Source organism: Acinetobacter gyllenbergii CIP 110306 = MTCC 11365 (genome assembly GCF_000413855.1).
GTDB lineage: Bacteria > Pseudomonadota > Gammaproteobacteria > Pseudomonadales > Moraxellaceae > Acinetobacter > Acinetobacter gyllenbergii.
Map to the genome: position 1 here is coordinate 1 of NZ_ATGG01000061.1, position 57,671 is coordinate 57,671.

The following is a 57,671-nucleotide window of genomic DNA, read 5'->3' on the forward strand; positions in this document are numbered from 1 at the left end:
ATCTGTTCCTTCCCACGTCAGTCGGATTCATGGGTCTTCGATGAACTGTACCGTGCGGGCAAGATCGAACTGGAATTGGTGCCACAAGGCAATCTGGCGTGCCGTATTCAAGCGGCAGGTATGGGACTCGGTGCTGTGTTTACCCCAACAGGCTTCGGTACTTTATTGGCAGAAGGCAAAGAAACCCGTCATATCGAGGGCAAAGACTATGTGCTTGAATATCCGATCAAAGCTGATTTTGCCTTAATCAAAGCTCATCAGGGCGACCGCTGGGGCAATCTGGTCTACAACAAATCTGCACGTAACTTTGGCCCAATCATGGCGATGGCGGCGGATGTCACTATTGCTCAAGTGTCTGAACTGGTCGAACTCGGTCAACTTGATCCTGAACATATCATTACCCCAGGGATCTTTATCCAGCATGTGGTCGCTGTCGATGCAGCCAATGGCACAGGAGCAGAACAATGAGCTATCAAAAATTAAGCCGTGACCAAATTGCTGAACGTGTGGCGCAAGATATTCCTGATGGCGCTTATGTCAATTTAGGCATCGGCCTACCAACCAAGATTTCCAATTATCTTCCTGCGGATAAAGATGTATTCCTGCATTCGGAAAATGGCTTGCTGGCATTTGGTCCACCCCCTGCCAAAGGCGAAGAAGATCCTGAATTGATCAATGCAGGTAAAGAATACGTCACCATGCTCACTGGTGGCAGTTTTTTCCATCATGGCGACTCCTTTGCCATGATGCGTGGCGGGCATTTAGATATCGCTGTATTAGGTGCTTTCCAAGTGGCAGCCAATGGTGATCTCGCCAACTGGCATACCGGTGCAGCAGATGCGATTCCTGCAGTCGGTGGTGCCATGGATTTAGCAGTGGGTGCTAAGAAAGTGTTTATCACCACCGACCACACCACCAAGCAAGGTGAACCGAAGATTGTTGAAGCGCTTTCATATCCAGCAACAGGTTTGAAATGTGTTGATCGTATTTATACCGACCTGTGTGTGATTGATGTGACTACAGACGGTTTAAAAGTGATTGAGAAAGTAGACGGTCTGAGCTTTGAGGAATTGCAAGCTTTGACGGGTGCTCAGTTGATTGATGCGACGTAAGGATAATGAATCCCTCCCTTGCGGAACTTTAATCGTTCCTCACCCTTTAAAAAAGGGAGGAGTTCCCCTCTTTACAAAGAGGGGTTAGGGGAGATTTTTAAGGATAAAAAGTAACAAAAATCCTTTGTTTGACTGATGGTATATCCATATACCACAGTCTAACGCGCGGCATCCATGCCGCCACCGCGAAACATTGAGTGCTAAGGTTTAAATACAGCTTCTGCTTAGGAAGATTTAGACTTTTCACCTCATTGACTATCGTGACAGGCGACAGGGAGGTCGCCCGTTGAACAGGGAGGCAAGGAAGCCTCCTCTGTTCAACAAAGGGTTTTGTCACTTTTGCCCTGTCAAAAGTGAGGCGTTGCCTACACGAAAGAAGAATGACTAAACCTGTAATTTGTGGCAGTGCTCACAATAGCTTTAGAAATGGAAATGTAAGACTATGAAAAACGCTTATATCATCGATGCCATCCGTACCCCATTCGGTCGTTATGCTGGCGGTCTTGCACCTGTACGTGCTGATGACTTGGGAGCGATTCCAATTCAGGCTTTGATGCAACGTAACCCAAGTGTCGATTGGCAACACGTCGATGATGTGATCTATGGCTGTGCCAACCAAGCGGGTGAAGACAACCGTAATGTGGGACGTATGTCGGCACTATTGGCAGGCTTGCCTTATCAAGTGCCCGCCACCACAGTGAACCGTTTATGTGGTTCATCACTGGATGCGATTGCCATGGCTGCCCGTGCCATTAAAGCCAATGAGGCTGATCTGATTATTGCGGGTGGTGTGGAAAGTATGAGCCGTGCGCCCTATGTGATGGGTAAATCCGACAGCGCCTTTGGCCGTAGTCAAAAGATTGAAGATACCACCATGGGCTGGCGTTTTATCAATCCAAAACTGAAAGAACGGTATGGTGTCGACAGCATGCCGCAAACCGCAGAAAACGTGGCGGAGCAGTTCAACATTAATCGTGCCGATCAAGATCAGTTTGCTTTAAACAGCCAGCAACGTACTGCAACGGCACAAGCCAAGGGCTTCTTCAGTAATGAAATCGTGCCTGTCAGTATTCCACAGCGTAAGGGTGATGCGATTGTAGTAGATGCGGATGAGCATCCACGAGCATCAACCACACTAGAAGGCTTAACCAAACTTAAAGCTGTGGTTAAAGCTGAAGGTACCGTCACGGCGGGCAATGCCTCTGGGATTAATGATGGTGCAGCCGCTGTGTTGATTGCTTCGGACGAAGCGGTGGAAAAATATCAGCTCAACCCCCGTGCCAAAATCATTGCAGCCACCACTGTTGGTGTTGAACCACGGATTATGGGTTTTGCGCCTGCACCTGCCATCAAGAAATTACTTAAACAAGCCAATCTCACTTTAGATCAGATGGATGTGATTGAACTGAATGAAGCTTTTGCAGCACAAGCTTTAGCCGTCACTCGTGATTTAGGCTTGAGTGATGATGATGCACGAATTAATCCGAATGGTGGTGCAATTGCCTTAGGTCATCCTTTGGGTGCTTCAGGTGCGCGTTTGGTGACAACCGCCTTGAATCAACTTGAACAGATCAAAGGTCAGTACGCCCTGTGTTCGATGTGTATTGGTGTTGGTCAGGGTATTGCCTTGATTATTCAACGTATCGAACAGAATTAAGGAATAGCCAATGTCAGTTTTTCAATCCGCCGATGCACAGATCAACTATCAAACTTTTGGAGATCCTAGCTCCCCTGCACTGGTGTTTTCCAACTCTTTGGGCACCAACTATGGCATGTGGCAAAAACAGTTCAATTATTTTAAAGAACGATTTTATGTGATTTGTTATGACACACGCGGTCATGGTTCATCTTCAACGCCAACAGGCCCATATACCCTGCAACAACTGGGGGAAGATGTGATTCGCCTACTCGATCATTTAAAGATTGAAAAAGCCAATTTTTGCGGTATTTCCATGGGTGGAATAACAGGTCAATGGCAGGCCATCCATTATCCTGAACGTTTTCAGCGTGTGGTTGTGAGTAATACCGCAGCAAAAATTGGACAGGAACAAGCATGGCTGGATCGTGCTCAACTTGTTCGAAAGCAAGGTTTGGTTCCAATCGCCACGACAGCGGCTTCACGCTGGTTTACAGATCCCTTTATCCAAAGCCACCCTGCAATTGTCAATAACCTGTGTAACGACTTAAGTGCTGGCAGCGCAGACGGTTATGCCAATTGTTGTGAGGCTTTGGCTAAGGCGGATGTCCGTGAGCAACTCAAAGACATCCACATTCCTGTTTTGGTGATTGCAGGAACTCAAGACCCTGTCACCACAGTGGCAGATGGACAGTTTATGCAACAGCAGATTCCAGATGCCCAGTTAGTAGAAATCGCTGCCTCGCATATTTCGAATATTGAGCAAGCAGATGCATTTAACCAAGCCTTATTCAGTTTTATTAACAAAACCTAAGTCAAAACAAAGCGCTGCTGCATGAGCAGCGCAATAATCCGATAGAACTAGAAAAGAGATCAGCCTTATCCAATACAGTTTGGACTTAACCCATGGATACCTATATTTGATTTTTTAAATGGATTTAGCACCTATTGAATCTTTGATCCAAGTTCAATGGCTCTCAGCATAAGGATGATGCAATGCATATCAACCCAGCTCAGAACGATACAGTTTCAAATCCGTTATTTACGCCTAAAAATATGAAACGGGCATGGTTAATTACTGCACTTTTAGTGCTGTTTCAGATGATTAATTTTGCTGATAAAGCAGTCTTAGGCCTTGTTGCCGAACCAGTCATGGTGGAATTAGGACTCACGGCAACCCAGTTTGGTTTTATCGGCAGTGCCTTTTTCTTCTTGTTCGCAATCTCCGGTATTGCCGTTGGCTTTATTGCAGAAAAAGTTCAAACACGCTGGTTACTTTTGATCATGGGTTTGAGTTGGGCACTGTTACAGTTTCCTATGCTTTTAGGCAGCGGTCTCACCACCTTATTGGTGACACGTATTGTACTCGGTGCAGCAGAAGGCCCTGCTTCTTCAATTTCATTAACTCATGTACAGGGTTGGTTTGAACCCAGTGCCCGAGGTTTTCCGAGTAGCCTTGTTGCTTCTGGAACCATGCTTGGACCAATTATTGCTACACCCATTTTGGCCTACATTATTGCGCATCCGAATTGGGGCTGGCGTTGGGCCTTTGGTTTTCTCGGTATTGTAGGCATCATCTGGAGTCTGTTATGGCTCTGTATTTGCAAAGAAGGTCCTTATAGTCATTTTCATAAAGTTCAAAATTCAGCGACTTCGCCTGTTACCAAAACCAAAGAGGCTGAGCACAACAGTCAAAGTATTATCTCTTTTGTTGATCAGTTAAAACCTGTCCCTATTTTCAAGATTTTTTTCTCGCAAATGTTTATCTCAGCTTTTCTGGCCGGCTTAGGTTGTTTTTGGTCCTTAGGCTTTTTAACCACATGGGCCGTTAAATATATTGCATCGACTCACCAATTCTCCCCTGAAATCATTGCTTTTATTTCCAGTTTCCCTTGGATTCTAGGTGCGATTACCTTGGCAATCGCAGGCTATATTTCTAAAGTGCTGTTGCAACAAGGGCGAAGTGTTCATGTCGCTTTTGGTGTGGTCTTTGGCTTACTTTTATTATTTTCAGGTTTTGCCTTTTATTTGCTTCCCCTTTCAACAGGAAACCTTAATCTAATCCTCATCACAGTAGCAGCTGGATTTTCCATGTGTTTTCCGCTGGCGACCATGACGGTCAGTTATAGTGTTTGCCCTCAACAACGTGCCGCAGTTATGGCAACCTTGGTTGCAACAGCATCCATTGGTGGAATGATTTCGCCAACAATGGTGGGATATTTGATGGATCATGCAGGTTATATCAGCCCAGCCAAAGGTGTTCCACTGACAACACAAATGTTTGAAAACCTGACCACGGGAATGAATCAAGGTTTTCATTATATTGGCCTCTACTTGGTGGTCGTTGGTCTAATCAATATTTTCTTACTCAATCCAGACCGTTTGGCTAAAAAATTGATGCGCTAATCCTTCTCACACCCAAAAAAATCATCTGAGTGCCCCGAACAGGCTCAGATGATTTTTGCCTTGAGCTTTTCCTTAAAGATATTTGGATAAATCAATAAAAATTTTATTTCATAAAGTATAAAGATATACCCATAAGGTAATGGAAAATTACATAGATAAATCATCATAATTTTATTTAATGAACAAGGCATGTTCATCCGTGAATCATTTCAGCATCAGAAATTAGATTTTCAAATTATTCACTCTTAAATCATAGCGAAAATAAGGATATCTACAATTGAAAAATCATGAACCTACTTATCGGTCAATCTATCAACATGCTCTATTTAAAAATGGAATTTTAGGTCTAAGTTGTGCCTTACTGGTCGGATGTAATTCATCTTCTAGTATAGAAACTCCTCCTCTCTCAAAACAGATCACCATCAAACGAGATAGCTTTGGAACGCCACATATTTATGCCAAGGATACTTTTGGCCTTTTTTACGGTTATGGCTATGCCATTGCAACTGATCGTTTATTTCAAATGGAAATGTCCAAACGGACAGGCTTGGGTACAGTTGCCGAAGTCCTTGGCCCTGACTATCTACAATATGATATCGCAACGCATAGTCGCTTTAATCCTGATAATATCAAACAACAAATTGCACAACTTTCCCCAGAAGATCGAGCGATTTTCGAAGGTTATGCTGCAGGTTTTAATCAACGGGTGAAAGAGGTTCTGGCTAATCCAGCACTCATGCCTAAAGAATTTATTGACTATGATTTTAAACCTTCAGCATGGCAATCAGAAGATATTGCTATGGTTTGGGTTGGTTTGATTCTCAACCGCTTTTTTTCTGCCAGCTCTGAAGTCTCAAATCTGGATTTGCTTACCCAATTACAAAAGGAAAAAGGTCAAGAAACAGGGCTGAAAATTTATCAACAGTTACGTTGGTTAGATGATCCTAAAGCGCCAACAATTATTCAATCAACAAGCAAACCCCAATGGACAGTACGCCAACAAGATAAAGCTAAAAAAGTCTTGCCGATATCAAATCAGGCAGCAGAAAATTATTTAGCCCAAGCGCGTATTGCACTGGGTAAAAGTGTGGTGGATGGTGTCCCAACGGCAAGTAATGCTTGGGTCGTCAAGGGGAATAAAACCCTTGAAGGTCAAACCGTTTTATATAATGGTCCGCAACAAGGCTGGTATACCCCTGCTATTACTTATGCAATTGGGCTACATGGGGCTGGCTATGACTTAACAGGGATTACCCCCGTAGGTTTACCAGCGATCTTATTTGGAACCAATGGTAAAATTGCATGGGGATCGACGGTAGGTTCACTAGATACCAATGATGTCTATCAACTTAATCTCAACCCGAATAATCCAAAACAATATCTGTATAAAGGGGCTTATCTTCCATTCGAACATCGCCAAATTAAAATTAAAGTGCGAAATCAGGCAGATCATGTATTGGATGTCTATCAAAGTAAACAAGGCTTTGTCAGTACATGGGATGAGAAAAATCATACGGCGTATGCACAAAAACGCAGCTGGGAAGGTGTAGAAATTGAAACCTTATTAGGTTGGACCAATGCAGCCAAAGCCAGCAACTGGCAGGAATTTCTAGATCAAGCCAAACGAGTCGCTGCATCAATCACATGGTTTTATGCTGATACCCAAAACAATATTGGCGTTGCTGCACTTGGACGCTTACCCATTCGTCCTGAAAACCAGCACATTCAACTTCCTGCACTTGGCGATGGTTCAATGGAATGGCAAGGTTTTTATGACTTCTCGCATAATCCGAAACAATATAATCCCGAAAAAGGTTACATCAGTAGCTGGAACAATAAAGCTTATGCAGGTCTACGCTCAGATTCCTCTAATTTTTCTTATGTCGATCGTGTCAATGAATTGATTGAACCTTTGGAAAACAAACAAAAGTTAAGCCAACAGGATATTTGGGACATCAATAAAATAGGTGCCTGGTCAGATCTGAATGCACGCTATTTTATTCCATATATGATCAAGGCTGCACAAAGTGAAAAAGCCTCAGCACAGGCTAAAAAAGTTGCACTATTGTTAGAAGAATGGGATCTCAAATTACGGCCAGACAGTAAAGCTAAATATTATCAAGGTGCTGCACCCGCGATTATGCGTACTTGGCTAAACCAAATGATTATCTTGGTATTAAAACCAAACTTATCGGAAAGCATTTATCAACGTTATACCGATACCCTTTATCCAGTCAATAATGATCCGCGTAGTGCCCAGCCAGCCAGTGCCTCAAAATTAATCTGGAATGCACTACAAGGAAAACAGGCAAGTGTTCCACAACATATTGATTTCTTGAAGGGTCAAACGGCTGATGAAGTGGTTTTAACCGCGCTTGAAAATACCCTCACCGAACTTTCAAAACAATATAATTCAACTGAACCAAGTGACTGGAAAATTCCTGTGGCAAGTATGGGCTTTTCTAGCAAAAACTCAGTCGGAATTCCTTGGGCTGATCAAGCACATCAACAACAGCTGAGCACTTACGGCAATACTGGAAGTGCAACATTTAGAGTGGTTTTAAATCCGAATCAGGTCACCATGTGTTCCATTCTCGCCCCAGGCCAAAGTGGCTTTATTGATCGAAATGGTAAAACAGACCGACATTTTGCCGATCAACTCGACTTATTTGAAAACTATACATGTAAAGAAGATGCAGTGAGCCAAAAGCAAATTGATCAATCTAGTCAGCAAAACATCACATTAAATTATTAATTTTAGTCCAAGAAGCCCAAGCAGAACCATGCTTGGGCTTTCTTTACACTCAGGTTGGTCTTATCTATTATTTATGAAAATGATGTACATATCGGAAAATCACACTACTCCCTTGTGGTCGATTTTCTGCATCTTGCTCAAAATAAGCATTTGCAACAAGATGGTCGTGTGGCGAGAAGCTATACATTGCCCCTGGGCCAATCGCCCAAACTTGTTCACGTCGTCCCTTCACATTTTCCCCATCCACTTGTGTATCAGTAATTTGTTTCAACCAATATCCATTTATACCGAGCCGTAATTGAGGTGTAACCGCATAACTGCTTTCAAAATTGGCATGCAAAGCCTGCCCTGCTTGCATATCATCGGCAGCGCCAAAACTATAGTTAGGATCATTATTTTTAAAGTTATAAAGATAATGTAAGCGTGTGGAAACTGTCCACTTCGGGTTAATCCAATACGTAGCAGCCCAGTATGGGTCTATTGACAGTGCATTGGCCCCTGGATTGATATCCCGATGCCGATCATAATCACCAGTAGGCAAATTAATCTGAAATTCAAAGCGCTGGGAAAACTTGGGCCCATCTTTGCCAAGCACTGGCTCAAATTGAATAAAAGGTCCAATAACAATATCCCCCAATCCTCTGTTGGTTTTAATCGCTTGATTATTCAAGCCATCATCGACATCAATATGTGCCAACAAAGGAATCACCATATTAAGACCAATATTGCCATGCCCTAATTTAATATCTGAGAGATAACTGATCTGTTGAACAATGGATTGATAATCAATCTCTGACTTAGGTAAAGGGACCTTATCACCCTTCACATCACGAATACTATCTGCACTATAATTTTGAAAATAGGTCTGTGCATACCAACCATTGCCTGCTGGAACAGCACCATCAACGAAGCTCGACAACCCCAAGTTGACTGTGGGCAAATCACTGGCAAAGCTTGTATGAGTGATCAAAACCAATCCCAAACTCAATATTTTTTTATTCATCTACAATATCCTTATTGTTGGGACAAAACTCTCCTAAAGGTATCGATGAATGCCGATACCTTATCATTGAGTTTGTCCGTTTTAAATATTATTGCCTGTTTTTAGTAGCGGATCATGATGGACTTTAATTCCGTATAATCTTCGATAAATGCATCAGAAAATTCACGACCTAGTCCTGATGCCTTCACGCCACCAAAAGGAACAGCAGGATCAAGAAAGGTATGCATATTGACCCAAACTGAGCCTGCTTCAATTTGCGGGATCAGCCGCAATGCTTTAGCCAAATCATTGGTCCAAATACTAGCCGTCAAACCAAAACGAGAGTGATTCATCATACGAATGAGTTCTTCATCACTTTCAAATGGAATAACATCCACCACAGGACCAAAAGTTTCTTCAATAAATAAAGGATCATCCACACCTTGGACCTTTAATAAAGTCGGCTCAACAAAATAACCGGTTCCTTGCAAAGCCTTACCACCACAAATCACTTGATCATTTTGATTGGCAAGGTCGAGATAATGTTTGACCTTGTCAAAGTGTGGCTTATTGGAAAGTGGTCCAAACATGCTGGATTCATCCAGCGGCGAACCAATTTTTATCTGTTGAATTGCTCCTGTCAGCTTTTCTACAAATTCATCATATTTGGACTGATGCACAAAGAAACGCTCTGGTGCTGCACAGACCTGCCCCTGATGTACAAAAGTTGCCTGTAACAAGGTTGGTAAGATTTCCTCCAGATTGGCATCCGCTAAAATGGCTGCTGCATTTTTTCCCCCCAGTTCTAAACTAACACGGGTTAAATCATTACTCATCGCTTGCTTGCCAATTGCAATGCCTGTCGGTACAGAGCCAGTAAACGAGACTTTTTTAATATGATTGGCATTTATTAAATATTGACCTGTTTCCCCTGTTCCCGTTACCACATTAATTACACCTGCTGGAATCCCCGCTTCAATTGCAAGTTCAGCCAAACGCAATAATGACAAGGTGGTAAATTCACTTGGTTTTAATACAATAGTACAACCCGTGGTTAATGCTGAACCAATTTTCCAGCATCCAATCATCAGAGAAAAATTCCATGGCACAATCCCAGCCACCACGCCAACAGGTTGACGTATGCTATAAGCAGTATATTTTTCGCCATTCATGGATGGAAGAGAGGGCTGCATGGTTTGACCATGGATTTTAGTGGCCCATCCTGCAAAGTATCTTAAAAATACAGCAGTTTGGGCGACTTCCAGATGTCGAGCCAGATGAATCAATTTCCCCGTGGTGAGTGTTTCAAGTTGAGCCAATTCTTCTGCATGTAATTCCACTAAATCGGCTAATTTATTCAGCTTTTGCCCACGTTCGTAGGGCGATGTATTGGCCCACGCATTTAGAAAAGCATCATGGGCACTATGCACTGCTGCATCCACATCCTGTTGATTACCAACTGCAATACTTGAAACAACCTGTTCCGTTGCAGGATTAATCAACTCGATTCGACGACGGTCTACCTCTAAATGCTGGCCATGAATAAAGTGACCATGTTGGCGCTGTAAAAAAGTTTCAACGCTCGCTAAAATTTTTACTTCACTCATTTTATTGTCCTCGGTTCTATTTGGAAAGAGCGCTGATTTAGGCCCTTACCCAATCCATATTCAGTTCAGTGATTAAGAATAAAGTCGGCACCACGTTCACCAATCATGATCGCAATGGCGTTGGTATTTCCGCTTGGAACTTGTGGGCAAATGGAACAATCAATCACACGTAAATTCTGGAAACCATGTACTTTAAGGGTCTGGTCTGTGACTGAATCTTTTGGTGCATTACCCATTTTGCAGCTGCCCGCTGGGTGATAAACCGTTTTAATGTTCTGCCGCATCCATGTATCAATGGCTTCAATATTGTCAGGATCGGTATTTGCAGGTTCAATGACCTCTTTTACAATCGCTTTTAAGGCGGGTTGCTGTAATAAACGAAGTCCAGCCTGCACCGCACGAATATTGGCATCAATATCCTCTTGATGACCTAAGTAGTTTGGATCAATGATTGGTAATGCATTTGGATCTTTGCTGCTTAAACGTAAGTATCCGCGTGCTTTTGGTTGTACATGACCAACTTTAATGGTAAGCCCATGTTCTTGGGCTACCGCTTTTTCCCCAGGGGTGTTATCAAAATTATCCAGTACGGGTAAAAAATGAAACTGTACATCTGGTCGACCATTGTGATTGGTATCAATAAACCCACCCCCCTCTAAAATATTTGAGGTCAATAAACCTGAGCGGGTAAAACGCCATTGTAAAAAATGCCGCACTGCTTTTAAGCCCTGATCTTCCCCAAGCAAACTATTTTGAGTCGTTACTGTTGCATTGACCGACATATGCAAATGGTCATGGAAATTTTCGCCGACTGGTAGGTCTTGAATACATTGGATACCCAATTCATCTAAATGTTGTTTTGGACCAATCCCTGACAGTAATAACACCTTAGGACTGCCAATCGCCCCTGCACTGACAATCACTTCTTGAGCTGCATTTACGGTCACCGTTGGTTTGCCAGCAATGCTGAATGTCACGCCTGTTGCTTGATTGCCTTGAGTTTCAATTTTATGCACCAGTGCATCGGTAATGACCGTGAGATCTGGGTGATGCTCAACTGATTTTAAATAGGTTTTTGAGGTACTGGCTCTTTCACCCTTTTGTGTGGTGGTCTGATAAAACCCAACACCAGCCTGATCCCAACCATTGAAATCGTTGACATAGTGCATGCCCATTTGCTGACCTGCCTGAATACAAGCAAGGGTTAAAGGATGTCGGTAACGGTTTTCACTGACAGCTAAGATGCCATTTTGACCATGATATTCATCGGCAAGACTTTCATTTTTTTCTGCTTTTTTAAAGAATGGCAGCACATCTTGATAGGACCAATTGCTGCATCCCCATTCCGATGCCCATAAATCATAGTCCTGACGCTGTCCACGGCAGTACACCATACCATTGACTGAACTGCCACCACCCAAGACTTTGCCTTGTGCAAGGATCATTTCACGGTGATTACAGTGTTGTTGTGGAACCGTCATGTACGGCCACGATTTCTGTTGAAAGACTTTGATCACTGTTGCAGGTATGGTATGGAACAGACTGCTGTCTTTCGTCCCTGCTTCTAGCACCAGTACTCGTCCTGCATTGGCTTGTAATAAACGTGCTGCAACCACACAGCCCGCTGAACCAGCTCCAATAATGATATAGTCATATTCTGTGTTCATCATGCTTCCCTACGCATTAAACTCCATGACTAAGATTTGATCATTACTTACTCATCTTGTTCTTGTTTAAACGTGACAAACATGATGCACAATTGTGACATGTGCATGGTATTTAAAATAAATATCGTATTTAAATTTTCAAGCGATACTCTTTTGGCGTCAGTCCAATCATCTTACGAAACAATTTGGAAAAATGTGCACTGTCACCAAAGCCCCATTTCAAAGCAATTTCGGTGATCGACAAACTTTTATTTTTGCTATCTTTTAATTCATACTGAATTTTTTTAATGCGATGCATTTGAATAAACTTATGCACAGATTGCTGCTGATGTTCAAATATTCGATGTAAATGCCGAAGCGAAATCCCTAAATGATCTGCAATCATTTGTGCATTTAAACCCTGTTGGCCTAGGTGTTCGAAAATAAATCGTTCTGCTTTTATTTTGAGATGATCAACAATTTCAACATTTTTATAATTAATGGTTGGCTTAATCAGTGCAATCAAGGCATCTTCAAAAGCATTTTCATCCTCTTTTGCATACCAGAGTTCAATCTTTTCAGGTGACAGATTTTGCAGCATGCACTTCAATAAATGCCCACTCATATTGGAAGTAATCAGTTTGCCAAAATGGTCGACCGTAATACCTAGCCTGAACAATTTCTCCCGTGACAAATGAACTGACACATGACTAAACAGACCTTGTGGATACATATCAATCGTTTCATCTGGATCAAGTAATGCAATATCTCCTTCATTTAACTGAATACTTTGATCTTTATATGCAATACGCATCTTGCCTGTATATTGAATCACCAAGAAGCAGAATCGATCTTTGACTCGATCAGGCATACCACTTTTCCGAGAAATATGACTGGCATTACTTTTGATAAATGCAACCTCGGTCTCACCCAATAAAAAAGACTTCACCTCACCAATAAATAAACTACGGTGTTTATCAAAAGCTGTCTCAAAATCACCGCAAACTTTTTGAATGCATTCAGTCCACTGCACCATTTCATTTTTTTGATCTTGATTCATATCCATTTCCCTCGGATAGATCGATTTAATCATATAGGTAAATTACACTGATCTCACTTTTCATTCAGTTAAAATATAGGGTGTCCTTCCCCAAAATGACCGACAAATTCATATAAAAATTTGTCGGCAACTTAAAGCTTAAACAATCCCTGCAATATCCTTCAAAATTTTAATGAAAATCTCCTTCTCTTGGTCAGGATATTTTTCAAACACCTCATTTTGATGGCTATCGGCAATATCAAATAGATAATGTGCGGTTTTCTTGCCCTTTTCAGTGAGTTTGAAAAAGCCATCTGTTTCGATCAGCAAACCATCTTTTTTCAGAATCGATGCTGCCTGCTCCACTTCGCGCATCGGCATGGCAATATCACGCGGTAAATCTGCTTTATTGGATGCAGTACCGCTGCCCAGTACCAGCAATAAACGCGCCTCACTGGTACGGAACCCTGTCACTAACTGCTTGGGAATATAATCAGTTTGATAGAACTTAAAAGCCCGACTCATCAAATAGCAGACATTGCTATATAAATGCCCTTGATGCATTTCACCAATATCTTCAGCTTCAACGGTGTCTTTTAACTGCAATAACGGATGTGGAATCACGCCCGAATAAGCCCCTTGGTGATACACCAGCGGGCTACGCCCTTCATCACGAAAACGTACCACTTTACCAATAATGATCCAATGATCACCGCCTTCAATCACCTCATGGCGTTCACATTCAAATACCGCAGAACAGTGATCTAAAATCGGGGCTTGACCTGAACCAATCTGATAACTAGTACCTTCATATTTATTAATATTACGGCGTGAAAATTTATTGGACAGCTCAATTTGTGAGCCTGATAAGATGTTGACTGCAAAATGCGTCGCTTGCTCAAACACAGGGAAACTGGACGAGTTCTTGTCAATACTCCATAAGATCAACGGTGGATCTAGAGACACTGAATTAAAACTATTGGCGGTCACCCCGACCTTTTCACCCTGTTCATTTTGCGCAGTCACAATGGTGACGCCTGTGGCAAAATTGCCCAAAGCACGTCTGAACTGCATTGGATCTATTGTGATTTCATCCATTGATTTTAGTGAATTCATTCTTCTCTCCTGAATCTTTTGTCCTACTTGGGCCGTTCGCTGTACCTAAATCCCTTAAATATCCAGTACCAATCGGGCCGATTTGGAACGTGAACAGCACACCAATATCTGCTCATTACTGGCTTTTTCTTCATCGGTAAAATACACGTCACGATGGTCAGGTTCGCCTTCGATCACATCGCACATACAGGTACCACACACACCTTGTTCACATGACATTTCAATCTCAATGCCTTCACGTGCCAAGGCCTGTAAAATGGTTTCTTCAGCATCAACCAGAATGATCTTGCCACTTTGCTGAGCCACCACCTCAAAAGCATCACCGCCAGTTTCCACCTCAACCTGAAAATATTCCTTATGAATCTGCTGTTCAGGGAAATGTTGAGTGAGGGCTAGATTAATCACCCAATCCATAAAACCATTTGGGCCACAGGTATAAATATGGCTGTCTGGATCAATGTCTTGAATGGCGGATTGGAAAAACTCGCGATGGCTTGCTCCTTCCGATTTAAAATGAAAGGTTGTGAAAGGCGCCAAAATGCCATGTTTAATTTCATCGACAAAAGCACAGCGTTCTGGGCTTGCGCCGCAATAATGCAGTTCAAAAGAAGTGCCTTCCTGCGCCAACTGATAAGCCATCGTAATCAGAGGCGTAATCCCAATCCCCCCGCCCACTAATACCGCATGTTTGGATTTGACCAGTGGAAATAGATTTTTCGGTTCGCTGACCTGAATCTGCATGCCATCTTTTAAATCATCAAATGCCGACACTGAACCACCGCGTGATTCTGGATCACGTAAAATTCCAAGTCGGAACGTCCCGACATCATTTGGGTTCTGACACAATGAGTACTGACGCACCATGCCATTGGGCAGATGCACATCGATATGTGAACCTGCTTCAATTTTGGGTAAAACGGTCGAATTTGCAGATTCAAACTCCATGACTGCAACATTTCCACCTTCGACATGACGGTTTTTTACCACCACGTTATAAAGTATCGTCATGATTTCTCTCCCTGATATGCATCTCGCCGAAGGCTTAACGCATAAATAATCCACCGTTAATATCCCATGTTGCCCCAGTCACAAAAGCTGCACTTGGGCTGGCTAATAAAGCACAGGTTTCCGCAATAAATTCCATGCTACCTAAGGCTTTGACGGGGATATTTTGAATAAATTGCGCCATTTTCTCATCAGAGACCACGCTATGCACAATCGGTGATTCCATCGGTCCTGGGGCAATCGCATTCACTGTCACCCCTTTGGCGGCAAACTCTTTGGCAAAGATCTTGGTTAGGGTAATGATTGCACCTTTAGTAGAGGCATAATGTGCACCAGTGGCAGTACCGCCATTTTGTCCTGCCAAAGATGCCATATTGACGATACGGCCATAGCCTTGATCGGCCATATATTTGCCAATGATCTGGCAAGACTGAAATGTGCCACGCTGATTCACTTGCGTGATCATGTCAAAATCCGCTGCACTAATCTCTAAAACAGGAGTTGCCTTGGTCATGGTGGCATTGTTAATCAATACATCCAGTTTCGAGAATGTCTGCTGAATCCACTGTACGGCGGCATGAAAATCCGCCTCAACCGAGATATCTAGTTTTAAGGCAGACATATTCTGTGCATGTGGACTGCGTACTTTGGCCTGCTCAGCCTTTTCTAAAGTGCTGGCAGAGACAATCACCTGATGTCCCTGTGCTGCAAAATACTCAGCAATGACATTCCCTAAACCCGAAGCAGCACCTGTGACTAATACAACCTGTTTCATTTCTTGCTCCTAAAGAATGTAGCTAATACCCGCCAAGGTATCGGTTGAGTTGACTAAATTGATAATTTTACGATTGATCTTAAAGCCTTGTTCCGCATCACGAACCAAATGGAAAGTTACATCAGCGGTATAGTGTTTGAGGTTTTCTTTACGGAATTCACGCAAGTTCTGTGCACAACGTAAAATGATTTCACCATCTTGATCTTTTACGATGCGGATACGCGAAACACTACGCACGGTATTGGCTTTGGGTGCAGTTGAAATCGCCTCGCCATTTTCCAAACGCTGTACCCGTAACTTCCGCATATGATGATCGTCATAGGCATAGTTCAAATTATTTTCATAATCAGTCAGCTTCGGATCAATCGGGATGATGTACACCCCTTTTTCATTCCACAGATCCAGCCAAGTGTCATGCTCAGAATGATCCAGCATATCGGCTTCAGCCCAGATAAAAGCGGTCACTTCATTCAGTAAATTTAAATCGATTTTCATGGCGCTCTCCTTAAACCGTCATCATCTTTTTCCACTGCTGATAGGCAGCGCGCATCCCCGTTTCGGCACTGACATCGCTTTTTAAGCCATCTTCAGTTTTAACTTCACCGGGCAGGCCACGATTGAGCATGATCCACAGGTCATTGCCCGCATTGGCACCGTGTTGTACACGCTCCCATGCTTCCGAATCATCTGGCGTACCAAAACCAAATGGGCCTTGGAAATGTTCATGCAGGCGTAAGCGATATTGATTGGCAATTTGTGGACCGCCATCCATGGTAATGACGGAATGGTGAATCTCAGTTTCGTTGACGGAAATCGGCTGCATCACGCGGAAGAACGCCATTGAACAGGCAATATTCGGGAACAGATTTAAGTTGAAACCAGAACCACCCACCGCACGGACGATACGGCGCACTTCTAGTTCTTCATGTCCTTCATCACGTAAGGCTTGCGCCAAGTCTTCAAAGCGTTCCTGAATCGGACGCTCCATTAATTCTTCATCCAGATCGACCAGTTCAGGAATCATCACCATGACACTGTGACCATTACCGAGGTCTTCGACATAACCTGGCTGATTTTCAAAGTTAAACAGTTCTTCGGTTTTTTCATCGACTGAACTTAAGAATGACTTGTGCACCAATGGGAAGTGGTAAGCATCGGTAGTATTTTCCAATTGGATTTTCCAGTTGCCTGGAAAGCGGAAACGATGTTCACCCAAGACTTTAATGGGATAACCCGCGCCTTGTTTCATAAACAAGTCAATCCATTTTTTCGCAGCGCCCAAGAAATCATCTAAAGGTTCAATATCCTGCTTAAAGGTAGCGAAAATCATGCCGTGGTATTCTTCAACACGTAAACTGATCAATGGAAACTCTGATTTATCCAGACATTCCCCATAGCTTTCAGGTGAAGGCACACCACGTAATGAACCATCTAATGCATAGCTCCAACCATGATAGGGACAGACAAAACTGTTGGTTTTACCTTTTTTATGTTCGCATACTGTTGCCGCACGATGGCGACAACGGTTTAGCAAGACATGCACTTTCTTCTTGCGATCACGTACCACCACCACAGGTTGTTTACCAATATTGATGGTTTTATAGCTGCCTGCATCTGGGATCTCGCTGGCATGTGCCACCCAAACCCACGTGCTGTAATAAATCTTTTCCATCTCATCTTCAAAGATACGTTCATCTTTATACAGTGAGGTATGCGCACGATCACTTTGCACTAAGCTACTGTAATCCATCTCAATATTCTGCATTGGAATAATACTGCTGTTCATATCCACGATCCTTTTCGGTCTATCCATTGGTTATTGCTGAGACGGCACTGGCAATACGGCTGTGCTGTCCCAGTGAGATACAGGGCGACTAAAAATATTTTCAGTCTGAAAATGTTTGATCTTCCAACGTCCATCCTGTTGCTGTTTAAACTGCACCGTGAGTTTGGCGGCATTTAAATGGCTACGACCATCACGGAAAGTTGAGGTCTGCAACATCATCCAACTGGCATTGGCTTGATCGGCTTCGATATACATTTGTTCTGAGCTGACAAAATGCGCATTCATGACAAAATGTGATTGCTGTTGGGTATAACTTTTGAACATGCCATAAATAGCTTGCCAAGACGCATAACGGCCAAAAGACTGGGCATATTTCTCGCCAATGCCTTCCCAAATGCTGTCTTGATCAAATAAATCCATCAATTCATTCAGGTCGGTATCAGCATTCAAGGCATCACAAATTTCCATATAACGGTTAATGCAATTACGGATCGCATTTTGAGCTTCAAGCTGTTGCAAGCGTTGTAACAGTTCCGTTATATCCATTGGCTCATTCATGTCATTCATCCTTGTTGCCGCACGAGTTGATAAAATCTGGCTTATAAATAACCGGGTGCTGGCTTCATACCGAAGCTGACCAGCCCAGCATTTTGCAAAGTGGCATCCCCCATAAAGGCATGTTGGGTCACTACATTGGTATCATTCACAAAACGGCTAAACGGGTTATGGGTATAAATCGCAGTCATCCCTGCCAACATCTGAATTTTGCGGGTCACACGTGCACAAACACGGGCCACATGGGTACAAGACAAACGCATATCACTGATCTGTTCCGCGCTTGGGGTACGTCCTGCCAGTACTTCATTCCAAACAATCTGCATGGTGTCGTAGAACCAGACGCGTGCCGCCTTAAACTCTGCTTCGACTTGGGCAAATTCATATTGCGTCACTGGACGACTGGCAATTTCAGCACCACCCGTAATTGAAGACTTGCCCGGTGCCAATTTTTGAAATTCTTCGATCGCTGCGGCTGCGACACCAATCCCGACCACGGTTAAAACCTGAGTCGCCAATGATAGGGATGGATATTTAAAAAATGGCTCAGGCAGTTTTGACGGTTCACCACGAACAAAAGTCCATTCCTTCGCTACCAGCACATCTTTCACCACCAGATCATGACTGCCTGTACCCTTCAGACCAACCGTATCCCAAGTCATATCAATCTGTGCTTTATTGGCTGGCATCACTGCCATACGTGGTAAACCTTGGGCTTCATTGTCCTTTTGTGGTGAAATCCCGACACCGACAATATCTGCACCCATACAGCCACTGGAAAATTTCCAACGTCCGCTTACCACCACACCATCATCGGTAATTTCGGCAGGTTGTGGCGGGAAAATTCCACCAGCAAATACGATGTCTGGACTGTCTTTATACAATTGCTCAAGTGTTGCTTCTGGCAAACTGCCTAAATAGGCTGGACTCATACCAAAACTCGCGACCCAACCCACGGAACCATCAGCTTTGGACAGTTGCTCGATCAATTCACAAAACTGTTTGGGTGACCATTCATTGCCACCAAAACGCTTGGGTACCAAAGCTCGATAGACACCAACCTGTTTCAGCTTTTCAATCATGTCTTGACTGACATATGCTTGGTTATCGAACTCTCCCGTACAGGCACGTTCACGAATTTCCTGACATAAGCTCTCTAAGTCGATTGTGTTGCTGTCCATTACACATTCCTTTATCGCTAAATGATTCATTCCCTAATTCCTTGTCATTTATTTATTGCGCTGCACTCACGATATATGTCGCAACAGCACACAGATATTCATCGGCATTATGTTTTGCCACGATTTGTAAACCCACAGGTTGACCTTGTTCAGTTTGCAGCGGGATTGAAATTGCAGGGTGTCCAGACAGGTTAAAAGGTCGAACCAAACCCGTTAGATTTAAAAAAGCCACCGTATTTTCAGCCTCTGCGACCTTAGGCGGTAACTGCGGTAAAGTCGGTAAAATCAAAGCGTCGTATTGATCGAGCAAGGCATCAATCTCAGCAGTGAAACTTGCTTTTACCTGCTCAGCCTGCTCGACTTGCGCCAAAGTGGTAGCAGCAGCCTTGAGTAAACGGGCATTGACGTCTGTGCCAAGTAAGCCTGTTTCCGTTAACTCGCCATAGGCCTGCCAGTTTTCGTAATTGATGATCTGCATGCCTGCATCAAACGCAGCGTCGAAACCTTTAACCGTCACATGGATGGGTTGTAAATCAGCCTGAGTAAGATAGTGTTGGATGCACTCAGCCACAGTAGAATCCGCTTGTACATCCAGCCAAGCCAGTTTCGGTGCCTGAGTTAATGCAGCATGTTGCTGGAAAGTGGGATCAATAATCTGCATTGCGGTTTCAATCATGTCGATTGAGTTTGCAAAAGGACCAACACAGTCAAGTGAACTGGTTGCTGGATGTACGCCTGCACGGCTGACACGACCGAAAGTCGGTTTTAAACCATAAACACCACAACATGCCGCAGGCATACGAATGGAACCACCCGTATCGGTACCTAATGTGAAATCCGCCAGACCTGCTGCAACTGCCGCTGCTGAACCACTTGAAGAACCACCCGGAATCAGTTGAGGATATTTCGGATTCGTGGCCGTACCAAACACATGGTTAATCCCTGTGATGCCAAAAGCCAGTTCGTGCAGATTGGTCTTTGCAGTAATTTGACAATCAGCAGCGAGAATACGATCCACCACGTCCGCGTTTATGCTTGCAGGTTGGCTGTGCATTAAGGCTTTGCTACCTGCCATGGTTTGTATGCCTTGAATATCAATGGAATCCTTGACCATGACTTTCAAAGCACCTGTACCTTTTTGTACCTCTTGTACAATAATATTCATTCACTTTTCCATGTATTTTTATACTTAATACAAATATCGGAAAAAGTAATGTAATTGTCAAGTATTTTTCGATACGAAGAATCAAGAAAATGTTTCTAATTTTTGTATAATGCTGGGTGTCCATTTTTATAAAAGTAATGACTTGGCTATGCTTACTCATTTAGAACAATTTCTACCCAACAATGAACCGAGCAGCTTACAGAGCTATCCTTTTTTCTGGATCTCGCAGGTGAATGGGAAATACACACAGCTTATTGAAAAATCAATTAAAAAATTAGGAATCGACAATACTCGTCGTAAAATTATTTTAAGTACCAATGCGCTCGAACAAGCCAGTATTACCGAGATTGCCAACCTTTCTACCCTCAAGCTGACCACAGCAACCAAAGCCATTTATCGTCTGGTTGAAGATGATATCGTGCAGGTGTTCTCCTCAGAGTCAGATGAACGCATCTCAATGGTGAAACTCACTGACAAGGGGAAAGAGATGGTTGAGCAAATTAACCAGATCAGTCAGGTCACTTTATCTGGGATTCTCAATGCCTTTGACGATGCTGAACTGCACCAGCTCAATGGCCAATTGAAAAAGCTATTTGATTTAATGCCCTCAAGTTAAGACAACAACAAAAGCCCATGTCTATACAGAGATGGGCAAAGCTTCGGATTAAGCCTGTTACTGATTTAAAATATTAAACGGCGGCTTCAGCTGATTTGCGGCAATCCGATCTGAAAAAGTATGCAAAACCTGTTGCTTATAGGCAGGAATATCGACCTGCTGATAGTCATAAAAGCCCTGCTGCTCGCGTAGGCCATTGCGTTGCTGTCGCATATTCTCGGCAATAATTTCAGGTGTTCGATAACGATCACCTAACTCTTTTTGTAAATATTGCGAGGCATAGTACAGGATATCGCCGCCACCCCAATCAATAAATTCCAGTAAGCCCAATACCGAAAAGCGTAAACCAAAACCTGTCCGAATCGCGATATCAATATCCTCCGCCGAGGCTACACCTTCTTCCACCATCCGCGCCGCTTCATTCATTGCCAAGGCCTGAATCCGTGGCACGATATAGCCTGCTTTGGCATGACACACCACAGGAACTTTCCCAATCAACTGTAAAAAGCTTTTCAGTTGCGCAACCACGCGCTCAGAAGTTTGCTCTGAACGACTTAATTCCACCAAAGGAATCAGATAGGCAGGATTCAGCCAATGTGCATTCAACACCCGTTCTGGATGTGAAATCATCTCTGCAATATCAGTGACCAGAAAAGTAGAGGTGGTCGATGCCACAATACAATGAGGCGAAATGTATTGGTCTAACCAAGCAAAAATTTCCTGTTTGACTGGTTTCACTTCTGGCACGGCTTCCATTACAAGCTCACAGCCCGCTAAGCGCTGTAAGGAGCCAGCCCGACTCAGAATCGTAATCTGATCTAGGATAAAAAGTTGTTGTTCAGGCTGAATAAATTGAATCTGCTCAAGTAACCCTAACTCCTGCTGCAAATCAGCTTGAATCTGGTTCTGATATTGCCCGAACTCAACTTCACTGCGCTCTCTGGCATCAATCAAATCAACTTTCAGTCCTGCATAGGCAAAAGCTAGCGCAATCGCTTTGCCCATTCGCCCAGCACCCAATACCGCAACCTGTTTAATTGTACTCATCCTAGACCCCTTGCTGCAAAATCATGTGCAACTCGGCTTTGCTTTTCTCTGCCAATCCTAGGCTCTCAAAAGTCCGACCCTGCTGATATAGGTCTTTGCCAGTCACCGCAGAAGCAATATTTAATAATCCTTGCGCTACAGGTGTAGCTACCCCCGCCCAACAACCTACAGACACTAAAAACGATAATCCTAAACGCGTATCTTCCAGCATATAGCGATGTGACTGCAGGTCGATGTCTTCACGCCAGTCACCACTATCGGTTAATTTGCCATGTGCACCGCGTCCATACATCCACTCCTCACCTTCACCCTCTTTGTTGTAGTGATCGGCTAAAGGGAAATGCGGTGCAGCATAGCCGAGTGCTTCCCGAACTTGCATACGTTCTGCATCCAACTGATTGGTGACACGGCGGATTGAGGGCTGTGTACCCTCATGATGAATATCCCAAGCTTCAAAATGTTCCAGCGGTCCAGCATTCATCAAAATCAATGGTGGATGAATAATTGGCCCTGCATTCATCAAAGCACCGCTGAGGCTGTCTTCAATCGGTTCTACACTTGGATAAGCCTGTTTGATAACTTGAAATGCATGTTCAGACAAGGCATTTGGAAAAACCCCAGTCGGTAAACGGGTCGCATAACCACTGACCACAATCTGATTGACCCCATGCTTACGTACCAAATACGGTAAGGTTCCAGTTTCGGCAAATGCCACTTGGGCATTGTTAGCGGCCTCGCGCATGGCCTTGGCAAAGATAAAGCTGCCAAAGGTCGCAGGTGGTAAATACACCACTTGTCCTGCTTGAAAAAACGGCGCCGCCTGCTGAGCCAAATCCAGATGCGTGGTTGCGGGTAAAGGAATAATGATCAGTTCGGCATGCCGAATGGCTTTTTCTAAATGAGCCAAGAGATTAATCTGGCTATTTTCAAAGCCAACACTCACTGAGCGCTCACCCTGAAAATCTTTGATTTTAAGCTCGCCCGTTGCGGCAAGCTGCTGCAAAGCTTCTCGATCACGACGCCATAACACCACCTCGTGGCCTTTTTCTGCCATTTCCACCGCTGCTGCATAACATCCGTGTCCACCACCGAGTACTGTAATTTTCATGTGCGCTCCTGCTGATTGATTTGTCATTCAGCATAGAACGATCACAGCCTGATGGCTTATCCAAATGCGCAGTGAATATTCCATTTACGCACGCATTTGACTGACTGGCGCAGCATCTTTTTTGAGGGTGTACGATGGCAGACAACCATAGCGTTTTTTATATAGGCTGGAGAAATGCCCAAAACTTTGAATGCCATGGTCCAGTAAAATATCGGTGACAGTTTCATCTGCCTGTGCATGCTGCAAAGCCCAATGCACCCGCTCCAAGCGTTGCTCACGAATATACTCCACTGGGCTTTGCTGTAGATACTGGCTAAAACCTTTTTGTAAGGTTCTTATCGATACCTCGCAATACTGACCTAGATCAGACAATGAAATGGTCTGTTGTACATGTTCCCGAATATATTGCTGTGCCTTTTTAAGATAACTTGGTAGCAGCTGTTGCCGTTGAGCATTCAAGCGTTCGGTATAATTGTTCGGAATTTTCAGCAAAATGAGTTCAATCAAATACTGACTAAAACTGGCTGAAATAAAGCTCCAGTTCTGAATATGATAATAGGCATGACACAGATAATTCAGCGTTTCAATGATCGCATCCATCCCTTCCGCGCTACATGACAAAGATGGATCAAAACGCAGGGGGTCTTGGCTACAATGCCCCAACATGTTAAACAGCTGGGTTTCAATATCCTGTTGCGCCAATTTTAAAATAATATTACGGCAATGCTGATTGGTAATGATCTGCTGTCGCGTATGCGGATGAGTCACTGACATCACCCCAACCGATTGCATGATTTTGTGCTGATCAAATCCCACCTGACATTGTCCTTCCAGCGTGATTCGAAATAAATAAAAGTCAGCGCTATCCTCAATGCTGATCATGACGGGCGCACTATATTTCAGATCATACAAAGCACCACGACCAAAACTAAAACCGTTTAATCGAGTATTCAATGGCTCATGTGTCTCGACATCAAAGCGATGCGGGCAGAGGTAGTGGCTGATTCGATCTTTAATGGTCTGATAATCATCAGATTTAAATAATAACAACTCATCCAGATAATGCAGATGATCCAATTTCAATGTTGTTTGCATCATTTCACTCCCTTGTGATGAATCAATCAAAGCAAGCACAAAGCCCATTACAATGAATAGGCCTGTGATCTACTCAGTGCAGCATCAAATCAAGATGCATGTTCCTGCTGCATACTGTCACTAAATGCCTGACAGCCTTTTTTCAATAGGATAAAAGCCAGTACACAAGAAATCGTACCCACAATCGACAGTGACATACCCACCATGAGTGGATTTTCAAACACCTTATCGGTAATCAAGGCCACCAATGTGGTACCAATTCCAACGGCAACCAGATTACTGATCAGTAAAAACACTGCTGAGATTTGTGCGCGTAACTGGTTCGGCGCCAACATTTGCATAGCCGTGGTTGAAATCGGCATCGGGAATGAAGCAAAGAACATCGCAGGCACTAAAAACACCACCGATAACCATAACTCATTCACCTGAGTAAAAATCATCATCGGAATAATTAAGCCCACAATCCCAATCACGCCAGTAATCATCGGCGCATCTTTACGGCCTTTTTGAATAAACCAGTCATTCAGCCAACCCGCACAAAATACGCCTAGAATATTGGCCACCAATAACACACTCCCGAGCATATAGCCTGCTTCAGTTGGTGTGAGACCAAACTTACGCATATAGAACGCAGGTGACCAACTGATCAGGCAATACAAGGCCATCGCGTAAAAAGTAAAACCTAAGTAGTGACATTTGAAGGTGCGACCATGTTTTTTAATAAACTTGAAAGCATCCTTCATACTGGTCTTTTCTACTTGCCCCTGTGCATTGAGACGCTGACCTTTACGTTGTGGTTCTCTCACGGTGAGTAAAACCAATAGACCAATAAAGACACCCGGCAGCCCCACAATAATAAAGGCCGCTTGCCATGCTTTAAGCGCACCAAAAACCGGAACCATGATGCTATCCATATTTTTGAGTAAACCAATCACATAGCCACCGACCAGAAAGGCGATCCCGCCGCCGACAAAAGAACCAATCGAATACACTGCAACAGCACGTCCAAGCTTATCCTTGCTAAACATATCGCTGAACATTGAATAGGCGGCTGGAGACAACGCGGCTTCGCCTACTCCAACGCCCATACGACTCAAAAATAGTTGCAGAAAGTTTTTACTCAGCCCACAAAATGCCGTTGCAATACTCCAAAAGACCACCCCGATGGCAATAATTTTTGGACGGGAGAAACGATCTGCCAGATATGCCAAGGGTAGGCCCATAAAGGCATAAAACAGGGAAAAAGCCAAACCGTGTAATAAACTAAACTGCGTGTCTGAAAGCCCGAGATCTGCTTTAATCGGCTCAATCATCAGCGCCAGTATTTGCCGATCAATAAATGAAAAGATATAAGCCAGCATGCACAGTAGTACCACATACCATGCATAGAGATTTGATTGAGCTGGTTTCGGCTCAGTAGATTGCGTATCCATTTTGCTTCCTTGTCCATGTCTTTTTTCTAATGCGTCTTCTTATTGGAGACCACACGACCAGAATCCATTTCCTGTTCTGTCTTCAATAAGGAAAATAATCCTTTTATATAATTATTATTTTTACATGGAATTTTCCATAATATTTCAGGTATAAAGTTATACCTTTTTTGCCATGATGGAAAACCTGTGCTGCATAAAATATCCCTAAATTCAATATAAACAAATGATAAAATGCATGTTTTTATGATAAAAATGAACAATTATAAAAAATTCAGGTTTAAATTAATTTAAAATTATATTGAATTTTACATTTAATTTTGATTTAAAATAAACTGAGATCATTAGTTTCAATGGAAAAGGATATGGCACTCATTAAAGAACAAGCAATCGAAAGCATTCATAGCATGCATGTCTTGATTGAAAACATTTTTAGTGGCAAACATGCAGAACAAGACCTTGCCCTGCTGATTGATTATTTTGCGGATCATTTTGAAATGGTCGGTGCGGCTGGAAAACAGTTTTCACTCGAACAAGTGAAAGGTCTATTTGCCAATAATCAAGGTAAAATGCCTGATATCCAGATTGAAATCTATGACGAACAAGTTTTGATGCAAAAGCCCGATGCGATTGTTTTGACCTATACCGAAAAGCATACCAAAGCGTCTGGTGTTCTGATTCGACGCTCATGCGCATTGATTGAAGAAATTAACGGAAAAATGGTCTGGAGTTATTTGCAAGAAACATTTTTACCCTAAAAATTGAGCAAGCAACAAAGCTCTTGTCACAACAGGAGCTTTGTTGCTGATTCGAGCCATGTCATTCAGTAACGATCCCTGCCTTTTTAATCTCCAAAATTTCGACTGAATCTATCGCTGTATCACACCGTCAACTTTCCTTTAGTTAGACCTCCCCAAGCTATTTCACTTCTACAAAATACAGACAGATAAACGCTCAGATGATTTACATGAACTATAAATACTTATGGCATTGTTCCGCTAAAATCAAAGCTGAAAAAGTGATGTCTCTAGTTTATCGACTCGAAAACATCGTGGCTTCCAAAGTATGATCTTGGCTCACAGTTCTGCGCGAGCACAGTCAGCTGGGTGACTCAATAAAGAAAGACAGGATAAATCGTTTTATGGAAAAACCTATCGAATGCCCTAAATGTGGTTCAACAGAAATTGAAACACGTAATCATGACAAATTATTGAGAACTACGGGCGGTGTATTACTGACGGCCGCAGGTACAACTGCGGGTACAGTCGGTGGTGCTGCAATTGGTACGGTTGCTGGTCCCTTAGGTGTGATTGTCGGTGGTACGGTAGGCACTTTTGTCGGTGCAATCAGTGCAGGAATCACAGGTGGTGTGGTTGGAAATATATTTGGGAAAAAAGCAGGTATCATGGTCGACAAAAATATTTTTCAGGACTATCGCTGTCTGAAATGCAAATATCGTTTTAAACAAAAGAAATAAACGCAGCCCTTTTCAAAATCAGGTCTGGAAAATATTTTTTCAGATCTGCCACCAAAAACCATCTAAAGCAGATTGACTCCCAATCAAAATGTCCAAAATAGGCAGCAATGATTTCTCAGATAAAAAAAATCCCAGACTCTTGGGGAAGAGAATGGGACTACGATATTAACTATCGCTAATAATGCAATTTATATCACACCTTAAGTATCAAAATACATATTAAGTCACACAAACAATACATAACTGTCTACCCAGCACTTTAAATGCTCCGAGCAAAAACAGACTTTAGAATAGGGTCTGAATCGTTATTCTCATTTCAAAACACTCGTTTTTCGTTCCTGCATAGGACTTTCATAGGTAGTTTGAGCAATCGGTGACACTCGCCAAATCACATCCCCGACATCATCAGCCACCAATAGTGCACCTGAAAAATCTATGGCGACACCGACTGGGCGTCCATAGGCTTGGCCTTTATCACTTAAAAAGCCCGTCAACACATCTTGTGGTTCCCCAGCAGGTTGGCCACTTCTAAACGGTACGAAAATCACCTTATAACCACTATGTGGTTTCCGATTCCATGAACCATGCTGACCAATAAATGCGCCACCGCGATATTGTGGCATTAACTCAGTGGCATAGAATGCCAAGCCTAAAGATGCGGTATGATTTCCCAGCGCATAATCAGGTTTAAGCGCACGAGCGACCATATCTGGATTTTGTGGTTTTACTCGCGTGTCGAGATGCTGACCAAAATAACTATAGGGCCAACCATAAAATGCGCCATCTTTCACCGAAGTCATATAGTCAGGCACTAAATCACTGCCTAACTCATCACGCTCATTTACTACCGTCCAGAGCTGACCACCTTGAGGCTGCCAGCCCATGCCATTCGGGTTTCTGAGTCCTGTCGCAAAAGGCCTTGCTTTGCCAGTGGCAATGTCAAACTCCACAATCTGTGCTCGACCAACTTCTTGATCCAAGCCATTTTCAGCCGCATTACTATTGGAGCCAACAGAGATATATAGTTTTGTCCCTGCTGGGTTTGCAATCACATTCTTGGTCCAATGATGATTGAGTTTTCCCGCGGGTAGATCCAAAACTTTCATTCCCTGCGCCGTAATTTTTGTCGCGCCATCCTGATAAGGAAAACGCAACAAAGCATCGGTATTGGCAACATAGAGCATATTGCCGACCAAAGCCATCCCAAAGGGCGAGTTTAAATTTTCCAGAAAAACCGTATTTTTATCGGCAATCCCATCACCATTGCGATCACGTAATAAACGGATACGATTGGCGCTTGGAAAGGATGCCCCTGCACATTGCATCACCATTTTCGCAATTTTTCCACGAATCCCCTTCGTATCGTCTGGCTTAGGTGGTGCATCGGTTTCAGCTACCAACACATCACCATTTGGTAATACATACAACCATCTTGGATGATCTAGCCCTTGGGCGTATGCCTGAACTTTTAAACCTTCTGCAGGCGTCGGCGTCACCCCCTTCGGCCAACCTTTAGCTGGGGCAATATTGACGGTCGGGATTAAACTCGATTGCGGTTTGGGCAATACTGGTTGCGGGCCATAACTTGCTGAAATCGGATATTTAGATGCGGCGCTACAACCTGAAAGCACGAGAACAATACTGCTTGCCAATAGGGCGCATTTCAATTGAGGCAACATGATTAAACTCCTTTTTTATTGTTGTAATACAAGTAAGAGGATCTCGTCTTTGTATGAACATGATATTCGTTATATGAGATAGATCAAACCCAAAAAGAATCTATCTCAGCTTTCATGATTTTTAAGTCTTTAAGGCACGCGCCTCAGCAATATTATGCTGCTCCACCAAAGTTCGAATGGTATATTCATGATTGGTTTTCTGGTCACAAGCAAATTCACATTTCTGGTCCAGTGGCAAAGCACTGCCACCAAGCAATGGACAGCCTGCAAACAGTTCCGCCACCCAGTCAACAAAGACTCTGACTTTGTGAGATAAATGGCGGCTCTGTAAATACACCACTGAAATCGGCATCGGTGCAGGCGTCCATTTTGGCAATACTTCTTTTAAGGTTCCTGCCTCAAAATGATTGGTCAGCATGTAACGTGGACCTTGAATCAGACCAAAGCCTTGCAAGGCCAAATCGATATAAGCATCGCCATCATTAACAGACACTTGTCCATTGACACTGACACTTTGAATCAGGTCATCGACCACAAAATCCCAGTCAAAGTTGCGCCCTGTACGACTGGAAAAGAAATGAATGGCTTGATGATTTTTTTGTAAATCTTCAAGTGTCTTCGGTTCACCATATTTTTCTAAATAACATGCCGATGCTGCTGTTGCACACTGGAACGTACCAATACGGCGGGCAATTAAGCTCGAGTCCTGTAATTCTCCCACCCGAATCGCACAATCCACCGCCTCACCGACCAAGTCTACAGGACGATCATTCATGCCTATAACCAGATCAATATCGGGATAGCGGTTATGAAACTCTCGCAATCTTGGAATTAAAATCAAACGACCAATCGAGACAGGCACATCAATCCTTAGACGCCCTCTTGGGCCTCGTTCCTCATCATGAAAGGACGCCTCAATATCTTCAACATCCGCCAGAATTCTCAGACTACGGTCATAATAGACCGCACCATCGGGGGTTAAACTGAGCTTACGCGTGGTTCGATTCAGTAAGCGAACTTGTAAATGTTTTTCTAAAGCCTGAATGGTGGTGGTCACCGAAGCACGCGGTAGTCCCAGACTATCGGCAGCCAAACTAAAGCTGTTGGTTTCAACCACTTTATTGAAGACTCTCATTGCATGAAATAGATCCACACGCCCACTCCTCATTGCTGCATTTTTCAGTTTCACACAACAATTATTATAAAAATACGAATAGTGTTATCAAATTTAGTATATTTATTCGTAATTGACAAACTTTTATGCTCCTTTCATTCCATAAACCTGTTTCTCCCATACAGACCAAAACAAAAAGTCTGAAAACAGGGATTCAAATAACCAGGAGCATCCCATGTCACTTTCTCGCAAACAGCTGACGCTGTCTGCCGTCATTCTTGCTATTTTTGCAACGGGTGGCAGTTTTATTCTCTTCCAAGAAAATGCAGATGCGAAAGCCACTCCAACAGCAGGTGCACCGCCTGCTGCAACCGTTGATGTCGCCAGTGTGGTCAGTCAGACCATCACCGACTGGCAAGAATATTCAGGGCGGCTTGAAGCCATTGATCAGGTTGATGTTCGACCCCAAGTTTCCGGTAAACTGATTGCCGTTCACTTCAAAGATGGTAGCTTGGTCAACAAAGGAGATTTATTATTCACCATTGACCCACGTCCTTTTGAAGCAGAATTGAATCGGGCCAAAGCGCAACTGGCTTCTGCGGAAGCACAAGTCACTTACTCTTCAGCAAATTTGGGCCGTAACCAGCGCTTAATTCAAAGTAACGCGATTGCCCATCAAGAGCTTGATCAAGCGGAAAATGAAGCACGTTCAGCCAATGCCAACTTGCAAGCCGCTAAAGCCGCTGTCGAAACTGCCCGTTTAAATCTGGAATATACTCGTATTACCGCCCCTGTCAGTGGACGTATTTCCCGTGCCGAAGTCACTGTGGGTAATGTGGTTTCCGCAGGCAATGGCGCCCAAGTCCTCACCAGTTTGGTTTCGGTGTCACGTCTGTATGCGTCTTTCGATGTTGATGAACAAACTTATCTAAAATACATCAGCAATCAACGCAATTCAGCCCAAGTGCCTGTCTATTTAGGTCTCGCCAATGAGTCTGGTTTTAGCCGTGAAGGTTATATCAGTTCAATCGACAATAATTTAAATACCACCTCAGGCACCATCCGTGTCCGCGCCACCTTTGATAATCCCAAAGGTGTGATGCTTCCTGGGCTGTATGCCCGCATTCGGCTTGGTGGTGGGCAACCTCGTGCAGCGATTCTGATTAGCCCAACAGCGATTGGTGTCGATCAGGATAAACGTTTTGTGGTGGTGGTCGATGCCAAAAACCAAACCGCATATCGTGAAGTTAAATTGGGTGCGCAACAAGATGGCTTGCAAATCATCAATAGCGGCCTGCAAGTGGGTGACCGAATCGTGGTCAATGGTTTGCAACGTATTCGTCCGGGTGATCCTGTCAGTCCACATCTGGTCCCTATGCCGAATCCTCAAATCATCAGCGATAACACAGCACAACAACCTCAGCCTACAGATAAAACCTCAACTTCGGCAAAAGGTTAATCCGCATGAATATTTCTAAATTTTTTATTGATCGCCCGATCTTTGCTGGGGTGCTGTCCGTCCTGATTCTACTGGCTGGCTTACTCTCGCTGTTCCAACTGCCTATTTCTGAATATCCAGAAGTGGTGCCCCCCTCTGTGGTGGTACGTGCCCAATATCCGGGTGCCAACCCTAAAGTGATTGCTGAAACGGTTGCTTCTCCTTTGGAGGAATCCATCAACGGCGTAGAGAACATGCTGTATATGCAGTCTCAAGCCAACAGCGATGGCAACCTGACCATTACCGTCAATTTCAAGCTCGGGATTGATCCCGATAAAGCCCAGCAACTGGTCCAGAATCGGGTTTCTCAAGCCTTACCACGTTTGCCGGAAGATGTACAACGTCTCGGTGTGACTACGCTAAAAAGCTCACCAACCTTGACCATGGTGGTGCATCTGACCTCACCCGATAATCGCTATGACATGACCTACTTGCGTAACTATGCCGTACTCAATGTCAAAGACCGTCTGGCACGCCTGCAAGGTGTGGGTGAAGTGGGTCTGTTTGGTTCGGGTGATTACGCCATGCGCGTATGGTTAGATCCACAAAAGGTGGCACAACGCAATCTCACCGCCACTGAAATCGTCAATGCGATTCGTGAACAGAATATTCAGGTTGCCGCAGGAACCATTGGTGCAGCGCCGAACAATTCACCTTTACAGCTCTCGGTGAATGCACAAGGTCGTTTAAGTACCGAACAGGAATTTGCCGATATTGTTTTAAAAACGGCAGCCGATGGTGCGGTAACACGATTGGGTGATGTTGCCCGTGTTGAACTGGCCGCTTCACAATATGGCTTGCGTTCATTACTGGACAATAAACAGGCCGTGGCGATTCCAATTTTCCAAGCTCCCGGTGCCAATGCCTTACAGGTCTCTGACCAAGTACGTAGCACCATGGCGGAACTGTCTAAAGATTTTCCATCTTCAATTAAATACGACATCGTTTACGACCCGACTCAATTCGTACGCTCAAGTATCAAAGCGGTGATTCATACCCTGCTTGAAGCGATTGCACTGGTGGTTGTGGTGGTGATCCTGTTCTTACAAACATGGCGTGCCTCGATTATTCCGTTACTGGCCGTGCCTGTTTCCATCATTGGTACTTTCGCCTTAATGCTGGCCTTTGGTTATTCCATCAATGCCCTGTCACTGTTCGGGATGGTGCTCGCCATCGGGATTGTGGTCGATGACGCCATCGTGGTGGTGGAGAACGTCGAAAGGAATATTGAAGCAGGACTCAGTCCAAGAGATGCCACCTACCGTGCCATGCGTGAAGTCAGTGGCCCCATTATTGCCATCGCATTGACCTTGGTTGCCGTGTTCGTCCCGCTGGCTTTTATGACCGGATTAACAGGGCAATTCTATAAACAATTCGCCATGACCATTGCCATCTCCACCGTGATTTCGGCATTCAACTCCCTCACTCTGTCACCTGCTTTGGCCGCCATGTTGCTGAAAGGTCATGATGCCAAACCTGACTTCCTGACCCGTGTGATGAACCGTGTCTTCGGACGCTTCTTTGCCCTGTTTAACCGCGTATTCTCACGCGCATCGGATCAGTATGGTCGTGGCGTTAGTCGGGTGATTTCGCATAAAGCTTCAGCGATGGGTGTGTATGCAGCTTTACTCGGTCTGACCATTGGGATTTCTTATATCGTTCCAGGTGGCTTTGTCCCTGCCCAAGATAAGCAATACCTGATCAGCTTTGCCCAGTTACCGAATGGCGCCTCACTAGATCGAACCGAAACCGTGATTCGTAAAATGAGCGATGCAGCACTGAAACAACCCGGCGTAGAAAGTGCGGTGGCCTTCCCTGGTTTATCCATTAATGGTTTTACCAATAGTTCTAGTGCAGGGATTGTGTTTGTCACTTTAAAACCATTTGCTGAACGTAAAGCAGCCGATCTTTCTGCCAATGCCATTGCAGGTGCTTTGAATCAGAAATACGCCGCAATTCAAGATGCTTATATTGCGGTATTTCCACCACCACCAGTGATGGGTCTCGGCACCATGGGCGGCTTTAAACTCCAGCTGGAAGATCGCGGTGCTTTAGGTTATGCCGAATTGAATAACGCAGCGCAATCCTTTATGAAAGCAGCACAATCTGCACCTGAATTGGGGCCAATGTTCTCCAGTTATCAAATCAATGTGCCACAACTAAATGTTGATCTGGATCGGGTCAAAGCCAAACAACAAGGCGTTGCTGTGACCGATGTATTTAATACCATGCAGATTTACCTCGGTTCACAATATGTGAATGACTTTAACCGCTTTGGTCGTGTCTATCAGGTACGTGCCCAAGCCGATGCGCCGTTCCGTGCCAATCCTGAAGATATTTTACAGCTTAAAACCCGTAACAATGCAGGGCAAATGGTACCGCTGTCTTCCCTAGTCAATGTCACTCAAACCTATGGCCCAGAAATGGTGGTGCGCTATAACGGTTATACCGCAGCGGATATTAATGGTGGCCCTGCTCCAGGTTATTCATCCAGTCAAGCCGAAGCTGCGGTTGAGCGGATTGCCGCTGAAACCTTGCCACGTGGGGTGAAATTTGAATGGACCGATCTGACCTATCAAAAAATCTTGGCTGGTAATGCCGGATTGTGGGTGTTCCCGATCAGTGTATTGCTAGTGTTCTTGGTTTTAGCCGCACAATATGAAAGCCTAACCTTGCCATTAGCCGTGATTCTGATTGTCCCAATGGGTATCTTGGCAGCACTGACTGGGGTTTGGCTCACAGGCGGCGATAACAACATCTTTACCCAAATCGGCTTGATGGTGCTGGTCGGGCTGGCCTGTAAGAATGCTATCTTGATCGTGGAATTTGCCCGAGAACTGGAAATGCAAGGCGCGACCGCATTCAATGCTGCAGTTGAAGCCAGTCGATTACGTTTGCGTCCGATCTTGATGACTTCAATCGCCTTCATTATGGGTGTGGTTCCACTGGTCACATCAACAGGTGCGGGTGCTGAAATGCGTCATGCCATGGGCGTTGCGGTGTTCTTTGGTATGATCGGGGTGACCTTCTTTGGTTTGTTCCTGACCCCTGCCTTCTATGTGTTGATTCGTACCCTGAACAGCAAACATAAACTGCATTCAGCTGCGGTGCATGAAGCACCTCTGCACAGTTCACACGATCACTAAGGAGCAGGCCATGACAGGATTCAAACCACACTGGATACTCTCCTCACTCATGGGAAGCCTGCTGCTTGCAGGCTGCTCATTGGCACCAGAATATCAGCCAGCCAAGGTGGTTATTCCACTGCAATTCAAGGAAGCGGATGCTCAATTGAATGATCCCAACTGGACCATCGCGCAACCTGCCGATGCACAGTCTCGCGGTGAATGGTGGCGGATTTTTAATGACCCTCAATTGAATGACCTGGAGCAACAGGCCATTGCCGGTAACCAGAACCTAAAAGCGGCAGCGGCCAATATTCAGGCCTCACGTGCTTTAAGGTCTGCTGCGCAAGCTGAACGTTTACCCAGCATTGGTGCAGGTTTTGGGCCCACCCGTCAGAGGCCCTCACACGCTTCTTTAGGACTTGATTCGGATGCATCCACATCTGCACGTAGCTTATGGCGGGCGCAAGCCAATGTCTCCTATGAACTGGATCTATTTGGACGGGTTGCCAGCAGTATCAATGCAGCGACCGCAGATGTACAACAACAGGAAGCCTTGTATCATTCTGCACTGTTAGCACTGCAAGCAGATGTGGCACAGGCTTACTTTCTAATTCGTCAATTCGATGCTGAACAAGCCATCTATACGCAAAACATCAAGTTACTGACAGAGAATCAAAATTTGATTCAAGCACGTTATCGCAATGGATTGGTCAGTGATCTGGATGTTTCTCGTGCGCAAACGGAACTCTCAACCGCCCAAAGTACCGCACTCAGCATTACACGGAATCGTGCCAGTACCGAACATGCATTGGCAGTATTACTCGGGAAACCGCCTGCCGAATTTAGCTTAGCGATTCAACCCTTGTCCGCTACGGCGATTCGCCTGCCTGCGGGTTTACCTTCGAGCTTGCTTGAACGTCGTCCCGATATCGCTGCTGCTGAACGGGCTATGGCCGCCGATAATGCGCGGATTGGTATTGCCCGTGCTGCCTTTTTCCCCAAACTGGATCTCACTGGTGCGCTAGGTTATGAATCAGCAAGTTTAGGCGATTTGGGTAAATGGTCGAGTCGAACTTTTTTACTCGGCCCTGTCGCGGGCACAATCTTGTCTTTACCGTTATTTGATGGTGGGCAACGTAAGGCAGGCGTTGCTCAGGCACGTGCAGGCTATGAACAAAGTGTCGCCAATTATCGGCAGACGGTGCTGAATGCTTTCCGTGAAGTTGAAAATGGTTTGTCTGATCAGCGTATTCTGGATCAGCAAATACAGGCTCAGGGTCAAGCACTTGCATCATCCCGACATGCCAATCAGCTTTCACATTTGCGTTATCGTGAAGGCAGCATTAGTTATCTGGATGTGATTGATTCGGATCGGAGTATCTTGCAGCAAGAGCAACTCGCTGCACAGCTTCATGGCAGTCGAATGATTGCCAGTGTGGATCTTATTCGGGCTTTAGGTGGTGGATGGCATACTGACCAAGTGGAGCTGGTACGGCAATAAGGCTTAAATTGGGAAAATATACAAGGATGTAGATTTTCTCGGTTATATTAGGTAACTTAAATTTTATCTCAACCTTCCTCAATCCGCATCTACTCAAGAAAATTATTTATTAGAAATATTTGAATGGTTACAAAGCATATAAATCTTTAGATATCGTAGTCATTGTTTGCTTAAATTTTTCTTGTTGATCTTTGCTTAAATTTTCATTTTTATCTAGTTCTTGTTCAAGTGCTTGATAGTGAAATGCCATTGTCAAAAAGTCTTTAAAGTTGATATTCAAACTTAAAAATTGATCAATACTCTGATACTCCCCTTGATTGTGATCATAAAACAATACTGATGGACTTTCTTCTTGATCTAAGAACCACTTGTCGCCTTGACCAGTGCAACCTATCACCCACACCTGTTGGGAAATTTTTGGATATTTTTCTTGGAGATGGTGATTCTCTTTTAAAGATTCTTCATATCCCCAAATGATAATATCGGGAATAATTTCATTGTTTTTAAACTTCTCCAAAAACTCAATATAGTCTTTATCGAGCGTTAAGACATGATTCATTCTTTTTATGATTTGATTTCTTTTTTCCAAATTTTCTTCAATCGCTTGACCTAAACTCATCGTCAATAGCCTTGCTTCACCTTTCAACATAGCTTACCAATTTTTTAAGTGTTTAAACTTTTAACAAAACAGTATTCATCACTATCCTCCAACAATTCTGGATGAAAACCAACAAAATAGTCCAACGTATCTGTTAATATTGCATAAAAAATGGATTCTTGCTCTATCTCTTTAGATAATCCTAAAAGAATATTGTACAAACCATTTTTATCTAAACAATTATCATCTTTTACTTCTATTAAAAAAATCAAAAAAAGCGTTATATCTTCGTATTCGTTCAAACTTTTCAAATAACTTTCTATATATTTTTTGATCTTAAAGTTCATTCTTCGGAATCCAATACTCTATATCTTCACAAGCTCTTTCTAAATCATCCATATCATCTTCTCCTAAACTAGTATCAAATTTGCTAGACAAAGTTTTTCTAATACCTGCTAGTCTTTCACAAATATTATTATCATCTATAAATTTAGTAGTTTCATTTGCATACTCAACATAAGAGTCAGGTAAGGTTTCAGCATAATGGGACCCCATCTTATGCAGTGAAATTAGTATATACTCTATCTCTTTTAAGACCTCTACCATTTCATCACATGAATAAGTTAAGGTTTTATTAACTTCCAACATAATACCTCCTTTAAAGAAAGTTCTACTCTTCATATCGGCAAAAAACCCAACCTTTATATGAAAGCAACTTGCCTATTGGCGTTTCTGACTTTTCTAAAGAAATTTTTTGTTTTAAAAACTGTGGATAAGCTGCCATTATTTCTGTAACAGCAATATCAATTATTTCATAATCTTCATCTTTGGGTTCTACATCTAAATAGCCATAAATAAATATAGTTTCATTATTAAAGTCGAATGCTACTGCTCTTACATTATTTGCAATAGCACCTAGAAAGCTTGTAAACACGACCAACTTTAGGTTATTAGCATTCATTTCAAAAAAATCAATCATAAATAAAAACCTTTAAAATTAAAAAAAATCATTTTCATATATTTTTTATTATTAAATTCTCAATTATTTCTTCGCATGCTTCTTTGATACTACTTATATTACTATCCTTCCCTATCATGAGCAGTCTTTCTATTAAATCCTTCCTCTCAAATCTAACCAACAACTCATACAAATAATTAAATGTATAGTAGTCAAGAAAACATTTACCTCCAGAGTTTTCAACAAAACCAACCAAAATACGATCAACTTCATTTTTATAAAAATTCACTACTTCTTTAGTTAGTATCGTATTAACTATCACTCTTTCCTCATCACTACCATCAACAGAAATATTTAAAATACACTCCATCAAACTTACATTAGAATCATACAATGTAAAACTATCCCTAATAAGAGTCAAAACAGAACACCTTACGTCTTTACTTTTATCATTTAAAAGAGAAAGATAATTATCACAAGTTAATCTATTCGCTAATATTTTAGAATTTTCATAATACTTTCCTATTCTGTGCGAAAATATAGAATAACCTTCAGAAAGAATATTATCATCACCATTTAAAATTTCATATTGAAGCTCACTGTATTCACATATATTTTTATCAATTAAGTGCAGAATTCCCTTCTCGCCGACCTCAACTACAATCCTCCTTAAAATAAAAAAAATTTATCTTTTAATTAACCAACAATTAAATAGCCGTATTTATAAAAAATTGTATAAAAATCAACTTAAACTTTTAACCACCATCACCTCATTTCGATCAATCATCAAATACTTTGCATAAAAATCAATCCCTAGCACCTTTCCTGTTCCATTCAAATATTCCTTTTTAATTAGAAACTCATCAACCCTTTTAACTAGGTTACAATTATCCAAGGAATTCTCAGGGAAATTAAGATATATATTTCCGTAATAGTTATTTACAAAATCCAAAGGAAAAACATATTTAACCTTATCACCAACCAGTTTGTCTGAAAAAAACAAAAACCAGAAAAACCACTTCTGAATAAATTTAGGTTTTCATCAAAAAAATCCTTATACTTTGAAACATCATAATAATAAAGACTCTTATCAACATAAAACTTTTCACTGTAAAATTTACTTTTATTGTAATTCAAAAATTTATTTTGACCAAAAGCACCTTTAAAATCCAAAATTTTTTCCAAAAAATCAAAATCACTAATTTTTACAGAATAATTAACTAAAAAATTTTCTTTCAAAAAATATTCATTAATTTCTAAATCAAAAAAATTAAACAAATCATCCTTCTCACCAATAATAATAACTCCAGAGTTACTTCTAAAATTATCGGGTATATCGATAAAATCTGGAACAGTATCAAAATAAAATTTTAGCATTCACATTCATCTCAAAAATTAATCCAACACTATAAAGTTATTTATTTTTTAAAAATACTCCAAGCCAGTTTATCAAATTTAAGTTACAGCTCCTCATCACTTACCATTAAACTACAAAAAGCTAATTATTCAAAAAATTCACTGATTAAAAATTTATAACTAACACTTTTTATCCCACCAATCCAGTAATGTTCCACCATCAAAATCTTCATAATTTTTATAAATATTAGTAAAAGCCCAGTTATTACCTGATATTTCACTGAATTTTACAAAAAAACTATTTACTCTTTGGATACCTTGAGTTGAGGAAACAGTAATAGCCATATTATTCCCACTCAAACAATCTATAGTTCCTTCTAAATAGTCTAAAAGTTCATTCTTAAAATCTTCATAATCCTCAAGAGTTAAATTCGCCTCATAAATATGTATATTAAAATTCCCACCTCGATGTATAACCTTTACGGGTTCTTCGCTATTAAAAAATTTAAAATATCACCTTTTGCTAAATTTAGAGCTAAGCTGGGGCAGATAGTAGCTTATAAGTGTTTACATCTATATCTTCTACAAGAACTTCCTCTGCTTTTGTATTACCAGAGCTAGTTTTTCCTGCATAAATATTTAATAATTTCAAGCTATCCCTCACTTATCAAACACTTCCAAGCACATAATAAAAACCCAACAAATATTTACACCACCTAATCAACATTAGAATTTAAAGCTATACCCCTCTTAAAAAACCTTATTTATGTTTCATAAAAAGTATAATTTTCAGAAAACAACCCGAATAAAAGACTTAACTTTAAAAATAAAAAATAATTAACTTGCATTATATTTTTTACTCCACCAATTCACTTTTAATTTAGCTCTAAAATTTTCTTATATATCACCTCTGTATGCGGATCAACTGAAATTAGTTTAAATGTATATTTTTTTGCTATAATTACAATCTGATAATCATGACTGTTAACAACGAAACACCTATAATCTTTAATGTTAACTTTAGAATACTCCCATTTCTTTCTTTTCTTTAAGTATTTTCTTATCACTTTAGAATCTAAAACCTCATATATAGATGACCTATACTCGGGCTCATCTATTAGGTAACTTCTAATTTCACTTTCAATTTTGACACTTAAAACATCATTAAAAAAAATCTCTCCGAGTTTATTTTTTATCAGCTCAGCATTATCATCCCAGCATGTAAAATAGGTAATTAAATCATCCCGATAATGTTGAGTAAAAACATGACATTGGGGATCTTGCCAAAAGGGAATTTCTATTTCAACAATCATCGGATTCTATTCACCATAAAAATATACTAAAAAATAAAGCTACTTAAATGGATAGCTATTCACCCCCTATTTCACCAGCTTGAAAGTTCTCCATCTTCATCTTGTATAGAAATAGTTGTATTATTACGTAACCAGCCAAAAAATCTAATTAAATCTGAAGTTACAGTTTCTCCATGTGAGGATACTTCAAAAAAAATATAATTCTCATGAAAGAAGAATCTAACATCATAAACCCAACCATTATCTCCACTTTCATCTTTCAAATAAACTACTTTCTTTTCCGTATCAAACACAGAAAAACTTTTTAATTCTTTAATTTTATCAACAACTTTCAACTTGTTTTTCTCGAACCACTCTTTATCATTGAATTTTATATACAACTCAGCTGACATCATTTAATCTCCGTGATTACGACCTAAAACTTGATAAAAATCTTTATACTTTTTATATCCATATCTGCTATTTCAATTTGTTCCAGCTTCATAAAAAACTTAACCATAACTAGACTAGCTCTACTCTTCATATCGACAGAAAATACAACACGTCAATTAATCAACATCAACCAATTATTAGTCATTAACAATACTCCCATAAAAGAATGTTTCTTCGTAAGAAAAAATAACCTCACTTTTATTAACTAAATAGGCAATACAATTTTCATCACTAGGGTAAAAAAAATCACTCCATGATTTTAAAAATATATATGGTGGAACAATTGCACAATTACACCTCCCCCAAAAGAATATTAAATATAAAACCCCTTTTAGCTTTTCTTTGAAAAAACTTAAAGCCTCATTCTCATCATCAAAATCAAGTTCTTTTTTTCTTTTAAGAAAAAAGAATCTCTCCCAATATCCATTAGATTATTAAAAGGAAATAATAAATCCCAAAGTTTTTTTGATTCTTCACTCATTATAAAAAAAATTTCTTTCTTTTCTTTATCTAATAAAGAGCAATCATCAGAGTTAAAATGCCATACTATTGGATATAGGTTTTCATCAAAAATTATTGAATTTCTACTTGCCATAAAAAATAAACTATTTAAATGAATATCCCTTTGCATGCACTTCAAAACAATGATCATATGTCCACAAAAGATATATATTTAATCCGCTACTATCACTATTAGACTGATCAAAATTAGAACCAGAAACATTTGAAAATTTTCTTTCAAAATCATCATATTGAATCAAATTAAAACTCTTTACATTATTAAACCTTATTAAAAAAGGTTCAGATATTCTAAAATCACTCCCATCTTCATTTTTTTTAACCATACTAAAGTTAATATTAATCTCTAGACTATTCCCATTCACATCAAAAACAAAATTATTTAACCAAAAATCTGTTCTTGAACATAAAATTCCAAATTTTGTTTGTATGGGTAAGAATGTTGATTCGGACATATAGATTTACCTGCGTCTGTTGTTGAAAACTTACGTAAATTTTCTTCTTTTTTGTATCTCTTCGGGAGTTGTCCACCTTACACTCGGCCTTTAAAGGTATTTATATTTAAAACTCACGAATTAAAATTAAATAAAAATCAAACATTCAGTTCATCCTTAAAAACATTTAATATCTCTAACATTTCATTTGTATTTTTTTCCAAAAAAGTAATACGGTCTACAACAACTTTTTCAAAGGAATTTTCAACACAAAAATTTAAATCTTCAACTAGCAAATCTAAAAACACCTTATCACCTAAAAAAAATAAATACAGATTTTCTTTTATATCAAAACCGAATAACAATCTTATACATGAATAAGAATCAACCCCAACATAACTTCCTTTTAGTAATAGCTTACTTTCACTATCACATTTAAAATCAATAATTTCCAGATAAATTCTTCTATCCTTATTATGAATTACCTTATAAAAAGTTTCCAAATCACTAAAAGGACCTACATAATGAGACAGATAAACATTTCTGCCACCTATATCACTTCTCAGATTTAAACTGTTTTTCAAGGAAAAACCTTTAAAATCATTTTGCCCGAAGTAACCAATCTTATTCATAATAAGTTTACTTCTATTATAAACATTATTTTCAAAGCCAAAACCTACAACACTTAAAGCCCCATATTTTTCAATAATTTCTTGCAACAACAAAAAACAATCTTCATATTTTTCACTATCAGACTTTATATAAAAGAAATATTTTGACTGAATTTCCTCACCAGAAATGATTTTAAATAAACTTGATTTTTCTATGTTAGATATAATCATGTTGGGCAACCACCTACGTATTTATTAGTATTTCTAGGGTTTCCATTCTCGTATGAAAAATGCTCCCCATTTTTACCATGATAATGTGGTTTTTCAAATGTCTTATCATCATGAAACTCATGTCCATCTTTATGAACCCCAATTGTACCAACCTTTTGACCATCTCTATATATTTCTTCAACATGTAAGCGCCCCGACTGCTTTAAAGATAAAGCCGATTGGGTCGAATCTTTATGTATTTGACTTTGATATGTTTGTGACGTTGGTATATTCTGTGAACGCATTGCTTCTCTTCTAGCTGCCCTTGAAGTTGTTAATGTTTTATCATTACCTGTCGCATTTCTTCTTGTATATATTTCTTTCGACCCAGATGGAGTTATTACTTCTTTTTGTTCTTTATCTAAACCTAATGAATCAATCCAACTTACAAGATTTGGCGCGTAAGCATAAACGTTGTTACCACCCAACAACCCAATCGGATCTTTAGAGATAAAACGCCCTAAATGAGGTATAGAGTAGCTGGAATGAATTAAACAATTTATTTCGATCATGACTGAGCACCGCTCAGTCTTTTTCTAAATTCTTAAAAACTTATTATTTTTCTAAAATATATCACATAATGCCTCAGATAATTTAGTCTTAATAGTTTCATCAGATATTCCTATTACTTTAAGCAGTGTAAAAGCCCAATCTAAACTATCACCAATCTCACTTGACGGAGGTTTAGTCCATAAAGGCAAAATTGAAAACTTTAACTCTGGCTGAACATTAACATCATATGAAATATTTTTTTCTTTCATACATTTTAGTATCTTAACCCTTCTATCAATTATTTCTGACTCAGCAACATAGCTTTCGCCATAAAACCAAAATAGTTTAGCGTCTTCAATAGATTCAGCGACATAATCTAAATGTACACTATTCAACAAAGGAATTATTTTATAGCAAAACTTTATGTATACAAAATATGCTTTTTCCAACTCCATATCTTCTATTTTTTCTATCAAGCTTGCTATTTCTTGATTACTTTTCACTACTATTAACTCCAAATTGCTTTAAAACATTATTACAACTACTACACGCTGGTTTATGTGTACCATGGCGTTTATCATTACCATTAATATTTACAACATCAATTGTAGCACCTTCAACATTTATACCCTTCTTTAATGCTTTATTAATTGCATCAACCTCCGCACAATTACCATGCCATGGAGCCTGTTCTTCTTCAGGAACGTTATTAAGTGCTTTCTTTAATTGTGGATGAACATTTTTATCTACTCTTCCACTTATACCACTAATATTAATACTTCCAACTTGTAAATCAGCTGCCGCACCTGATGTCTTACCAAGTTCAGATCTAGCTCTATCTGCTGTTAATTGTGCTGGCGTTTTCTTACGGTTTAAACCTAAAGGATCAATCCAACTTACAGGATTTGGCGCGTAAGCATAAACGTTATTACCGCCCAACAATCCAATCGGATCTTTAGAGATAAAACGTCCTACATAGGGCGAATAATATCGATAACGGTTGTAATGTAGCCCTGTTTCTTCATCAAAATACTGCCCTTGAAAACGAATGTTATTACTGATGATTTCTAAGTGTTCAAAGAAATTTGATTTAGCCTTCTCAGTCTTACACTCACCCCATGCCTTATACTCCGCCTTCCAAATGATCACACCAGACTGATCACTCATTTCTTGTGGTTAAGCAAGGATACTAGTAATAAAAATATCAACATTCTAACTTTTTTATTATTTTATCAGTTAATTTTATAAATACCGTTTTTTAATTTTTAGTCAAACTATGTGTAAACATTTCATTACCAACATAGCTTAATCTAATATTTACAAAGAAAAATGATATTAGTCTATTTTTTATTAAATGATTCTATCAAGCAAATTTTTCTCTCCATTTCATTAGCTTCATTTTCATTAAACTTATTTTCAAAAATAAAATAACTAATGGCGCCTTCAAAAAATGACTTCAAGAACTCAGAACAAATAAATTTTTTACGTAAATAAACAATATCTTTTGACGATATTTCAAGATTAACCATATCATCTTTAATTTTAATCAAAGTAAAATTTATGGCTTGTGAAGGAAAAACAACATCATAAATTCCTTTTTCAAAAAAATCTTCAAATCCATCAGCAACACCCCCCAAAACCAATTAATATCATCTACAACATTAGATCCAAAAATCTCACGCCCATAAAAAATAATTTTAATTTTACCTTCAACATAGTCCCAATCAACACCCGAGACTTGTTGATATGATGTAATTTCATTTATATCAATATAATATTCATTAATTTTGATCAGTGATTTAAATTCAATCATAAATCCTCTTAATAAAACCGCCCTACTCTTCCAGAATTCAATCTAACTTTAAAACAACTAAAATCAGCATTTCAAATAAATATAATCACAATCTATAAATAATTTTCAATAACTTTCTTAATACTTTCCTTCAAGTCTTTTATATCCAGACATTCATATTTTACAATTGGAAAATCCCAATTCATATCTTTTATTAGAATCACTCTAAACACTCCATTTACATCCAAATCAGGATACCACCCAACATCTAAGATTTCACTATTAGTAAAATCAACTTGCAACAAATCCTGAGATAAATCAAATACTGTATCTTCATTTACCTCAAAATCATCATCAATCCAAGAAATAGAATCATGACTTACAATACCATTTCTAATATCAATATCCCACCAGATTGCCATTTCTTACCTCTTCAAATATTTGTTGTATGTATCTTCAGATATAGGATGTCCATGGATTACTCCTTGCGAACACTCTATAGGCTTATATGCTGTTTCTTTACCATTATTAGCTATCAATTTAATTTATTTAAAACCATAATAAAAATATCAACACTCTAAGTTTTTATTATTTTATCAATTAATTTCTTAAATACCATTTTTCTAATTTTTTAGCCAAGCTATGTATAAACATTTCATTACCTAAATAGCTTAATCTAATATTTACAAAGAAAAAGGATATCAGCCTACTTTTTTATTAAACGATTCTATCAAGCAAATCTTTCTCTCTATTTCAAAGGAAAACAACATCATAAATTCCTTTTTCAAAAAATCTTCAAATCTATCAGCACCCCAACTATAACTTACTGGAATATCAGTTAACTTCAAATCTACTGTAGAAATTCTCTTAATCATCTTAGTCAATTTTCTGAAAAATTATACACGTATTTGTTGGGTATTTTTTCAATACACCAAGAAAATCAAAACTCTAAATTCATATAAAACTTCAAACTCTATTTTTTAAATAGGTCAACTAAAAGTCAAATTATCACATAGATAGACAATATCTCCTCATGATAATTCTCAACCACCCACTGATTATCTCTTTGTATTATCCAAAAATCCCAATCCTCATCAAAAATATTACTTATATTTTCAATAACAAATTCTATATCACACACAATAGAATATTTATTAAAATTCGACCAAAACACCTCAACAATTTCATCAGATTTTTTTGTGGTTAAAAAATCAGATATAATATTAACAATAGTTTCTCTATCATCTTCAACTTTTAAAAACAATTTATTTGTTTCACTATTAATAACACCATAGCTTTCCACCATCAACCCTAAACTAATAATTCTTTGTTCTAAATCAATAGCACTCAATTCAACTTTATTTAATAAAAATTTATCAATAAATGAAGGAATAATCACTACGTGTTCCTCTTCAAAAGAGTTATAAATGTTTTTCATTACTATGAAGTTTTACAACATGCGATTTATCACAACTTCCTTACATGATATCAAAACAAGAATGATTTTCAGGATCTTTTTCGCATAAAATTCGTATTAGCAACTTAATCAAATCATTAGAAACCAAAATTTCAATATAAATATAATAATATCAAAAAAAACCAATTCAAATTTACTTCTAAGCTTTAACTAAAAATTACACATCATGAAAATAAAAATTAAAAAAATCTTAGAAATAACATTTATAAAAAACCAACCACAAAATGGTTTTTCATATGGCGGGCTTACTCTTAGATCGTTCACTCTTATATATTAATCACCTCATAAAGACAGTTTCTTTAAGTTCTACATTATAAATTTCGTAATAAAACTGTACACCCCGTCCGTTTTGATACATTCCTTGATTAGGAATTTCAAATGGTATTCCATCAATAAAATTTTCAACGTTTGGAATAAAACCTATTGATGCATATTTTTGATTATTTGAAATTTGCAACCACACTACATATTTCTTCAGATCCCATTCCCCTTTGGAAATTTCCTCAAATTTTCGCTTAGCATCCTCAATAACTAAAAGATAAGATCCCGTGATTTCGTGATACTCATTTCTATTAAAAAGTTCTCGCCATTCTTTATTACTCATAACTCATAATCGCCTTTTGGACTGTTAACTTTAAATTTTCCGCTTGGTGTTCCTAAATATGAATATGGCAACGATTCTTTAATCTTGCGACCATAGTTATTCTCTGATCAGCTAAAGAAAAGTTATCATTATTTATGTTGTATTTTCCTTTTCAGCTTTGCCACTTCGAGCATATGAGTCATATAACGCAAGGTCTTACACTCAAGCGTTGCTTTGCAGAAATGAGCCACCACGCCTTATACTCCGCCTTCCAAATGACAGCACCAGAATGATCACTCATTTCTTGTGGTTAAACAAGGATACTAGTAATAAAAATATCAACATCCTAACTTTTTTATTATTTTATCAATTAATTTTATAAATACCGTTTTTTTAATTTTTTAGTCAAGCTATGTGTAAAAATTTCATTACCAACATAGCTTAATCTAACATTTACAAAGAAAAATGATATTAGTCTATTTTTTTATTAAATGATTCTATCAAGCAAATTTTTCTCTCCATTTCATTAGCTTCATTTTCATTAAACTTCTTTTCAAAAATAAAATAACTAATGGCACCTTCAAAAAATGACTTCAAGAACTCAGAACAAATAAATTTTTTACGTAAATAGACAGTATCTTTTGACGATATTTCAAGATCAACCATATCATCTTTAATTTTAATCAAAGTAAAATTTATAGCTTGTGAAGGAAAACCAACATCATAAATTCCTTTTTCAAAAAAATCTTCAAATCCATCAGCAACAAACCCCCAAAACCAATTAATATCATCTACAACATTAGATCCAAAAATCTCATGCCCATAAAAAATAATTTTAATTTTACCTGCAACATAGTCCCAATCAACACCCGAGACTTGTTGATATGATGTAATTTCATTTATATCAATATAACTTTCATTAATTTTGATCAGTGATTTAAATTCAATCATAAAGCCTCTTAATAAAACCACCAAATTCCTTCATGATTTAAACTAACTCTTAAAATTTACTAAAATCAGAATTTAAAACAAAATTACTAATACATATAAGTATTATCGGTTCTATAGCCCTCTATCTCTTTATACATATTTTGGTTTTCACCATTTAAACCATCCGCATAACTCCCTAACAACTCAATACAAAAAACTCTTAACATATTTCTTAAATGATTATTATCTAATGAGTAAAATTCCTCATATATTTCATAAAAAACAAAATCCAGATTATCTTTATTAACCAAATAAATACCATTCCAAGCAAGTGGATATGCCGCATAAGAAAAATATAACTTAGTTATTAAGTACAATACTGCTGATATAAAGTCTTTAATGTATATTCCATTAACCAAATTAAAACTATCGTGTGTTAAACAGCCAGACAAATAATCAGTTATCACAACTTCGTAATCATCACTAATCTCTTCAGAAGAGTTATAGTGATTTTCAATATATTTTAACTCAGCAGTATCTATATCTTTTTTTTCAAAACCTGCAACTAACTTAGGGTGAACCCAAACTTCAAAGAACTCATCACTCAACCATTCCTTTAACGTTGATATTTCAATTTTTTCATTTAAAAACCTCATGTAGACTTCCCATTTGATGGAACTTTCGTTGATGAAAATTTACAAATACACTATTATTACTAATTTTTCAATCTAGTTTTTTATACAATTCTATCGAACTTGAAGACACCATTTATAATATTGGCACAAAGTTCTATTCCCCGTATATATTGTATTTACAAATGCATTTCCATTCCAACCATAGAAAGTTTCATGTTCATTCCCTACATAGTGGTTTATGCATATATTTTAAAAAATAGAAACTACTATACTAAGAAGTCTTATTTCTTATAAAATTCTCTATATTAACAAATAAATCGTTATTTCCATCAGCAACATAGTCATCTAACTTATGATAAACATCCAGAAAGATAAGATTTAAAAAAAATGCTACATCTAAAATATTATTCAATGTATAAGTCTTCATAACAACCAATCTATTTTTTTTTGAGACTTCATACAAACCTAAACCTAGTTCATATTCAAAACTTTTGTAAGTCTCACCATCAACTTCAGGGTAAATCGAAATATCAACAACAAAACTATAAGCTAAGTTATTTATTTTTCTATCAAATTTTGCATAAAAAATATTTTTGTACAAATAAATTTCTGACATTTGAAATTTATCATCTTCATTCAAATTATTTAACCAATCAAGATTAATATTATAAAGATAATTTTTAACAACCAACCAATTAGATAAAATTTTCAAAGGTACTAATTGCTGGCTAATTAAATAAAACTCTAAGTTATTTGCGTTCATTTCACTACCTTTTTCATATAACTATCATAACGTTGCTTCGAAATGGGATGCCCATGAAATTCATTCGTTGATGAGACTTCTATTCTCATATATTGGGTGGTTTTCCCTTCATTAAAACCAATGTTTCTTCCTGCATCATAAATATAATAATGTGAACCTTTATTATCACCTAAATCAACTCTATATCCTTTATTTAAACCCTCTTTTTCAAGCCTATTTCTATATGCCGTAACTTGGGCTATATTTGCCTGACACTTACTCATATCCCAATATTGTGCCTCTTTTTTCGAAATATCTTGAGCCTGTGTTTTGCACTTTGCCATTGTATGCTTAATATAAGGTGCTGATCTAGAAGTCTGTCTTCTCGCTCGATCTTCTTTAGTTTCTTGAACTGACTTAAAACTTAAACCAGTAGGGTCTATCCAAGTAATTGGACTTAAACCATATTGATAGTAATTACTTCCGCCCAACAGCCCAATCGGATCTTTACTTACAAATCGTCCTACATAGGGCGAGTAATAACGATAACGGTTATAATGCAGGCCTGTTTCTTCATCAAAATACTGCCCTTGAAACCTAATGTTGTTTGAAATAATTTCTGAGTTTTCAAAGAAATTTGATTTAGCCTTCTCAGTCTTACACTCACCCCACGCCTTATACTCCGCCTTCCAAATGATCGTACCAGACTGATCACTCATTTCCTGTGACGTGCCTAAATGATCATAATGGTAGAATCAGATGGCCTCAAAGCCTCGGCTTTTTTTGTGGCTTTCCACAATAAATTATCCCAATATAAAGAAGCTCAATGACTTATCACTGAGCTTTGTATAATTTAAAACATATGGGTTCAGTCTTTCAGTTTATTCATTTGAAAATACTATTAAACGGCCTTCGGGGTATTTCCCCTCCCATCCACATGGCCAGCCTCCTGCTAAGTAGACTGCAAGTACTTCATTAAAAAAATTATTATCTAGTTTTGTATAGTCATTAAAAATAATCTTTGTAAAATCATCATAAATGCTATCAATTAAGTATGGGAGAGCTTCATTTAACTTCGTATCATGAATAACTCTTTCATTCATTTTTTTCCTACGAAGTTAAAAATTTTAGTTGTTAAACCATCAATATCATTATTTTTCTCCATATACAACTCATCCATATTTACAATTTCATCTGATCTAACCACATCCCACTCTTGAAGCTCTACTTGCCCATAGCTTTCTATTCGAAAATTAAAAATGTTATCCGCTAATATCGGATCATTAATCTTGAGGTATTCGAAGTTTAATTTTGATTCATTTAATGGATTTTCCAAAAAACCACCATTTTCTAAAAAATTTATAATTAATGAATTAACATTTTCTTCTAATTGCTTACTCATTTTAAGCTCCTCTTGCTGCATTTTTAATTGCACTATTAATAGAGCTATTGCTTTTTCACGACAACAATTGCTTCCATCCACTCTTTAGAATGTGGAGTTAATCGTTTCAGCTCAAATGCTTTATTGGGCATCTGCTTTATACTCCCAATAAAACACTTATTCAAACCTAATACATCGATCCATTGTGTAGAACTTGGAGCATATTGATAGGAATCAATGCCACCATCTAACCCAATAGAATCACGACTAACGAATCATCCCATATACGGCTAATAATAACGATAGAGATTGTGATGTAATCCTATTTCTTAGTCGAAACATTGACCTTGAATTAGAACTAGCAATAAAAAAACCAGTATTTTAATTTGTTTTTTTATTTATATAAAATCAATTTTTATTTTAATATGCGATCACTTCCTCTTCAAGAGGTGATACTTTAAATTTTACAGACATAAAACATTGAACTAAAATATTCAAATTAATCTGCAACCCTTTCCCAAACTGTAAAACCTTGCCACCCACCTGTAATAATTTTTTCGTATCAAAACAATATAACAAATAATCCTCATTATCTAAAAAATTTAATTTTTTTATAATTAAATCTAAAAAAACAACATCAAATAAAATAGCGTTTTTCTTATTATAAAATAAAAAAAACAATTTATTATCATCAGAAAACCACTTTAAATCATCTAATGCTTTTTCAAAATCAGTGTAATTCCTATATTTTTCACTTAAAATTAAATCATTATCAAAATGAATTACTTTATTTTCATTTTTAGAAATATAATTCTCCCAAATTGACTCGCTAGGTATAACATCAAAAAATTGAATAGAATTCAAAATATGTTTATCAACATTTGATGATTTTAGATCCTGATATATTATATACAATCTTTCTTTAGATAGGTTATACAATTCTTCTTTATTCATTTTATTCACCTTTCCTTAACGGAGGTACTGCACCTTTACTATCAAAGAAAATATGTCCCTTACCACAATTATTTGAACTTTTAGCATTTTACTAAAATCTTTCCATTTTAGTAAAGGCTGCTTACCTACGTGGAGCTTATTTTGAGATAACGTAAAGCATTAATGGTGAATTGAGCTGATTTTTAAAATATATAGCATAAAATTTATGCTTCCACCTGTTTAGACAGAAGCATTGTTGAGTTTATTGTATTTATAAATAGCTAAACGAAAGTAAATAGACTTACACCTGTGATCATCTTATTCATAAAAAAACTCTATAAAATATTCTATATCTTCAACGGCCGCTTGTATTTCCAAATTCGCCCTAACTTCTTTAATAAATCCTTCAACATACCCACCACTATCTTTTCTAGGATTTAAATTATATTTATTAATAATTAGCTCTTGAATTAAATTAATTGCCTCTAAGAAACCATATATATTTTTTGAAATAATATGAAGTGTGTCACCTGCAATGCATGCTCCAACTTTTCCAGATTCATTCTCAATATAAACAATATTAGTATCATGCTGTGTTAAAAACACTGTACTATCTCTATCGAATATATCACTAAACATATACTGAATTTCTTGAATAGAATCACTTCCTAGAAAATCATTAATATTTCCTCCAATATCAATATTGAAATCACATTCAGGAATAGAATTTTTATAAATTAAAAATTGATCATTATCTGGCTCACTTTTCTTAATCAAAAATGATGATTCACCATATATCTTTTGATTATTTATACTAATTTTTTCCAATAAATTGATAAGATTCATATCTATTCCTAAAAATTAAATTTTACAGCCTTTGTTAAACTGATTAATCATCGTTTCGCGATCAATTAGTCTTCCACGCGATACATTTGTGGTACTTCCTCTATGACCTTGATTTGAATGAAAATGCTCATTATATGCATTTGGCATAGGGCTACTATTTGGATGCTTTGGGTTTTCTAAGAATACAATATTTCTTGGGTCACCTTTCCAATTTTCTCCTAATGCTCCATTATTTTTTACACTATTGATATGATGTCCTGTATAACCTAAATTTGACATTACCGAAGACAACTTTCCTTTTCCACTTCCACTAGGTGTACGTAATATTGCACTTAATTCAGTTGCACTCCAATCTCTTGTTCCACTACCTGTTGTTTGGATCAACTGCTTTTCTAAGGCCCATGCCCTATCAATTGCATCCTGTCTACTTCCAGCCATTGGAGTGACTTTATCAGGCTTATATCTCACTAAGTTACAAGGTGCCAATCCATATGGATCTATCCACTGTACTGGGTTAGCAGTATATGCATAAATATTTATACCACCAAGCAACCCTATGGGATCTTTACTAACAAACCGCCCCACATAAGGTGAATAATAACGATGCCTATTGTAATGCAGCCCAGTTTCTTCATCAAAATACTGCCCTTGAAAACGAATGTTATTACTGATGATTTCTGAGTTTTCAAAGAAATTGGATTTAGCCTTCTCAGTCTTACACTCACCCCACGCCTTATACTCAGCCTTCCAAATGATCGTACCAGACTGATCACTCATTTCCTGTGGTGTACCCAAATGATCACAATGGTAGAACCTGATATCATCAAAGTCTCGGCTTTGTTTCATCGTTTTCCACAAGGGATCTTTGTAGACACTGTACTGCTGATCTGTCCAATCTGGGGTTTGGTGTAATTCTATCGGACTTGAATACACCGCTTGTAACATCGGTACAAAGCTGTCTTTTTCGTAAATGTAGTGTTTAGTTGCTTGCTCTGTCGATTCATAGGCAAGTGTATCGCCATCCCAACCATAGATAATATTATGTTCATCCCCTGTATGATGCTGCTTACTACGTTTTTGGATACGGCGACCTAACGCATCATAGCGATACTCTGCAGTAAATTGGCTGTTTCGACTCTTGATCATTCGCCCATAGACATCCCATTCAAGGTTTAAATCACCCTGACTGGATTTTTGTCGAATCAATTGCCCATATGCATCATACTGGTATTGTTGGTCTAAGTATTCCTTTACAACATTGTTGACGAGTCGGTTATAACCATAGCCTTTTTGTTCCGCTATATGTTGATGGCTTTTGGCTTTATCATCGTTGTAACGATTAATAATATTGCTGGCAGGGTCAAAACTAAAGGTTTCTTTACCGAGTTTACTACTGGCTTCAAGTAAGCGTCCAACAGGGTCATATTTATATGCAATGTTGCCACGACGTGTATCTTTGATCGCAGTCAGCTCACCTGTTTTATCGTATTGATATAGTCGTTGTACCAATTGGCTAGTTTGTTGTAGTGCATTGTTCTTTTCTTGGTTTGGGACTTTGTATTGGTTTTGGTAACCATTGTCATGCTCATTGAGCATGATTTGGCTGTGTAATCGCCCTGCTAAGTCAAACTGTTGCTCTTGGCTAACCCCATTTGCATAGTGGCGAACAACTTCACGATGTAGGTCATCTCGCTCAAAACTCACCAAATCCTGTCCATTCACAATCAGGCTTTGTACATGACCTGTACCATAGGTCAGCCAATCTATATTTTGTCCATCAGGGCGTATGGTTTTGATTCGATCATTGATTTCATCATAATTATGCTTCCATACCGCTGTCTTATGCGTTTTATAATCCTGTTGGTGTTCTTTGATTACATTGCCAGCAGCATCGTAGAACCACTGTAAATTACTCTCGGCATTTTTTGCTTGTATGAGATTACCTAAATAATCATAAGCAAATTCTTCGGTTTGTTTTGCTTCAAGCTCTAAACCATCGTGACCATAGCCTGCTGTTCGTTGTTCCAAACGTCCCATACTGTCAAAAATGAATTGTTGAATTCGATCTTTGGGTGCTGCACGATCTTTCAGATCTTGCCCATAGGCAGATGCAACTTCAATACTTGTAGTCAAACGACCATTCAATTCATCGTATTGATAAAGAGTTTCTTTAGCATCAAAATCGATTTCTTTAACTAAGCGCCCGCCTGCATCATAAATGAATTCGTAGTTTGCACCATTTTCATTGGTTAATCGCTTTAAACGGCTTAAACGATCCCATTGATATTTTAAAGTATGATTTAAAGCATCTGTGCGTTTGCTAATTAATCCAGCTGCATCATATTCATATTTCGTGATGTGTTGCTTCGGATCTATATGAGCAAGCAATCGTCCTTCAGCATCATGCACAAAATGTTCTATAGAACCATCAGCATGCTTAATTTTTTCTAATTGCCCAAAGGCATTTAAGGCTAAACCGTTGATCAAAGGTTCACGTTTTTCTGTAGTCAATTCAGTGTAGAAATATTCAACTTTTTGTTTTAATGCATTTTCAACAGACTTAACTCGTCCTCGCTCATCATATTGCCATTGGGTTACTTTGCCTGAACAATCGGTATAACTCAGTAAATTGCCTTGATCATCATATTCTAAAGCTTTACGTCCGCCTTTAGCATCAGTGATATTGGTCACTAACCCCATTGCGTTATAGGCATAGGCTGTTTCATGTTTTAGTGGATCAATTTCTTTGATTAAATTACCCGAACCGTCGTATTGTTTAAACCAGCGACCTTGCTCTGCATCGACCATCCCAATCAAATTATCTTTGTCATCATATTCAAAGTAAGTTGTTGCACCATCTGCTTGCGTTGTCGTAAGGACATTACCTCGTTCATCATAGCTATAAACTGTTTCTGTGCCATCTGTAGCCACATGTGAGGTAATATTTTTTGCATCATCCCTAAAAAACCATTCCTGTAAATTATCTGGATAAATAATACGATAGGTATAGCCTGTAATGCCGTAGTAATGTTCGGTCACATTACCATCTATATCAGTTACGGTAGTAACACGTACATTCTCATCCCACTCAAGTTTTCTTGCCGAACTATAATCATCAGCCCACTCTTCAATAGCCTTTGAGCTTGGTAATTTTCCATCCCATTTCAAATTCATACCACGTTTTGTCAAGTCTGTATAACGAGTAAGAAGATGGTGTTGGTAGGTATATTGGTAAGAAGCACCAAATTCATTGGTTGCTTGGATCAGATCAGCTTGATCATTGTATAGATATGCAGATAACTGACGTTCTAATTGCCCATCCTTCACCAACCATATTTCATCAACCAATTTGTTTTGATTCAGCTTTAAAGCAAGGTGCGCTAAGATATTTTGCTCTTGTTTAAATATAATATCGGATAAATAGCTTTCATCATCAATGCGATGATCATAACGTAAACCTACGCTAAATCCATTTTGGCGCTCTATAGAAACTAGTCTAAATTCATTTTTATATTTTTGGTAATAACGAGATTCATTTGAACCAAATGTAATTGCACGAATATCATCAGAAACTACTGTATAGGTAAAAGTTTCAATTTCATCGTAAAAGCTTTGCCCAACCTTTAATTCACGTAGCTTGATAGGACGACCATCTATTCCAATATACTCCCAACCTTTCAGTTCAATATTTTGTTTTGGTTCTTTTTCATTATATTGACTACATTGTACAATTTTACTGCTAAATGGCGTGGTCCAACGTGCGCCAAATATGGATTGGTCATACTGATATAGGTTCGAAATATAAGAACGAGCCAGTGGCTCAACCACTAATGGATGAATCAGTGCATCATCATGCGTTAAAAACTCAGTTCCCATTGCAAATGAGATAGAACCGCCTGTTCCACCCTTACAGTTTTTACATTTATTGGCATTTTTAGTTGCAGGATGTTCATCCCTAGATTTTTCTAATTTATTATTGTTCTTTGCATTTTTTGCCTGCGTTGTCTGTGTGTTTTTCACTTGAGTTGACTTCGTCTTTCTGAATCGAGAAGCGCCTAATCTCAATATCTCAAATAACCATCCTATTGTTTGCGGTTCAGCTTTATTTCCTAGTTTTCTGATTTTGGCATTGGCAGTCACACCTACTTTACTGATTGTTGCACCCACATTTAAAACGGGCTGTTTTAAATGTGGCGGAACAAGCATTGAAACGACTTTAGCATTGTTATTTACATTAGTTTTAAACAGTGCCTTACCCCAGTTTTCAGTCATATAAACTAAGTTTTTACCTGCTCGGACAAGATCTCCACTTTTTAATCCTTTAGCAACTCCTGCAGCTTGTTGTTGTGCCCGTGTCGCATTTGCACCAGCATTGGTAAACACTTTACCCTGTGTCACCACACGAACAATTCCTCCATTAATTTCAGTAGTTGCTCCTTGAATGGTATTTCCACATGATCCTAAAATAGAGTTGAGTTGCGTCAAACCCGATGCACAAAATTTTTCAATATTCCCTGCAACTTGATCATTTAAATGTTTACCAATAACAGTAATTACCGCTTCAGCTAACGCAGCTTTTCCAACCCTCTTTACTTCTTGGCGTACTAAAAACAATGCAGGTCGAGCTGAGGTACGAATTGCTGTTGTACCTGGTACAGGAGCAACACCTATTAAATCAATACCTACAGTTGTCCAATCAAAAACATCAGCATTCTGATAACCTTTTTCATAAATTTGGAAAATGTCTGTAACTACATCAATTGCAGCCATAACATTCCCAATAATCGGTACAGTCCCTAATACATTGCTAACTAAGTTCAAACCAACGAGTTGGTGAGTATGGTCTAGTAACCACTTATCAATTTTTTGCTTTGAATTATTGATATCTTTAATAGATACTTCATTGAGGG

Annotated in this window: 55 protein-coding genes and 3 pseudogenes (1 of these 58 running past the window's edge); 12 read left to right on the forward strand and 46 right to left on the reverse strand. The window is 39.2% G+C overall.

Annotated features, from left to right (window positions below; genetic code table 11):
* From F957_RS01110 to F957_RS01085, 6 genes are all read left to right on the forward strand, one after another.
* On the forward strand, positions 1–468 hold a 468-nt coding region (locus F957_RS01110; protein ID WP_032864725.1), incomplete at its 5' end, for a 3-oxoacid CoA-transferase subunit A.
* Positions 465–1,112 carry a 3-oxoacid CoA-transferase subunit B gene (locus tag F957_RS01105; protein WP_016541826.1) on the forward strand — a complete coding sequence of 216 codons (648 nt, stop codon included), beginning with the start codon at positions 465–467 and terminating at the stop codon, positions 1,110–1,112. The genes F957_RS01110 and F957_RS01105, both read left to right, overlap by 4 nt.
* Positions 1,113–1,554: 442 nt before the next feature.
* Positions 1,555–2,769: a 3-oxoadipyl-CoA thiolase gene (gene pcaF / locus F957_RS01100; protein ID WP_016541827.1), complete on the forward strand. Its 1,215-nt coding sequence runs from the start codon at positions 1,555–1,557 to the stop codon at positions 2,767–2,769.
* Positions 2,770–2,779: 10 nt separating this feature from the next.
* A complete protein-coding gene (gene pcaD / locus F957_RS01095; RefSeq protein WP_016541828.1) occupies positions 2,780–3,562 on the forward strand; it encodes a 3-oxoadipate enol-lactonase in 783 nt (260 codons plus the stop codon).
* Positions 3,563–3,744: 182 nt separating this feature from the next.
* On the forward strand, positions 3,745–5,154 hold the full coding sequence (locus F957_RS01090) for an MFS transporter (protein ID WP_016541829.1): 1,410 nt from the start codon (positions 3,745–3,747) through the stop codon (positions 5,152–5,154).
* A gap of 307 nt (positions 5,155–5,461) precedes the next feature.
* Positions 5,462–7,909 (forward strand): penicillin acylase family protein, encoded by a 2,448-nt coding sequence (locus F957_RS01085; RefSeq protein ID WP_032860850.1) that lies wholly within the window; start codon positions 5,462–5,464, stop codon positions 7,907–7,909.
* A 67-nt stretch (positions 7,910–7,976) separates the two neighbouring features.
* Here F957_RS01085 and F957_RS01080 read toward each other — a convergent pair whose 3' ends face one another.
* The 12 genes from F957_RS01080 to F957_RS01025 form a co-directional block, all read right to left on the reverse strand.
* Positions 7,977–8,912: a SphA family protein gene (locus F957_RS01080; RefSeq protein ID WP_016541832.1), complete on the reverse strand. Its 936-nt coding sequence runs from the start codon at positions 8,910–8,912 to the stop codon at positions 7,977–7,979.
* A 101-nt stretch (positions 8,913–9,013) separates the two neighbouring features.
* Positions 9,014–10,498, reverse strand: coding sequence for an aldehyde dehydrogenase family protein (locus tag F957_RS01075; protein WP_016541833.1), 1,485 nt, complete (start codon positions 10,496–10,498; stop codon positions 9,014–9,016).
* A 65-nt stretch (positions 10,499–10,563) separates the two neighbouring features.
* Positions 10,564–12,165, reverse strand: coding sequence for a GMC family oxidoreductase (locus F957_RS01070; protein ID WP_016541834.1), 1,602 nt, complete (start codon positions 12,163–12,165; stop codon positions 10,564–10,566).
* A gap of 130 nt (positions 12,166–12,295) precedes the next feature.
* Positions 12,296–13,204: a transcriptional regulator FeaR gene (gene feaR, locus F957_RS01065; protein ID WP_016541835.1), complete on the reverse strand. Its 909-nt coding sequence runs from the start codon at positions 13,202–13,204 to the stop codon at positions 12,296–12,298.
* 138 nt (positions 13,205–13,342) lie between these two features.
* Positions 13,343–14,299 carry a p-hydroxyphenylacetate 3-hydroxylase reductase component gene (locus F957_RS01060; protein WP_016541836.1) on the reverse strand — a complete coding sequence of 319 codons (957 nt, stop codon included), beginning with the start codon at positions 14,297–14,299 and terminating at the stop codon, positions 13,343–13,345.
* 54 nt (positions 14,300–14,353) lie between these two features.
* Positions 14,354–15,307 carry a PDR/VanB family oxidoreductase gene (locus F957_RS01055; RefSeq protein ID WP_016541837.1) on the reverse strand — a complete coding sequence of 318 codons (954 nt, stop codon included), beginning with the start codon at positions 15,305–15,307 and terminating at the stop codon, positions 14,354–14,356.
* Positions 15,308–15,341: 34 nt separating this feature from the next.
* Positions 15,342–16,079 carry an SDR family NAD(P)-dependent oxidoreductase gene (locus tag F957_RS01050; protein WP_016541838.1) on the reverse strand — a complete coding sequence of 246 codons (738 nt, stop codon included), beginning with the start codon at positions 16,077–16,079 and terminating at the stop codon, positions 15,342–15,344.
* 9 nt (positions 16,080–16,088) lie between these two features.
* Positions 16,089–16,574, reverse strand: coding sequence for an aromatic-ring-hydroxylating dioxygenase subunit beta (locus F957_RS01045; protein WP_005238964.1), 486 nt, complete (start codon positions 16,572–16,574; stop codon positions 16,089–16,091).
* 10 nt (positions 16,575–16,584) lie between these two features.
* On the reverse strand, positions 16,585–17,865 hold the full coding sequence (locus tag F957_RS01040; RefSeq protein ID WP_016541839.1) for an aromatic ring-hydroxylating oxygenase subunit alpha: 1,281 nt from the start codon (positions 17,863–17,865) through the stop codon (positions 16,585–16,587).
* 30 nt (positions 17,866–17,895) lie between these two features.
* Positions 17,896–18,423: a nuclear transport factor 2 family protein gene (locus tag F957_RS01035; RefSeq protein WP_016541840.1), complete on the reverse strand. Its 528-nt coding sequence runs from the start codon at positions 18,421–18,423 to the stop codon at positions 17,896–17,898.
* 41 nt (positions 18,424–18,464) lie between these two features.
* The gene (locus F957_RS01030) at positions 18,465–19,601 is read right to left on the reverse strand and encodes an acyl-CoA dehydrogenase family protein (RefSeq protein ID WP_016541841.1); all 1,137 of its coding nucleotides are present in this window, start codon (positions 19,599–19,601) and stop codon (positions 18,465–18,467) included.
* 52 nt (positions 19,602–19,653) lie between these two features.
* A complete protein-coding gene (locus F957_RS01025; protein ID WP_016541842.1) occupies positions 19,654–20,766 on the reverse strand; it encodes an amidase in 1,113 nt (370 codons plus the stop codon).
* 148 nt (positions 20,767–20,914) lie between these two features.
* On the opposite strand from F957_RS01025, the gene F957_RS01020 reads away from it, so the two are divergent.
* The gene (locus tag F957_RS01020; RefSeq protein WP_032860853.1) at positions 20,915–21,382 is read left to right on the forward strand and encodes a MarR family winged helix-turn-helix transcriptional regulator; all 468 of its coding nucleotides are present in this window, start codon (positions 20,915–20,917) and stop codon (positions 21,380–21,382) included.
* Between the two features lie 57 nt (positions 21,383–21,439).
* On the opposite strand, the gene F957_RS01015 is transcribed toward F957_RS01020, so the two are convergent.
* The 4 genes from F957_RS01015 to F957_RS01000 form a co-directional block, all read right to left on the reverse strand.
* Positions 21,440–22,429: a 3-hydroxybutyryl-CoA dehydrogenase gene (locus F957_RS01015; protein WP_016541844.1), complete on the reverse strand. Its 990-nt coding sequence runs from the start codon at positions 22,427–22,429 to the stop codon at positions 21,440–21,442.
* Position 22,430: 1 nt separating this feature from the next.
* Complete coding sequence (locus tag F957_RS01010; RefSeq protein WP_016541845.1) at positions 22,431–23,537, reverse strand: NAD/NADP-dependent octopine/nopaline dehydrogenase family protein; 1,107 nt, start codon at positions 23,535–23,537, stop codon at positions 22,431–22,433.
* Between the two features lie 84 nt (positions 23,538–23,621).
* Positions 23,622–24,632: an AraC-like ligand-binding domain-containing protein gene (locus tag F957_RS01005; protein ID WP_016660690.1), complete on the reverse strand. Its 1,011-nt coding sequence runs from the start codon at positions 24,630–24,632 to the stop codon at positions 23,622–23,624.
* Positions 24,633–24,721: 89 nt separating this feature from the next.
* A complete protein-coding gene (locus tag F957_RS01000; RefSeq protein ID WP_016541847.1) occupies positions 24,722–26,065 on the reverse strand; it encodes a spinster family MFS transporter in 1,344 nt (447 codons plus the stop codon).
* 362 nt (positions 26,066–26,427) lie between these two features.
* On the opposite strand from F957_RS01000, the gene F957_RS00995 reads away from it, so the two are divergent.
* Positions 26,428–26,820, forward strand: a complete 393-nt coding sequence (locus F957_RS00995; RefSeq protein ID WP_016660691.1) for a hypothetical protein — start codon at positions 26,428–26,430, stop codon at positions 26,818–26,820.
* Positions 26,821–27,203: 383 nt separating this feature from the next.
* Entirely contained in the window at positions 27,204–27,539 is a 336-nt protein-coding gene (locus F957_RS00990; RefSeq protein WP_016541849.1) for a hypothetical protein, read from the forward strand.
* A 311-nt stretch (positions 27,540–27,850) separates the two neighbouring features.
* On the opposite strand, the gene F957_RS00985 is transcribed toward F957_RS00990, so the two are convergent.
* Together F957_RS00985 and F957_RS00980 are read right to left on the reverse strand one after the other, a co-directional pair.
* Positions 27,851–29,218: a PQQ-dependent sugar dehydrogenase gene (locus F957_RS00985; RefSeq protein WP_016541850.1), complete on the reverse strand. Its 1,368-nt coding sequence runs from the start codon at positions 29,216–29,218 to the stop codon at positions 27,851–27,853.
* A gap of 121 nt (positions 29,219–29,339) precedes the next feature.
* Positions 29,340–30,371 (reverse strand): LysR family transcriptional regulator, encoded by a 1,032-nt coding sequence (locus F957_RS00980; RefSeq protein ID WP_016541851.1) that lies wholly within the window; start codon positions 30,369–30,371, stop codon positions 29,340–29,342.
* 196 nt (positions 30,372–30,567) lie between these two features.
* Here F957_RS00980 and F957_RS00975 point away from each other — a divergent pair, with 196 nt between their 5' ends.
* The 3 genes from F957_RS00975 to F957_RS00965 are packed head-to-tail and all read left to right on the forward strand — an operon-like array spanning position 30,568 to position 36,459.
* Positions 30,568–31,791: an efflux RND transporter periplasmic adaptor subunit gene (locus F957_RS00975; protein WP_016541852.1), complete on the forward strand. Its 1,224-nt coding sequence runs from the start codon at positions 30,568–30,570 to the stop codon at positions 31,789–31,791.
* 5 nt (positions 31,792–31,796) lie between these two features.
* A complete protein-coding gene (adeG, locus tag F957_RS00970) occupies positions 31,797–34,976 on the forward strand; it encodes a multidrug efflux RND transporter permease subunit AdeG (RefSeq protein ID WP_016541853.1) in 3,180 nt (1,059 codons plus the stop codon).
* A gap of 10 nt (positions 34,977–34,986) precedes the next feature.
* Positions 34,987–36,459, forward strand: a complete 1,473-nt coding sequence (locus F957_RS00965) for an efflux transporter outer membrane subunit (RefSeq protein WP_016541854.1) — start codon at positions 34,987–34,989, stop codon at positions 36,457–36,459.
* Positions 36,460–36,586: 127 nt separating this feature from the next.
* On the opposite strand, the gene F957_RS00960 is transcribed toward F957_RS00965, so the two are convergent.
* The 28 genes and pseudogenes from F957_RS00960 to F957_RS00840 form a co-directional block, all read right to left on the reverse strand.
* The gene (locus tag F957_RS00960) at positions 36,587–37,078 is read right to left on the reverse strand and encodes an SMI1/KNR4 family protein (RefSeq protein WP_016660692.1); all 492 of its coding nucleotides are present in this window, start codon (positions 37,076–37,078) and stop codon (positions 36,587–36,589) included.
* Between the two features lie 44 nt (positions 37,079–37,122).
* Positions 37,123–37,404: a hypothetical protein gene (locus F957_RS00955; RefSeq protein WP_016660693.1), complete on the reverse strand. Its 282-nt coding sequence runs from the start codon at positions 37,402–37,404 to the stop codon at positions 37,123–37,125.
* Complete coding sequence (locus tag F957_RS00950; RefSeq protein WP_016660694.1) at positions 37,394–37,705, reverse strand: hypothetical protein; 312 nt, start codon at positions 37,703–37,705, stop codon at positions 37,394–37,396. The genes F957_RS00955 and F957_RS00950 overlap by 11 nt, the downstream gene beginning before the upstream one ends.
* A gap of 22 nt (positions 37,706–37,727) precedes the next feature.
* Positions 37,728–38,036 carry a hypothetical protein gene (locus F957_RS00945; RefSeq protein ID WP_004654905.1) on the reverse strand — a complete coding sequence of 103 codons (309 nt, stop codon included), beginning with the start codon at positions 38,034–38,036 and terminating at the stop codon, positions 37,728–37,730.
* A 34-nt stretch (positions 38,037–38,070) separates the two neighbouring features.
* Positions 38,071–38,409, reverse strand: coding sequence for a hypothetical protein (locus tag F957_RS22000; protein ID WP_228129640.1), 339 nt, complete (start codon positions 38,407–38,409; stop codon positions 38,071–38,073).
* A gap of 545 nt (positions 38,410–38,954) precedes the next feature.
* Positions 38,955–39,392, reverse strand: coding sequence for a hypothetical protein (locus F957_RS00940; RefSeq protein ID WP_016660695.1), 438 nt, complete (start codon positions 39,390–39,392; stop codon positions 38,955–38,957).
* A 159-nt stretch (positions 39,393–39,551) separates the two neighbouring features.
* Positions 39,552–40,035 (reverse strand): annotated as a pseudogene (locus F957_RS22005) (DUF4265 domain-containing protein).
* 211 nt (positions 40,036–40,246) lie between these two features.
* Positions 40,247–40,684, reverse strand: coding sequence for a hypothetical protein (locus F957_RS00935; protein WP_016660696.1), 438 nt, complete (start codon positions 40,682–40,684; stop codon positions 40,247–40,249).
* Between the two features lie 71 nt (positions 40,685–40,755).
* Positions 40,756–41,079, reverse strand: coding sequence for a hypothetical protein (locus F957_RS00930; protein ID WP_016541859.1), 324 nt, complete (start codon positions 41,077–41,079; stop codon positions 40,756–40,758).
* A gap of 389 nt (positions 41,080–41,468) precedes the next feature.
* Positions 41,469–41,711: a hypothetical protein gene (locus F957_RS22010; RefSeq protein WP_228129641.1), complete on the reverse strand. Its 243-nt coding sequence runs from the start codon at positions 41,709–41,711 to the stop codon at positions 41,469–41,471.
* A 10-nt stretch (positions 41,712–41,721) separates the two neighbouring features.
* Positions 41,722–42,090 carry a hypothetical protein gene (locus tag F957_RS00925; RefSeq protein WP_016660697.1) on the reverse strand — a complete coding sequence of 123 codons (369 nt, stop codon included), beginning with the start codon at positions 42,088–42,090 and terminating at the stop codon, positions 41,722–41,724.
* A gap of 137 nt (positions 42,091–42,227) precedes the next feature.
* Positions 42,228–42,911 (reverse strand): hypothetical protein, encoded by a 684-nt coding sequence (locus tag F957_RS00920; RefSeq protein WP_016541860.1) that lies wholly within the window; start codon positions 42,909–42,911, stop codon positions 42,228–42,230.
* The gene (locus F957_RS00915; RefSeq protein WP_016541861.1) at positions 42,908–43,462 is read right to left on the reverse strand and encodes an RHS repeat-associated core domain-containing protein; all 555 of its coding nucleotides are present in this window, start codon (positions 43,460–43,462) and stop codon (positions 42,908–42,910) included. The genes F957_RS00920 and F957_RS00915 overlap by 4 nt, the downstream gene beginning before the upstream one ends.
* A gap of 51 nt (positions 43,463–43,513) precedes the next feature.
* The gene (locus F957_RS00910) at positions 43,514–43,945 is read right to left on the reverse strand and encodes a hypothetical protein (RefSeq protein WP_005205275.1); all 432 of its coding nucleotides are present in this window, start codon (positions 43,943–43,945) and stop codon (positions 43,514–43,516) included.
* A pseudogene (locus F957_RS00905) lies at positions 43,935–44,618 on the reverse strand (RHS repeat-associated core domain-containing protein); the annotation flags it as partial. The gene F957_RS00910 and the pseudogene F957_RS00905, both read right to left, overlap by 11 nt.
* Before the next feature lie 164 nt (positions 44,619–44,782).
* Entirely contained in the window at positions 44,783–45,079 is a 297-nt protein-coding gene (locus F957_RS22015; RefSeq protein ID WP_155762626.1) for a hypothetical protein, read from the reverse strand.
* A 268-nt stretch (positions 45,080–45,347) separates the two neighbouring features.
* Entirely contained in the window at positions 45,348–45,656 is a 309-nt protein-coding gene (locus F957_RS00895) for a hypothetical protein (RefSeq protein WP_016541864.1), read from the reverse strand.
* Positions 45,657–46,234: 578 nt separating this feature from the next.
* Complete coding sequence (locus F957_RS00890) at positions 46,235–46,633, reverse strand: hypothetical protein (RefSeq protein ID WP_016660698.1); 399 nt, start codon at positions 46,631–46,633, stop codon at positions 46,235–46,237.
* A 355-nt stretch (positions 46,634–46,988) separates the two neighbouring features.
* Positions 46,989–47,315, reverse strand: coding sequence for a hypothetical protein (locus F957_RS00885; RefSeq protein ID WP_016660699.1), 327 nt, complete (start codon positions 47,313–47,315; stop codon positions 46,989–46,991).
* 450 nt (positions 47,316–47,765) lie between these two features.
* Positions 47,766–48,245 (reverse strand): hypothetical protein, encoded by a 480-nt coding sequence (locus F957_RS00880; RefSeq protein ID WP_228129642.1) that lies wholly within the window; start codon positions 48,243–48,245, stop codon positions 47,766–47,768.
* Between the two features lie 86 nt (positions 48,246–48,331).
* Positions 48,332–48,880 (reverse strand): hypothetical protein, encoded by a 549-nt coding sequence (locus F957_RS00875; protein ID WP_016541867.1) that lies wholly within the window; start codon positions 48,878–48,880, stop codon positions 48,332–48,334.
* A gap of 250 nt (positions 48,881–49,130) precedes the next feature.
* On the reverse strand, positions 49,131–49,622 hold the full coding sequence (locus F957_RS00870; RefSeq protein WP_016541868.1) for a hypothetical protein: 492 nt from the start codon (positions 49,620–49,622) through the stop codon (positions 49,131–49,133).
* Positions 49,619–50,356, reverse strand: a pseudogene (locus tag F957_RS22105) (RHS repeat domain-containing protein); the annotation flags it as partial. The gene F957_RS00870 and the pseudogene F957_RS22105, both read right to left, overlap by 4 nt.
* Before the next feature lie 126 nt (positions 50,357–50,482).
* A complete protein-coding gene (locus F957_RS00860) occupies positions 50,483–50,704 on the reverse strand; it encodes a hypothetical protein (protein ID WP_016660700.1) in 222 nt (73 codons plus the stop codon).
* Positions 50,701–51,003, reverse strand: a complete 303-nt coding sequence (locus tag F957_RS00855) for a hypothetical protein (protein WP_016541870.1) — start codon at positions 51,001–51,003, stop codon at positions 50,701–50,703. The genes F957_RS00860 and F957_RS00855 overlap by 4 nt, the downstream gene beginning before the upstream one ends.
* A 399-nt stretch (positions 51,004–51,402) precedes the next feature.
* Positions 51,403–51,936, reverse strand: coding sequence for a hypothetical protein (locus tag F957_RS20950; RefSeq protein ID WP_016660701.1), 534 nt, complete (start codon positions 51,934–51,936; stop codon positions 51,403–51,405).
* Positions 51,937–52,233: 297 nt separating this feature from the next.
* Positions 52,234–52,761 (reverse strand): hypothetical protein, encoded by a 528-nt coding sequence (locus F957_RS00845; RefSeq protein WP_016660702.1) that lies wholly within the window; start codon positions 52,759–52,761, stop codon positions 52,234–52,236.
* 15 nt (positions 52,762–52,776) lie between these two features.
* On the reverse strand, positions 52,777–57,671 hold the 3' portion of the coding sequence (locus F957_RS00840) for an RHS repeat-associated core domain-containing protein (RefSeq protein WP_016541872.1). The gene runs 31 nt beyond the window's last position; the window shows 4,895 of its 4,926 coding nt (coding positions 32–4,926); the start codon falls outside the window, past its right edge; the stop codon is at positions 52,777–52,779.

Bases quoted from the DNA above. Each gene is read 5' to 3' on its own strand.
- F957_RS01055 (WP_016541837.1), bottom strand. From the start codon at position 15,307: ATGACGATACTTTATAACGTGGTGGTAAAAAACCGTCATGTCGAAGGT.
- F957_RS01070 (WP_016541834.1), bottom strand. From the start codon at position 12,165: ATGAACACAGAATATGACTATATCATTATTGGAGCTGGTTCAGCGGGC.
- F957_RS01010 (WP_016541845.1), bottom strand. From the start codon at position 23,537: ATGAAAATTACAGTACTCGGTGGTGGACACGGATGTTATGCAGCAGCG.
- F957_RS00950 (WP_016660694.1), bottom strand. From the start codon at position 37,705: ATGTTGGAAGTTAATAAAACCTTAACTTATTCATGTGATGAAATGGTA.
- F957_RS01000 (WP_016541847.1), bottom strand. From the start codon at position 26,065: ATGGATACGCAATCTACTGAGCCGAAACCAGCTCAATCAAATCTCTAT.
- F957_RS00945 (WP_004654905.1), bottom strand. From the start codon at position 38,036: ATGATTGATTTTTTTGAAATGAATGCTAATAACCTAAAGTTGGTCGTG.
- F957_RS00860 (WP_016660700.1), bottom strand. From the start codon at position 50,704: ATGAATGAAAGAGTTATTCATGATACGAAGTTAAATGAAGCTCTCCCA.
- F957_RS01060 (WP_016541836.1), bottom strand. From the start codon at position 14,299: ATGAATTCACTAAAATCAATGGATGAAATCACAATAGATCCAATGCAG.
- F957_RS00990 (WP_016541849.1), top strand. From the start codon at position 27,204: ATGGAAAAACCTATCGAATGCCCTAAATGTGGTTCAACAGAAATTGAA.
- F957_RS00955 (WP_016660693.1), bottom strand. From the start codon at position 37,404: ATGAACTTTAAGATCAAAAAATATATAGAAAGTTATTTGAAAAGTTTG.
- F957_RS00965 (WP_016541854.1), top strand. From the start codon at position 34,987: ATGACAGGATTCAAACCACACTGGATACTCTCCTCACTCATGGGAAGC.
- F957_RS22010 (WP_228129641.1), bottom strand. From the start codon at position 41,711: ATGGCAAGTAGAAATTCAATAATTTTTGATGAAAACCTATATCCAATA.
- F957_RS00960 (WP_016660692.1), bottom strand. From the start codon at position 37,078: ATGAGTTTAGGTCAAGCGATTGAAGAAAATTTGGAAAAAAGAAATCAA.
- F957_RS00975 (WP_016541852.1), top strand. From the start codon at position 30,568: ATGTCACTTTCTCGCAAACAGCTGACGCTGTCTGCCGTCATTCTTGCT.
- F957_RS01005 (WP_016660690.1), bottom strand. From the start codon at position 24,632: ATGCAAACAACATTGAAATTGGATCATCTGCATTATCTGGATGAGTTG.
- F957_RS00885 (WP_016660699.1), bottom strand. From the start codon at position 47,315: ATGAGTAATAAAGAATGGCGAGAACTTTTTAATAGAAATGAGTATCAC.
- F957_RS01045 (WP_005238964.1), bottom strand. From the start codon at position 16,574: ATGAAAATCGATTTAAATTTACTGAATGAAGTGACCGCTTTTATCTGG.
- F957_RS01075 (WP_016541833.1), bottom strand. From the start codon at position 10,498: ATGAGTGAAGTAAAAATTTTAGCGAGCGTTGAAACTTTTTTACAGCGC.
- F957_RS00855 (WP_016541870.1), bottom strand. From the start codon at position 51,003: ATGAGTAAGCAATTAGAAGAAAATGTTAATTCATTAATTATAAATTTT.
- F957_RS01020 (WP_032860853.1), top strand. From the start codon at position 20,915: ATGCTTACTCATTTAGAACAATTTCTACCCAACAATGAACCGAGCAGC.
- F957_RS00875 (WP_016541867.1), bottom strand. From the start codon at position 48,880: ATGAGGTTTTTAAATGAAAAAATTGAAATATCAACGTTAAAGGAATGG.
- F957_RS01090 (WP_016541829.1), top strand. From the start codon at position 3,745: ATGCATATCAACCCAGCTCAGAACGATACAGTTTCAAATCCGTTATTT.
- F957_RS01030 (WP_016541841.1), bottom strand. From the start codon at position 19,601: ATGGACAGCAACACAATCGACTTAGAGAGCTTATGTCAGGAAATTCGT.
- F957_RS20950 (WP_016660701.1), bottom strand. From the start codon at position 51,936: ATGAATAAAGAAGAATTGTATAACCTATCTAAAGAAAGATTGTATATA.
- F957_RS00995 (WP_016660691.1), top strand. From the start codon at position 26,428: ATGGCACTCATTAAAGAACAAGCAATCGAAAGCATTCATAGCATGCAT.
- pcaD (WP_016541828.1), top strand. From the start codon at position 2,780: ATGTCAGTTTTTCAATCCGCCGATGCACAGATCAACTATCAAACTTTT.
- F957_RS00915 (WP_016541861.1), bottom strand. From the start codon at position 43,462: ATGATCGAAATAAATTGTTTAATTCATTCCAGCTACTCTATACCTCAT.
- adeG (WP_016541853.1), top strand. From the start codon at position 31,797: ATGAATATTTCTAAATTTTTTATTGATCGCCCGATCTTTGCTGGGGTG.
- F957_RS01025 (WP_016541842.1), bottom strand. From the start codon at position 20,766: ATGAATATTATTGTACAAGAGGTACAAAAAGGTACAGGTGCTTTGAAA.
- F957_RS01105 (WP_016541826.1), top strand. From the start codon at position 465: ATGAGCTATCAAAAATTAAGCCGTGACCAAATTGCTGAACGTGTGGCG.
- F957_RS00870 (WP_016541868.1), bottom strand. From the start codon at position 49,622: ATGAACGCAAATAACTTAGAGTTTTATTTAATTAGCCAGCAATTAGTA.
- F957_RS01080 (WP_016541832.1), bottom strand. From the start codon at position 8,912: ATGAATAAAAAAATATTGAGTTTGGGATTGGTTTTGATCACTCATACA.
- F957_RS00880 (WP_228129642.1), bottom strand. From the start codon at position 48,245: ATGATTGAATTTAAATCACTGATCAAAATTAATGAAAGTTATATTGAT.
- F957_RS00930 (WP_016541859.1), bottom strand. From the start codon at position 41,079: ATGATGTCAGCTGAGTTGTATATAAAATTCAATGATAAAGAGTGGTTC.
- F957_RS01040 (WP_016541839.1), bottom strand. From the start codon at position 17,865: ATGAACAGCAGTATTATTCCAATGCAGAATATTGAGATGGATTACAGT.
- F957_RS01035 (WP_016541840.1), bottom strand. From the start codon at position 18,423: ATGAATGAGCCAATGGATATAACGGAACTGTTACAACGCTTGCAACAG.
- F957_RS00935 (WP_016660696.1), bottom strand. From the start codon at position 40,684: ATGATTGTTGAAATAGAAATTCCCTTTTGGCAAGATCCCCAATGTCAT.
- F957_RS00845 (WP_016660702.1), bottom strand. From the start codon at position 52,761: ATGAATCTTATCAATTTATTGGAAAAAATTAGTATAAATAATCAAAAG.
- F957_RS00985 (WP_016541850.1), bottom strand. From the start codon at position 29,218: ATGTTGCCTCAATTGAAATGCGCCCTATTGGCAAGCAGTATTGTTCTC.
- F957_RS00895 (WP_016541864.1), bottom strand. From the start codon at position 45,656: ATGGCAATCTGGTGGGATATTGATATTAGAAATGGTATTGTAAGTCAT.
- F957_RS01050 (WP_016541838.1), bottom strand. From the start codon at position 16,079: ATGAAACAGGTTGTATTAGTCACAGGTGCTGCTTCGGGTTTAGGGAAT.
- pcaF (WP_016541827.1), top strand. From the start codon at position 1,555: ATGAAAAACGCTTATATCATCGATGCCATCCGTACCCCATTCGGTCGT.
- F957_RS00940 (WP_016660695.1), bottom strand. From the start codon at position 39,392: ATGCTAAAATTTTATTTTGATACTGTTCCAGATTTTATCGATATACCC.
- F957_RS00920 (WP_016541860.1), bottom strand. From the start codon at position 42,911: ATGATTATATCTAACATAGAAAAATCAAGTTTATTTAAAATCATTTCT.
- F957_RS00925 (WP_016660697.1), bottom strand. From the start codon at position 42,090: ATGTCCGAATCAACATTCTTACCCATACAAACAAAATTTGGAATTTTA.
- feaR (WP_016541835.1), bottom strand. From the start codon at position 13,204: ATGAATCAAGATCAAAAAAATGAAATGGTGCAGTGGACTGAATGCATT.
- F957_RS01015 (WP_016541844.1), bottom strand. From the start codon at position 22,429: ATGAGTACAATTAAACAGGTTGCGGTATTGGGTGCTGGGCGAATGGGC.